Raw genomic sequence first — 55712 nt, 5'->3', positions numbered from 1 at the left:
AGCAAGAGACCTTACTGTCATAGCACGAGACAATGGTTTAGACCCTGTTATTGGCCGAAGCAAAGAAATTGAGCGAGTGATTGAAGTGCTTAGCCGACGGACGAAAAACAATCCGGTTCTTATTGGTGAGCCCGGTGTAGGTAAGACAGCAATTGCTGAGGGCCTTGCGCAGCAAATTATTAATAATGAAGTACCTGAGACTCTCCGTGATAAGCGTGTCATGACGCTTGATATGGGTACTGTAGTAGCCGGAACGAAATACCGTGGTGAATTCGAAGATCGTTTAAAGAAAGTAATGGATGAAATTCGTCAGGCAGGCAATATCATTTTATTCATTGATGAACTTCATACGCTAATTGGAGCTGGTGGGGCAGAAGGTGCAATTGATGCATCGAACATTCTCAAGCCGGCACTAGCAAGAGGGGAGCTTCAATGTATTGGTGCGACAACACTTGACGAGTATCGTAAATATATTGAGAAGGATGCGGCACTTGAAAGACGTTTCCAACCAATACAGGTAAATGAACCGACAAGTGATGAATCGGCCCTTATCTTAAAAGGTCTACGTGATCGTTATGAAGCCCATCACCGCGTTACAATTACAGATGATGCTATTGAGGCTGCTGTAAAGCTTTCAGATCGTTATATTTCAGATCGTTTTCTACCAGATAAAGCGATTGACTTAATTGACGAAGCTGCTTCGAAAGTTCGTCTACGTTCTTATACAGCACCACCGAATTTGAAAGAGCTTGATAAGAAGCTGGAAGAAGTTCGAAAAGAAAAAGATGCTGCTGTTCAAAGTCAAGAATTTGAGAAAGCCGCTTCTCTTCGGGACTCCGAGCAACGCTTACGTGAGCAGCTTGAGCAAACGAAGAAAGAGTGGAAAGAAAAGCAAGGCAAAGAGAATCAAGAAGTTACGCCAGAAGATATTGCGATTGTCGTGGCCAATTGGACCGGAATCCCGGTTTCCAAACTAGAAGAGCAGGAAACAGAGCGACTATTGAAGATGGAAGAAATTCTTCATAATCGTCTGATCGGTCAAGAAGAAGCAGTTAAATCTATTTCAAAAGCAGTTCGACGTGCTCGTGCTGGTCTTAAGGATCCTAAACGTCCAATTGGTTCATTCATCTTCCTTGGACCAACTGGTGTAGGTAAGACGGAACTCGCTCGTGCAGTTGCTGAAACGCTATTCGGTGAAGAAGATTCTGTAATCCGCATTGATATGTCTGAGTACATGGAGAAACACTCAACGTCACGCCTTGTTGGTTCACCTCCAGGATATGTTGGATATGAAGAAGGCGGTCAGTTAACTGAGAAGGTAAGACGCAAACCTTATTCTGTTATCTTGCTAGATGAGATTGAAAAAGCACATCCAGACGTGTTTAATATTCTATTACAAGTGCTAGAAGATGGACGATTGACTGATTCTAAAGGGCGCGTAGTTGATTTCCGCAATACAGTAGTCATTATGACGTCAAACGTTGGGGCTAGCACGCTTAAGCGCAATAAATATGTTGGGTTCTCAACAGGATCTGAAGGTCAAGAATATAGTGATATGAAAGGTAAAGTGATGGATGATCTTAAGAAGACTTTCCGTCCGGAGTTCTTGAATCGTATTGATGAGACGATCGTATTCCATTCCCTTGAAAAGAAACACTTGAAAGAAATCATAGTCCTAATGGCCAACCAACTTAAGGCTCGGCTATCTGACCATGGAATTGATTTTGAACTAACTGACCCTGCCCTTGAGAAAATTTCTGAAGAAGGCTATGATCCAGAATATGGAGCTCGACCGCTTAGAAGAGCTCTACAGCGCCATATTGAAGATCGTCTTTCTGAAGAATTGTTAAAAGGAAATATTGAAAAAGGTCAGCGAGTGAAGATTGATTACAAAGAGAATGATTTTGTTGTCGAAACGCTTTCTGAAGCAACATCATCATAAGAAATTCAACCGGAAGTTTTATCTTCCGGTTTTTTTCTATTTGAGGAGTGGTTTGCTTCACTTAAGGGAAAGGTAATGTGATTAGAATTTTATTGATCTTTTTTGAGAAGTTCATACTCTTCAATTTAAAGGTGATTCACAGAATCTATGGAACTTTTGTAAACGGCTGATCGTTATGAGTTCATAGGAACTTATAAGGTGTGATAAAATAAATGTAGGGAATTTGTTCGGTTAATTGAAAGTGAGGATATTAGATGGCGAAGAAAAAAACGAAATTTATGTGTCAGGATTGCGGCTATGAATCTCCAAAATGGATGGGGAAATGTCCAGGATGTCATCAATGGAACACGATGGTAGAAGAAATGGTTCCAGGGGATAACGATCGTAGACGTTTTGTTACTTCAAGCAATGAAACGGCGAGCAAACCTACATCTATTAGAAGTATCCAAAAAGAAATGGAGCCTAGAATACTAACCCAAATCACGGAACTTGATCGTGTATTAGGCGGTGGTGTCGTTCCAGGTTCACTCGTTCTTGTTGGGGGTGATCCGGGGATTGGTAAATCAACGCTCTTGTTACAAACATCTTCGAAGTTGGCTGATCAGGATCACCCCGTTCTGTACATCTCTGGTGAGGAGTCGGTAAAGCAAACGAAGCTTCGTGCAGATCGCTTAGGTGTTGATGCGGAAAAATTATTTGTATTAGCGGAGACGGATCTTGAGTATATTAGTAAAGCGATTGAAGAAATAAACCCGCAACTTGTCATTATCGACTCAATCCAAACGATTTTCAGATCAGAAGTTACATCTGCTCCGGGTAGTGTTTCTCAAGTTCGTGAATGTACTTCACAACTTATGCGTATAGCTAAAACAAAGGGAATTGCAGTTTTTATTGTGGGGCATGTAACAAAAGAAGGGTCGATTGCGGGTCCGAGACTTTTAGAACATATGGTAGATGCGGTGCTTTACTTTGAGGGAGAGCGTCACCACACCTTTCGGATTCTTCGCGGCGTAAAAAACCGCTTTGGATCGACAAATGAAATAGGTGTTTTTGAGATGAAGGAAGAGGGTCTTGAAGAAGTACTTAATCCTTCTGAAATTTTTCTAGAAGAACGATCTTCTGGTTCTGCAGGATCAACGGTTGTTGCATCTATGGAGGGAACGCGAACTGTTCTTGTTGAAATACAAGCACTAATATCACCTACTAGCTTTGGAAATCCACGTAGAACGGCAACAGGTATTGATCATAACCGAGTATCGTTACTAATGGCAGTTCTTGAGAAAAGAGTAGGTCTTCTTTTGCAAAACCAGGATGCTTATTTGAATGTGGCTGGTGGTGTAAGACTTGATGAGCCTGCAATTGACCTTGCTATAGCTGTTTCCATTGCTTCAAGTTTTAGAGACAAACCAACACGTCCTTCTGACATAGTAGTAGGTGAAATTGGATTGACTGGAGAAATTAGACGAGTCTCTCGTATTGAACAACGAGTCATCGAAGCCGCCAAACTAGGTTTTGAACGGGCTATTATTCCAAAGAAGAACATAGGTGGATGGACTTTTCCCGAAGGTATTCAGGTAATCGGTGTTCAAACAGTAGACGAAGCATTAAATGAAGCGCTAGGAGGGTAGAAGATGGAGATCGATAAGCAGCAGGAAATTATAAATGGCATATTAAAAATCGTTGCGCCAGGTACGCAATTAAGGCATGGGATCGATAATATTCTACGCGCGAATACCGGTGGCCTTATTGTTGTAGGATATGATGGTAAGTTGCAAGAAATTGTTGATGGAGGCTTCTCAATTGAGTGTCGCTTCACCCCTGCTTATTTGTATGAATTAGCAAAAATGGACGGGGCGATTATATTAAACAAAGAAGCCTCCAAAATATTATATGCAAATACACAATTAATTCCAGAAACCTCTATTCCATCAACAGAGACCGGAATTCGTCATCGAACTGCAGAGCGGGTTGCCAAGCAAACAGGTAATCTAGTGATTTCGATCTCACAGCGTCGTAACGTCATTACGCTTTATCAGGGAAATATTCGCTATTCATTAAAAGAAATTGGCGTTATTCTGACAAAAGCCAATCAAGCGATGCAAACGTTAGAGAAATACAAATCAGTTCTAGATCAGGGGATTACAGACCTCGGTGCTCTTGAGTTTGAAGAACTTGTCACGCTTCAAGAAGTAGCACAGGTGATTCACCGCATTGAAATGGTGTTACGCATTAAGAAAGAGATTCTTAATTACATTAACGAGTTAGGGACAGAAGGACGATTAATTAGCATGCAGATGGAAGAGCTTGTATCTAATCTTGAGTCAGAGGCAAAGTGGCTGATTGGCGATTATGTGAAGGACGTTGATGAATCTCCTGCTGATGTAATGAAACGTTTGAAGAGGCTCTCAAGTGATGATTTGCTAGAAGAAAACGCGATAATGAAGATTCTTGGTTACCAGGATCAGAATGAGAATGTTACTCCAAGAGGTTACCGGATTCTGCATAAAATTCCAAGGTTACCATCTAACATTATTGAAAATTTGGTCGATAGTTTTGATAACCTAAATGCGATTTCGAAAGCTTCGATCGAGGAATTGGATCATGTGGATGGAATCGGAGCTATTCGAGCCAAGAAAATAAAAGATGGACTAAAGCGAATTCAAGAACAACTCTTTGTAGATCGCCATATATAGGGCTGTGAAATAGACATTCCATAGGGGGTGTGCTACTCTATAATTAATTTATAGTCATGCAAGCCAACCTATAATCATACTATAAAATTCGTAAACTTCAAGGAATGACGTTTCAATTTTGAGAAATTGTTTATAATGTTAAAAGGAGGTGAAAACGTCAATGATAAAGTGGATTGTACAGTTGTTTTTTATCATTTTAGGCGGAGCACTGGGATTAGTATACTTACCAGATTTAATACAATTACTCAATATAGGGGATCTTCCATCAGTTTTTAGCAACTCTTATGCAGGTGCTGTCATTGGAGCGGTACTGTTCTTTCTAGCAACATTTTGGATAACAGATTATATTGTGGATTTTATTCGAATTATTGAAGAAAAGGTAGTTAAAGCACCTGTTGGAGACGTACTATTTGGGGCAATTGGACTGATTATTGGACTTATAATTGCATTTTTACTAACTGTACCTCTGGCTGAGATTAACTTTCCGGTTGTTAGTAACATTCTGCCGATTTTCATTACGATCCTTTTAGGGTATTTTGGATTCCAGGTTGGGTTTAAAAAGCGCGATGAGCTTATTAACCTTTTCTCCAACACCAAAGGCAAGGATAAGAAAAAAGATTCGGATGAGGATGAGATTGATTCTGGATCATCTAAATTAAAGATCCTTGATACAAGTGTCATTATTGATGGAAGAATTGCGGACATATGTCAGACTGGGTTTCTTGAAGGCACATTAGTCATTCCCCAATTTGTCCTTGAGGAACTTCAACATATTGCTGACTCGTCAGACGTTTTAAAACGTAATCGAGGTCGTCGTGGCCTTGATATTTTGAACAAAATACAAAAAGAACTAGAAATAAACGTTGAAATCTATGAAGGTGATTTTGAAGAAATTCAAGAAGTAGATAGTAAACTTGTGAAGCTCGCCAAGCTTGTCAATGGCATGGTTGTTACAAACGATTTTAACTTAAACAAAGTATGCGAACTGCAAAAAGTTCAAGTTTTGAATATCAATGATTTAGCCAATGCGGTTAAGCCGGTAGTGCTTCCTGGGGAAGAGCTTAATGTGCAAGTTATAAAAGATGGAAAAGAATACAATCAGGGCGTTGCGTATCTAGATGATGGTACAATGATTGTTGTAGAAGAAGGTAGAAACTATATAGGCAAAACGATTGATGTTCTTGTAACGAGCGTGTTGCAAACATCAGCAGGGCGAATGATATTTGCGAAGCCCAAGCTACTTGAGAAAGCACTTTAAGCGATAGACAACGGGGGTTCTAGCTTTGAAGTATTCAGTAGTCATTCCTGCGGCTGGTCAAGGTAAACGGATGAACGCGGGAAAAAACAAACAATTTATTATGCTTGAAGGAAAACCGATTATCGTTCATACGATGTCGGTTTTTCAAAGTGATCCACAGTGTGAAGAAATTGTGCTTGCTATTAATGAGCGGGAGCACGACGACTTTCGGTCACTTATCGAAGAATATGGTTTAACGAAAGTAAGTCACGTAGTAACAGGTGGGCGTGAGCGGCAACAAAGTGTTTATGAAGGGCTAAAAGCCTTGCAGGGAGAAAAGATCGTGTTAATTCACGACGGAGCGCGACCGTTTTTTTCACATGAAGTTGCAAACAAAGTGGCGCTGGCAGCAGCGAATTATGACGGAGCTATTGTCGCTGTTCCGGTTAAAGATACAGTGAAGCAGGTAGATCAATTACAAGTAAAGAGAACAATTGATCGCTCAAGCTTGTGGGCTGTTCAAACGCCACAGGCTTTTCGTCTATCTGTGATTAAGGATGTCCATCAATGGGCGGAAGAGAATGACGTGATTGGAACCGATGATGCAAGTCTAGTAGAAATGAATGGACAAGCGGTGCATGTTATTGAGGGTGACTATTGGAACGTGAAATTAACAACACCTGAAGACTTAATCTTTGCTAGAGCGATATTGCGAGAGAAGAAGGAGAGTGGCATTTGATGCGAGTAGGGCATGGTTTTGATGTACATAAATTAGTAGAAGGACGTCCGTGTATTATTGGAGGAGTGACAATTCCGTTTGAGAAGGGTTTACTTGGACATTCCGATGCCGACGTTCTTCTTCATTCCGTTGCAGATGCTTGTCTGGGTGCAATTGGAGAAGGCGATATAGGGAAGCATTTTCCGGATACAGATGAGGCATTTAAAGATGCTGATTCCAAGGAACTCCTTCGTCATGTGTATGGCATTGTAAAAGAAAAGGGATTTGTACTAGGAAACGTGGATGGTACGATTATTGCTCAGCTTCCGAAAATGGCGCCTCACATTTCAGCGATGCGTGAAGTGATTGCTGAATTACTTGAGGCAGACATAAGTCAGGTGAATGTGAAGGCAACAACTTCTGAGAAGCTAGGCTTTACGGGTAGAGGAGAAGGAATTGCGGCTGAAGTAATTGTGTTGCTTCAAAAAGCTTGACCGATAATTTGACTCTAATGGTAAAATAATAAGACAGTTGAAGATAATAACTAATGGTGGTGGATAGAATGGGAAATGAAGTACGTGTACGTTATGCCCCGAGCCCAACGGGTTATTTACATATTGGGAATGCCAGAACGGCGTTATTTAATTATTTATTTGCTAGAAATCAAGGCGGTAAGTTTATTATTCGCATTGAAGATACGGATCAATCTCGTAATGTAGAAGGCGGCGTTGAGAATCAGCTTGATTACTTAAAGTGGCTTGGCATGGATTGGGATGAAAGTATTGATAAAGAGGGCGAGTACGGTCCATATACTCAAATGGAGCGTCTTGACATTTATACTGAGCACACGAAAGAGCTATTGGAAAAAGATCTCGCATATAAATGTTATTGTACAGAAGATGAGCTAGAAGCGGAGCGTGAAGCACAGCGCGCACGTGGAGAAATGCCTCGATACTCTGGGAAATGCCGACACCTAACTCAAGATCAGCGTGAGAAACTAGAAGCAGAAGGTAGAGAGCCGAGCATCCGTTTTGCTGTTCCGCGCGACAAAGAATATGCATTTGATGATATTGTAAAAGACCGCGTATCTTTTGAATCTAATGGAATTGGCGACTTTGTTATTGTTAAGAAAAATGGTATTCCTACTTACAACTATGCGGTGGCGCTAGATGACTATCATATGAAAATTTCTCACGTTTTACGTGGAGATGATCACATTTCAAACACACCGAAACAGCTGATGATTTACGAAGCATTTGGCTTTGAACCACCTAAATTCGGCCATATGACCCTGATCGTTAATGATCAAAAGAAAAAACTTAGTAAGCGAGATAAGTCAATCGTGCAATACATTGAACAGTATCATGACTTAGGTTTCCTTCCAGAAGCGTTATTTAACTTTGTTACTCTTCTTGGTTGGTCTCCTAAAGGAGAAGAGGAACTATTTACAAAAGAACAGCTGGTTGAGATCTTTGATCCAGAACGCTTATCTACTTCTCCAGCGGTTTTTGATTCACAAAAACTTTACTGGATGAATAATCAATATATTAAACAGTCGAGTCTTGAGCGAGTAGTGGAACTTGCGCTTCCACACCTTGTTGAAGCAGGAAGATTCCCGCTTGAAATGACAGATGAGCAAAAAGAATGGGCTAAAGAATTGATTGCTCTCTATCAAGAGCAGCTTCATTACGGCAGAGAAATTGTTGAGCTTACTGAGTTGTTCTTTAAGCAAGAAATTCAGTATAATGAAGAAGCAATGACAGTGTTAAATGAAGAACAAATTCCTGAAGTGATGCAAGGCTTTTTAGATCAACTGAAGGAAGTTGAAGAATTCGAGCCAGCGGCTATTAAATCAGCGATCAAGGCTACTCAAAAGGCAACTGGTCACAAAGGAAAAAAACTATTTATGCCGATTCGTGTTGCTACGACAGGTGAAACGCACGGCCCTGAACTTCCGCAGGCGATTGCCTTGCTTGGAAGAGATGCAGTTAATGCCCGTTTGAATCAAGTTCTTGCGATGAGTAAAGCATAAACGATATAGATGTCTACTAACGTTGAAGAGGAAAAGTAAATCAGTGTAATTCTTTATAGAGAGAGCTGTCTGCGGCTGAAAGCAGCTTAAGAATTCACTCATTGAAATGCCCCTCTGAGTCTTCTTTCGAAAGCCAGCATGGTGATTAGTTAGGAGCGGTGCCCCCGTTATCGGTGATAGGAGCATTTCTTGGAAATGTTCGAAGCAGAGTGGAACCACGCGAAAGGCGTCTCTGTGTGATGAAAACATCACACAGAGACGCCTTTTTTTAGTCCACGGACTTACCTAGACAGTGGAAATTTCAATTTAACCTTATGGGAGTATGAGGAGAGGGGTGAACACATGTGGAAGACGTTGAAGCAGGATATTGATGTCGTATTTGATCAAGATCCTGCAGCGAGAAGTTATTTTGAAGTTATTTTAACTTATGCGGGGCTTCATGCGATCTGGTCTCATCGCGTTGCACACTGGTTTTGGAAAAAGAAATTCTTCTTCCTTGCAAGAGCTGTTTCGCAAATAAGCCGCTTTTTCACAGGTATTGAAATTCATCCAGGCGCAACAATTGGGGAACGTTGTTTTATCGACCATGGTATGGGCGTTGTAATAGGAGAAACGTGTGAAATTGGAAATAATGTAACACTGTTTCAAGGAGTTACCCTCGGTGGTACTGGAAAAGAAAAAGGTAAACGTCATCCAACCCTTGAAGACAATACGCTCGTTGCCACTGGAGCAAAAGTACTTGGATCCATAACGATTGGAGAAAATTCAAAAGTAGGAGCCGGATCAGTTGTACTGCAGGATGTTCCAATCAATTCTACGGTTGTCGGTATTCCTGGAAGAGTCGTTATCCAAAATGGTGTTAAGGTACCTCATCATTTAGATCATCATAAAATGCCTGACCCTGTAGCTGATAAATTTAAACAAATGGAACAAGAAATGCGTGACTTACAAGAAGAAGTTCGAACGTTACGAAAGAGGAGTGAAAACGATGGCGATTAAGCTATATAACACATTGACGCAGAAGAAAGAAACATTTCAACCCATTGAAGAAGGAAAAGTAAGGATGTACGTGTGCGGTCCTACTGTTTATAACTATATACACATTGGTAACGCTCGACCGGCTATCGTCTTTGATGTTGTTCGTCGTTATCTTGAGTATCGAGATTATGATGTCCAGTATGTTTCCAACTTTACGGATGTCGATGATAAGTTAATCCGTGCAGCGAAAGAATTAGGTGACGAGGTGCCAAATGTCGCTGAGCGTTTTATCGCAGCTTATCATGAGGATACGGGAGCACTAGGTGTTAAAAAAGCGGATGAACATCCAAGGGTAACGGAAAACATGCAAGAAATTATCGATTTTATCACCGCTCTTATTGAAAAGAATTACGCCTACGAATCTGAAGGTGATGTGTATTTTAGAACACGTCAATTCGAAGGGTATGGAAAGTTATCTCATCAATCCATTGATGAACTTAAGTTGGGATCTCGTATTGTAGTTGGTGAAAAGAAAGAAGATCCGCTTGATTTTACTTTGTGGAAAGCGGCTAAAGAAGGTGAGATCTCCTGGGCAAGTCCGTGGGGAAATGGTCGACCAGGCTGGCATATTGAATGCTCTGCAATGGCGAAGAAATATTTAGGAGATACGATTGATATTCATGCCGGCGGAAAAGACCTTGCATTCCCACACCATGAGAACGAAGTGGCGCAAACTGAAGCCTTAACGGGTCATCCTTTTGCGAATTACTGGCTGCATAATGGGTATATCAATATTAATAACGAGAAAATGTCCAAATCACTCGGTAATTTTGTGCTCGTTCATGATTTGATAAAACAACATGATCCTGAAGCCATTCGATTCTTTATGTTGTCTGTTCATTATCGCAATCCCATTAACTTCGATCATGAACTTTTAGCAAGTGCAAAAACAGGGTTGGATCGCATTAAGGATACAGTGGAGAACTTAGAGCACCGCCTGTTAAATAGCGCAGATCTTGCTGAAGATATTCAGGACTGGAAAGAGAAAATTGAGGACTATCGAAAGCGCTTTGTAACAGAGATGGACGATGATTTTAATACAGCTAATGCGATTTCCATTTTATTTGAACTCTCAAAAGAAGCAAATCTATACCTCCAAGGAACGAATTCTTCCAAGGAAGTACTTGAACAATTTATGGAACGTTTTGCTGATTTTGGGTCAGTTCTTGGTATTACCTTTAAACAGGAAAAGGCACTTTTAGATGAAGATATTGACCAGCTGATTGAAGAACGAAATGAAGCTAGAATACAGCGTAATTTCAGTAGAGCAGACGAAATTCGCGATGAATTGAAAGAGCAGGGAATACTTCTTGAGGATACTCCTCAGGGCGTTCGCTGGAAAAGGATGTAGCCTATGAAGGAAATTGATGTAAAGCAATTAAATTCTCTTGCGCTTGCGTATATGGGTGACTCTGTCATTGAGATTAATGTGCGGAAGCGGTTGTTATCTCTTGGGCACATTCGCCCGAATCAGCTGCACCGCACAGCAACAACGTACGTTTCTGCTAAAGCGCAGGCTGCTTTTCTTCACCACGTACTGAAGCAAGAGTGGTTATCGGAAGAGGAAGCTGGTGTTGTCCGCAGAGGACGTAATGCAAAATCAGGAACGGTACCTAAGAATACGAGTGTAAGTACGTACAAATATTCGACTGCTCTTGAAGCGTTGTTTGGTTACCACTACCTACAGGGAAATGAACGAAGAGTCGATGAACTTTTGGAGAAGCTTTTTGAATTTGTAGAACAACCGAAGAAAGAAGTGAAGTGAGATGGATAAAGAATTTATTGTAGGACGGAACTCTGTTCTTGAAGCGCTGCGATCAGGACATGAAATCAACAAGATTTGGATTAATGAAGGGTCTCAAAAAGGCCCCCTTCAAAATTTGATACAAAAAGCCAAAGAGCAAAATGTGCTGGTTCAGTTTGTACCTAAGCGAAAGCTTGAACAATTATCTGGCGAAAGTAACCACCAGGGCGTAGTCGCTTCTATCGCTGCTTATGAATACGCTGACCTGGACGATTTATTCAAAAAAGCCGAAGAGTCAGGAGAAGCACCTTTTTTCCTACTATTAGATGAGATTGAAGATCCTCATAACCTCGGTTCTATCTTAAGAACAGCTGATTCAGCAGGAGCGCATGGCGTTATTATTCCGAAAAGGAGAGCGGTTGGCTTAACATCTACAGTAGCTAAATCCTCAACAGGAGCTATAGAGTATATTCCTGTTGCACGCGTAACGAACCTTGCTAGAACGATGGATGATTTAAAGGAGCGGGGGATCTGGTTTGTGGGTACAGATGCGCAAGGTGGACAAGATTATCGCCAGGCGGATTATGACATGGGAATTGGACTTGTTATTGGAAGTGAAGGAAAGGGAATGGGTCGTCTGATTAAAGATAAATGCGACTTCCTAGTAAGCCTTCCAATGGCTGGAAAAGTAACCTCGCTCAATGCTTCGGTTGCCGCAGGATTAATGATGTATGAGGTTTATCGACAACGTCATCCTCTGGGGGAGTAAAACATGGACGTGCTGTTAGTTGATGGATACAACATAATCGGGGCGTGGCCGGAATTAAGATCGTTGAAAGAAAGTGACTTTAGTAAGGCTCGTGAGCTATTGATCGAGAAAATGGCCGAGTATCAAGCTTATACCGGATATCGGGTGATCGTCGTTTTTGACGCTCACCTCTCCCCCGGTATTGAAAAACGTCATAGTCAGTATCGAGTCGAAGTGATCTATACGAGGGAAAATGAGACAGCGGATGAGCGGATTGAGAAGATGGCAAGAGAACTCAAAGGAATACGCACCCAAATTCATGTTGCAACGTCAGATTATACCGAGCAATGGGCCATTTTTGGACAGGGAGCCTTAAGGAAATCAGCCCGTGAGCTTTACAATGAAATGCAGGGAATTGAAAAAGGGATCGAAAAAAGTGTCCACACTGAAAATCGGAGAAACCGTTCGCCAGGCCTGCATTTATCAGAAGAAATTAGCGAAATATTTGAAAAATGGCGAAGAGGTGGTAAATAAGCGGTTGACGATTTTTCGACACGTACTGTATAATATTTCTATATAGCGTACTGGTCGGGGGGAACGCATATTGAGTACAGTAGACCTCAAAGAAAGCACGGTAAATCAAGAACAACAGTCAGTAGACCCAAGACACCTGGAACACGTAGCATTCGATCAACTTGATGATGAACTGCTCGTCATCATGGTTCATGAAGGTCACAGTAGAGCGTTGGAACATTTGATTACGAAGTACAAAAATTTCGTACGCGCTAAAGCGAGGTCATATTTTCTCATTGGAGCAGATCGCGAAGACATCATCCAAGAAGGAATGATCGGTCTGTACAAAGCAATTCGTGATTTTAGAGGGGACAAGTTCTCATCTTTTAAAGCGTTTGCCGAACTGTGCATCACCCGGCAGATGATTACAGCTATTAAAACCGCCACAAGACAAAAGCATATTCCGCTGAATTCTTACGTATCACTTGATAAGCCAATCTATGATGAAGAGTCAGATCGGACATTGCTAGACGTCATATGCGGAACCAAAGTGACAGATCCTGAAGAATTGATTATTAATCAGGAAGAATTTGATGACATCGAACTTAAAATGTCTGAAATTTTAAGCGATTTAGAGAGAAAAGTGCTTATGCTTTATCTCGATGGACGTTCTTATCAAGAAATATCGGTTGATTTAAATCGACACGTTAAGTCAATTGATAACGCTCTACAGCGGGTGAAACGTAAGTTAGAGCGTTATCTAGAACTGCGGGAAGTCAGCCTTTAATATGGACAAACCTATTAGAAATATTGGGAGAGAGTAGGGCGAGGTCCCTACTCTCTTTCTGTGTTAGCCTCTCTTGGCCTTTATTGACATGCCGAAACGGGCTATGATAAAGTGATAAAAGTAAGAATGTCAATTTTTTGTTAGGTTTGTAAGAACGTCACAGGGTAGCTGAACGTTTTTTTATTTTGCTCTTTTTTGATATAAGAAAGCTAATATAAATACAAACTTCACTACTGCGCGGCTTAGGAAGGTGTCATTATGCGTAAAAAGGCAGTACTAGCATGTGTTCAATGCAATAGCCGAAACTATACAACTATGAAAAACTCACAGACAAGCCCGGCCCGCATCGAAGTTAAGAAGTATTGCAAATACTGCGATGCTCATACTGTGCATCGTGAAACAAAGTAATGCCTCGCAGGGTGTTTGCTATTTGAGGCAAACGACAAAATAGATTCTCGGGGGAGTTTTCCGCCAGATTAATTGGGGGTAACAAGTAATGGCAAGTATTGTTCAACGTTCTGGTAAGTTCTTTCGTAATGTCGCAAGTGAAATGAAGCGGGTAAGCTGGCCAACGCGTAAGGAATTGACTCGCTATACAATCGTAACTGTTACAACAGTTATTTTTATAGCTGTATTCTTTGCGTTAATTGACCAGGGTATTTCCTCAATAATCCGCCTCATTTTAGGATAGAACGTTATAAAAATTCATTCTCAAGGTTAGAATGAGAGAGTAAATGAGTTGGGGAGGGAAGGACACAGTCCTGCATATATGGAAAAAAGATGGTATGTTGTTCATACGTATTCTGGGTATGAAAACAAAGTAAAGACCAACCTCGAAAAAAGGGTTGAGACAATGGGCATGACGGATAAGATCTTTCGTGTTCTCGTCCCTGTAGAAGAAGAGACAGAAGAGAAAAATGGTAAGAAAAAGACTGTTATGAAAAAGGTCTTTCCTGGCTATGTTATTACAGAAATGGTCATGACGGATGATTCATGGTATGTTGTCCGAAACACGCCTGGTGTTACTGGGTTCGTAGGATCAAGTGGCGCTGGATCGAAGCCGACTGCTTTGCTACCGGAAGAAGTAGAATCCCTTCTTAAGCAAATGGGAATGGAGCAGCCTAAAGCTGATGTAGACTTTGAACTTAAAGAGAAAGTCAAAGTTAAAGAAGGTCCGTTTGCTGATTTCGTAGGTTCTGTTGAAGGGATCGACATGGATAAAGGCAAAGTGAAAGTTCACGTAAATATGTTCGGCAGAGAAACCCCTGTAGAACTTAATTTCGGGCAAGTTGAAAAGTTCTAATCGAAAAGTCCTTGCTTAACTTTTCGATTAATGATAGAATTTTAATGTTTCATGAGTCTCATACTAATCGAGACATTCAATTGATATATAAGGTGGGAGGGTGCAAACACCCAAATACCACATCACGGACTTAAGGAGGTGTGTCGCGTGGCTAAAAAGGTAATCAAGGTTGTTAAATTGCAAATCCCGGCTGGGAAGGCGAATCCTGCACCACCAGTAGGACCTGCACTAGGTCAAGCTGGAGTTAACATTATGGGATTCTGTAAAGAGTTTAATGCTCGTACTTCTGACCAGGCTGGTATGATCATTCCAGTAGAAATCACGGTTTTTGAAGACCGTTCATTTACATTTATCACTAAAACTCCACCAGCTGCAGTTCTTCTTAAGAAAGCAGCAGGGATTGAGTCAGGTTCTGGTGAACCAAACCGCAACAAAGTTGCGACTGTGAAGCGTGATAAAGTGCGTGAAATCGCTGAAACAAAAATGCCAGACCTTAACGCAGCGAATGTAGATTCTGCAATGCGTATGGTTGAAGGTACTGCACGTAGCATGGGAATTACGATCGAAGATTAATGTTACACAAGCCGTTGCGATTAAAAGGGATTCCTGCCTGTGTTATACAGGTTCGCAACTTTTATTATGATGTCACATTTTGACATCATAAATAGTGGGAGGTTAATCCGCTAAACCACATTCAAGGAGGAACACAAAATGGCAAAAAGAGGTAAGAAATACCAGGAGGCTGCCAAGCTAGTTGAACGTACAACTTTCTATGAGCCTCAAGAAGCAGTTGAACTTGTTAAAAAGACTTCTGTAGGAAACTTTGATGGAACAGTTGAAGCAGCAATTCGTCTTGGAGTAGACCCTAAGAAAAACGACCAGCAGGTTCGTGGCGCGGTTGTACTTCCAAACGGAACTGGTAAAACTCAACGCGTTCTTGTTTTCGCAAAAGGCGAAAAAGCGAAAGCGGCTGAAGCAGCTGGTGCTGACTATGTTGGAGAAGCTGATTACATCGCTAAAATCAACGAAGGTTGGTTTGAGTTTGACGTAATCGTTGCAACTCCAGATATGATGGGCGAAGTTGGTAAGCTTGGTCGTGTTCTTGGACCAAAAGGCTTAATGCCAAACCCGAAAACTGGAACGGTAACGTTCGATGTTGAAAAGGCAGTTAACGAAATCAAAGCTGGTAAAGTAGAGTACCGTGTTGACCGTGCTGGTAACGTCCATGCACCGATCGGTAAAGTATCATTCGAAGCTGACAAGCTTGTAGAAAACTTAAACACACTTGTAGAAACACTTGTGAAAGTTAAGCCTGCAGCAGCAAAAGGTACGTACCTTAAAAACATTTCGGTTACATCTACTATGGGACCTGGTGTTAAAGTTAACGCATCAACTTACCGCTAATAAATTTAGCTGTTGACATTTGCGTAGCTATTAAATATACTTGTAAATGTTGTTTGATAAATTAATACTTTCTGTACCGTAGACAGCAGGAGTGCGATTGCACTTAATATCCTGCCGAGGTGTGAAGTGATTCGATACGTATGTAATCGTAAAGCCTTCATGTCTTCGGATGTGAAGGTTTTTTATATGACCTCATATTCCAGGGCGGTATAGATACATTTCTTTAGGAGGTGGAACTATGAGCAGTATAGTTGAACAGAAGAAGCAACTAGTTACGGAAATCGCAGACAAACTACGTGATAGCCAATCAACAATTTTTGTTGATTATCGCGGACTTGATGTTTCTGAAGTAACTGAGCTTCGTAAGCAATTGCGTGATGCAAACGTTGAGTTCCGTGTTTACAAGAACACAATGACTCGTCGCGCTGCAGAAGAGCTTGAACTTACTGATTTGAATGAACACCTTGTCGGTCCTACGGCAATCGCGTTCAGCAATGAAGATGTTGTTGCTCCTGCTAAAATTTTGAACAACTTCGCTAAGAATCACGAAGCTCTTGAAATCAAGACTGGTGTAATCGAAGGTGGCGTTGTATCAGTAGAAAAGATCAAAGAACTTGCGGACCTACCAAACCGCGACGGACTACTTTCTATGTTGCTATCTGTGCTACAAGCACCGATGCGCAATATGGCACTTGCTACAAAAGCTGTGGCTGATCAAAAGGAAGAACAAGGCGCGTAACATTACCGTCTATCAATTGGTATAAATAAAACAAAAATTAAGGAGGATTTACTCATGGGTAACGAGCAAATCATTGAAGCAATCAAAGAAATGACAGTTCTTGAGCTTAACGACCTAGTTAAAGCAATCGAAGAAGAATTTGGTGTAACTGCAGCAGCTCCAGTAGCAGCAGCAGGTGGCGCAGCAGAAGGTGCTGCTGAAGAGCAAACTGAATTTGATGTAGTTCTTGAAAGTGCTGGAAGCAGCAAGATCAAGGTTATCAAAGTAGTTCGCGAAATCACTGGTCTTGGCTTGAAAGAAGCTAAAGAACTAGTTGACGGCGCTCCAAGCTCTATTAAAGAAGGCGTTGCTAAAGAAGAAGCTGAAGAGCTTAAAGGCAAGCTTGAAGAAGTTGGCGCAGTAGTAGAAGTTAAGTAGTCATTTGTCTGAAACAAAAGCTCGCTTTTAAAAGCGAGCTTTTTGTTATTTGGCGCTAATGATTAAGCTGCTAGTAAGGTTGGATAAGCTGGTAGAAATGGCGATAGAAAGAGGGAGAATGATGAGTGAACATTATTATACGAAAAACCCTGGCGTGAAAAGCAACCCAAACAAAATTGCAGCGGAATTGCGAGGGAAACAGTTCCAGTTCACGACCGATTCCGGTGTTTTTTCAAAAAAAGAGATCGATTTTGGGAGTAAGCTTCTAATCGAATCATTTGAAGAACCTGAAGTTGAAGGGGATATTGTAGATGCTGGATGTGGCTATGGGCCAATTGGTATATCGCTTGCTTCTGAATTTCCGAATCGCCGTTTTTATATGCTTGACGTAAATGAGCGGGCCACTAAGCTTGCGACGAACAACGCAATTAAAAATCGGGTTCATAATGTAATAGTTATGGAGAGTGATCAGTTAAGTGCGGTGAAGGGTAGCATGTTCGCTTCCGTCCTTACAAATCCACCTATACGAGCAGGGAAAGATATAGTTCATGGCATACTTGAAGATGCTTATGAAGTATTGAAAGAACATGGTACGCTTTGGGTTGTTATTCAAAAGAAACAGGGTGCTCCCTCAGCAATCGCTAAGCTAGAAGAAATGTTCGAACAAGTAGAGACTGTCGTGAAAAAGAAAGGATACTATATTCTTAAAGCAGTCAAGTAAATTATGAAATTATCCTTTGACTTCATGGACGGCCTATGCTAATATAATATAATGCCAATGATGGATTTTCCAGGCCTTTTTCGCATTCGTGTGCAAAGAGGTATAAAATGCCGTCGTCTGGAAAAACTAATATAATCGTTTATAGTTAAGGGGAATTTTTTATCAATGCCCTTTTTCTTTTTTTGTCCAACGATAGATTCGAATTAACAGAATCTAATTGGGCTAAGAAAATAAATACGCTGGATTTGAGGGGTGAATCATTTGACAGGCCAACTAGTTCAGTATGGACGCCACCGCCAAAGAAGAAGCTACGCGCGAATCAAAGAAGTGTTGGATTTGCCAAATCTAATTGAGATTCAAACGGCTTCTTATCAATGGTTTCTTGATGAGGGTTTACGAGAAATGTTCCAGGATATTTCTCCAATCGAAGATTTCACAGGTAATCTTGTGCTGGAATTTATTGATTACAGCCTCGGTGAACCTAAGTATCCCGTGGAAGAAACCAAAGAGCGAGATGTAACCTATTCTGCACCTTTACGAGTTAAAGTACGCTTGATCAACAAAGAAACAGGCGAAGTAAAGGAACAGGAAGTGTTCATGGGTGACTTCCCATTAATGACTGAAACAGGTACGTTTATAATTAATGGGGCAGAACGCGTAATCGTATCTCAGCTCGTGCGTTCTCCAAGTGTCTACTATAGTGAAAAGATCGATAAGAACGGCAAAAAAGGATATACAGCTACTGTCATTCCAAACCGAGGAGCATGGCTGGAATTTGAAACTGATGCCAAAGATATTGTCTATGTGCGAATTGATCGTACTAGAAAGCTACCAATTACGGTGCTGCTCAGAGCGTTAGGGTTTGGGTCTGATCAAGAAATCATAGATCTCCTAGGTGAAGATGAGTATCTTCGCAATACCCTGGAAAAAGACAACACGGACGGCACAGAAAAAGCGCTTCTAGAAATCTACGAACGCTTACGTCCTGGCGAGCCTCCGACTGTCGACAACGCCAAAAGCTTACTTGATTCCCGCTTTTTTGATCCAAAGCGCTATGATCTTGCAAACGTAGGACGTTACAAGATTAACAAGAAGCTTCACATTAAAAATCGTCTATTCAATCAACGTCTTGCAGAGACACTTGTTGATCCTGAAACAGGCGAAGTGATTGCCGAAGAAGGTGCGATTCTTGATCGTCGCTTACTTGACAGAATTCTTCCTGCCCTTGAGACAAACGTCGGCTTTAAAGATGTTGAGCCTCATGGTGGCGTGATTGAAGATGAGTCAATCGGTCTGCAATCAATCAAAGTTTATGCTCCTGATGATCCTGAAGGAGAAAGAGTTATTAATGTAATCGGGAATGGTGGAGTTGAAACAGGCGTGAAAAACATCACACCTGGCGATATCATTTCTTCTATTAACTACTTCTTTAACCTTCTACATCAAGTAGGAAACACAGATGACATTGACCATCTTGGTAACCGTCGTCTGCGTTCTGTTGGTGAACTTCTTCAGAACCAATTCCGAATCGGTTTATCCCGTATGGAACGTGTTGTTCGTGAACGTATGTCAATTCAGGATACGAACGTTATCACGCCACAGGCGCTAATTAACATTCGTCCTGTTATTGCATCGATTAAAGAATTCTTTGGTAGCTCACAGCTATCCCAGTTCATGGACCAGACTAACCCGCTAGCTGAGCTAACTCACAAGCGTCGTTTATCTGCTCTTGGACCAGGTGGTTTAACACGTGAGCGTGCAGGGTTTGAAGTTCGTGACGTGCACTATTCTCACTATGGTAGAATGTGTCCGATCGAAACGCCGGAGGGACCAAACATTGGACTTATTAACTCGTTGTCTTCTTATGCAAGAGTTAATAAATTCGGCTTTATTGAGACGCCTTATCGCAGAGTGGACCCTGAAACAGGTAAAGTGACGGAGTATATTGACTACCTAACTGCCGATGAACAGGATAACTACGTTGTGGCACAGGCTAACGCAAAGCTGCACGAGGATGGTTCATTCCAGGACGAAGATATTGTTGCTCGTTTCCGTGACGAGAACATTATCATCGCCCGTGAAAAGATTGATTATATGGACGTATCACCGAAACAGGTAGTTTCGGCCGCAACGGCTTGTATTCCGTTCCTTGAGAACGATGACTCCAACCGTGCGCTTATGGGTGCGAACATGCAGCGTCAAGCTGTACCATTGATGGTTCCTGAAGCACCAATTGTCGGAACAGGTATGGAGCATGTTAACGGAAAAGATTCCGGTGCTGCTGTTATTTGTAAACATGACGGTTTAGTCGAGTTTGCATCTGCTGCAGAAATTCATGTCCGTCGTATTTCAGTCATTGATGGCCAGGAAGTTAAAGGTGATCTTGACCGCTACAAATTGCTTAAATTCATTCGTTCCAACCAAGGAACGTGCTATAACCAAAAGCCAATAGTTTCAGAAGGCGATCGCGTAGTTAAAGGTGAAATCCTTGGCGACGGCCCTTCAATGGAAAAAGGTGAAATGGCCCTTGGACGTAACGTTCTAGTCGGTTTCATGACTTGGGAAGGTTACAACTACGAGGATGCTATTATTATGAGCGAACGTCTCGTAAAAGATGACGTTTATACGTCAATCCATATCGAAGAGTATGAATCAGAAGCTCGCGATACAAAGCTTGGACCTGAAGAGATCACTCGTGACATTCCGAACGTTGGGGAAGACGCGCTGCGTAACCTTGATGAACGCGGAATTATTCGCATGGGTGCTGAAGTTAAAGACGGAGATATCCTTGTCGGTAAAGTGACGCCAAAAGGTGTAACTGAGCTAACAGCGGAAGAGCGTCTCCTTCATGCTATCTTCGGAGAAAAAGCTCGTGAAGTTCGTGATACATCTCTCCGTGTACCGCATGGTGGAGATGGAATTGTACTTGACGTGAAGATCTTTAACCGTGAAGACGGCGATGAGCTTCCACCGGGAGTAAATCAACTTGTTCGTGTTTATATTGTACAGAAGCGTAAGATTCATGAAGGAGATAAAATGGCGGGTCGCCATGGTAACAAAGGTGTTATTTCAAGGATTCTTCCTGAAGAAGACATGCCTTACCTACCAGACGGCACACCAATCGATATCATGTTGAACCCACTAGGTGTTCCTTCACGTATGAACATTGGACAGGTGCTAGAGTTGCACATCGGTATGGCAGCACGTGCACTCGGTATTCACGTAGCAACACCAGTATTTGATGGAGCACGTGAGGAAGATGTATGGGAAACGTTAGAAGAAGCAGGTATGCCACGTGATGGTAAGACTGTTCTCTACGATGGTCGTACAGGTGAACCATTTGACAACCGTATTTCTGTCGGTGTCATGTATATGATCAAACTTGCTCACATGGTCGATGACAAGCTTCACGCACGTTCTACTGGACCATATTCACTTGTTACACAGCAACCGCTTGGTGGTAAAGCACAATTCGGTGGACAGCGTTTCGGTGAGATGGAAGTATGGGCACTCGAAGCATATGGTGCTGCATACACCCTTCAAGAGATTTTGACTGTAAAGTCGGATGATGTTGTTGGACGTGTTAAAACTTACGAAGCAATCGTAAAAGGCGAAAATGTTCCTGAGCCTGGTATTCCAGAATCGTTTAAAGTTCTAATCAAAGAACTGCAATCACTTGGTATGGATGTCAAAATGCTAGCAAGTGATGAGCAAGAGATTGAGATGAAAGAGTTAGACGATGAAGAAGATCAATCCAGTGAGAAATTAAACTTGAATGTTGGGTCAAATCAGGCGAGTGAGTAAGGGTTAAACCTGAATTCTAAAGGGAGGTAGGCCCCTTGATAGATGTCAATAAATTTGAGTATATGAAAATCGGTCTGGCGTCACCGGATAAAATCCGCTCTTGGTCAAGAGGAGAAGTTAAGAAGCCAGAAACCATTAACTACCGTACCTTGAAGCCAGAGAAAGATGGACTTTTCTGTGAGCGTATCTTCGGACCCACAAAAGACTGGGAATGTCATTGTGGGAAGTACAAGCGTATCCGTTATAAAGGCGTCGTTTGTGACCGTTGCGGAGTTGAAGTAACACGTGCGAAAGTCCGTCGTGAGAGAATGGGGCACATTGAGCTAGCTGCTCCTGTCTCTCACATCTGGTACTTTAAAGGCATTCCAAGTCGTATGGGACTTGTTCTCGACATGTCGCCACGTGCACTTGAAGAAGTCATTTACTTTGCTTCTTACGTTGTAACTGAAGCTGGTGACACGCCGCTTGAGAAGAAACAACTTCTTTCTGAGAAAGAATACCGCGCATACCGTGAAAAGTATGGCAAAACATTCTCTGCAGAAATGGGTGCGGAGGCAATCCGCAGACTTCTATTTGATATCGATCTTGACAAAGAGGTAGATATTCTTAAAGAAGAGCTTAAAACAGCACAAGGTCAACGTAGAACGCGTGCAATCAAGCGCCTAGAAGTACTTGAGGCTTTCCGTGGCTCAGGAAATAACCCTTCATGGATGATCTTAGATGTTCTTCCGGTTATTCCGCCAGAGCTTCGTCCGATGGTACAACTAGACGGTGGACGCTTTGCAACTTCAGACCTAAACGATCTGTATCGTCGCGTCATTAACCGTAATAATCGTTTGAAGCGTTTGTTGGATCTTGGAGCACCTAGTATTATCGTTCAGAATGAGAAGCGTATGCTTCAAGAAGCTGTCGACGCCCTCATTGATAACGGCCGTCGCGGTCGTCCTGTAACAGGTCCTGGTAACCGTCCGTTGAAATCTCTTTCACACATGTTGAAAGGGAAGCAAGGTCGTTTCCGTCAAAACCTACTAGGTAAGCGTGTTGACTATTCAGGTCGTTCCGTTATCGTCGTTGGACCTCACTTGAAAATGTATCAGTGTGGACTTCCGAAAGAAATGGCACTTGAATTATTCAAACCTTTCGTAATGAAAGAGCTTGTATCAAAAGGTCTTGCACACAATATTAAGAGCGCGAAACGCAAAGTAGAAAAAGTCCACCCTGAAGTTTGGGACGTATTGGAAAACGTAATTAAAGAACATCCAGTTCTTTTAAACCGTGCACCGACGCTTCACAGACTTGGTATTCAGGCGTTTGAACCAATTCTTGTAGAAGGACGCGCGATTCGTCTTCACCCACTCGTATGTACAGCTTATAACGCTGACTTTGATGGTGACCAAATGGCCGTTCACGTGCCGCTCTCTGCTGAAGCACAAGCTGAAGCGCGCATCTTAATGCTTGCTGCGCAAAACATCCTTAACCCGAAAGATGGTAAACCAGTTGTTACACCATCACAGGATATGGTTCTAGGTAACTACTACCTAACGATGGAACGTGAAGGAGCAATTGGTGAAGGCTCTGTTTATAAAGATACTAACGAAGCGTTGATTGCTTACCAGAATGGATTTGCACATCTTCATTCTCGCGTAGCGATCCCTGCTGCATCATTAAATAAATCTGCCTTTACTGAAGAGCAGAACAAGCAATTGCTTGTGACAACGGTAGGTAAGTTGATTTTCAACGAAATTCTTCCGGAGTCATTCCCATATATTAATGAACCGACGACGAATAACCTTGAAATTGCGACACCAGAGCATTACTTCCTTCCTCACGGAGTGAACGTAAAAGAAGAAATTGCTCAGCGCGAACTGATCGCACCATTTAAGAAGGGTATTCTTGGTAAGATCATCGCTGAGGTGTTCAAGCGTTTTAAAGTGACAGAAACGTCTCGCATGCTTGACCGCATGAAAGATCTTGGCTTCAAGTTTTCAACTAAAGCCGGTATTACCGTTGGTGTAGCTGACGTAGTGGTACTTGCTGAGAAGCAAGAAATTGTTCAAGAAGCAGAAGAAAAAGTTGAAAAAGTTCTTAAGCAATTCCGTCGTGGTCTTATTACCGACGATGAGCGTTATGATCGTGTTATTGCAATCTGGAGTAGCGCAAAAGATCGTATCCAGGAAAAACTAATGAATCGTCTCGAAAAAGATAACCCAATCTTTATGATGAGTGATTCTGGTGCTCGTGGTAACGCATCTAACTTTACTCAGCTCGCAGGTATGCGTGGATTGATGGCTAACCCATCTGGACAGATCATTGAACTTCCAATCAAATCCAGCTTCCGTGAAGGTCTAACGGTACTCGAGTACTTTATTTCAACACACGGTGCGCGTAAAGGTCTTGCCGATACTGCACTTAAAACAGCTGACTCAGGTTACCTTACTCGTCGTCTTGTTGACGTGGCACAAGATGTCATCGTACGTGAAGACGATTGTGGTACGGATCGTGGCCTTGAAGTTAGTGCCATTAAAAATGGCAATGAATTAATCGAGGGATTATATGACCGACTTGTTGGCCGTGTTGCCTTTAAGAAAGTTAGACATCCTGAGACAAATGAAGTACTTGTTGAGAAAAACAACCTAATTACAGAAGACATTGCTACTGAAATCGTTGAAGCAGGTATTGAAAATGTTTATATCCGCTCTGCCTTCACATGTAGCACAAGTCATGGCGTATGTAAGAAGTGTTATGGACGTAACCTTGCAACAGGTACTCGTGTTGAAGTTGGTGAGGCGGTCGGAATCATCGCTGCTCAATCAATTGGTGAACCGGGTACACAGTTGACAATGCGTACATTCCACACAGGTGGGGTTGCCGGAGACGATATCACTCAAGGTCTTCCACGTATCCAAGAGCTATTTGAAGCACGTAACCCGAAAGGTCAGGCCGTAGTGTCTGAGCTAGACGGAAAAGTGATTGATTTAGCTGAGGTTAAAGAGAAGAAAGAGATTGTCGTTCAAGGTGAAACTGAAACAAGAAACTACCCTGTACCATATGGCGCACGTCTGAAAATTGTTGTCGGAGATGAAGTAAAGGCTGGTCAACCTCTTACAGAAGGTTCGATTGACCCTAAACAACTCTTAACAATTAGCGGTATTGATGGAGTGCAAGAGTATCTTCTAGCCGAGGTACAAAAGGTATACCGTATGCAGGGTGTTGAAATTGGTGATAAGCACGTTGAAGTAATGGTTCGTCAGATGATGCGTAAGATTCGCGTTATTGATGCGGGCGATACTGAAGTGTTGCCAGGATCCCTTATCGACATTCACCAGTTTAAAGGTGTTAACCGTAAAGTACTTAGACAAGGCGGTTTGCCTGCAACGGGTCGACCAGTTCTTCTTGGTATTACTAAAGCATCTCTTGAAACCGAATCATTCTTATCCGCTGCATCCTTCCAGGAAACGACTCGTGTCCTAACTGATGCTGCTATAAAAGGTAAGCGCGATGAGCTACTTGGTCTTAAGGAAAATGTTATTATCGGTAAACTTGTTCCGGCAGGTACTGGTATGCAACGTTACCGTAGAATCAACGTAGCAGGCGAAGCTCAAGAGGCTGAACAGCTTTTAGAACAAGAAGAAACTGCATTAGTTAGTCAAGAATAAACAGGGGAAGTGTTGACATCGGGAGTGCAGGGTGATATTATATCCAAGGTGCTCCCGATAATCCTGTTACTTTGGAGGATATGTTCGTGTCTTATGAAAAAGTATCACAGGCAGATGAATTAATTATTGGGACGAAACAAACTCTAAAGGCCCTCCAGATTGGAGAAGCGAAGGAAGTTTTCATTGCTGACGACGCTGATCGCAGGGTAACTTCTAAAGTTGTTGCACTAGCCGAAGAGAAAAGCATACCTGTTCATCGAGTTGATTCTATGAAGAAACTTGGTAAGGCATGCGGGATCGAAGTCGGCGCTGCAACAGTTACGATAAAAGCATAACCGTTTTTGCCGGGCGAGGCATGCCCTGCCAGGCAAAAACTTTCCTTTTATCTATACATGAACCACCTGGATGTGTGGGCTTGCTATTAACAAAAGAAGGGAGGAAAACAAAATGCCAACTATTAACCAACTTGTTCGTAAAGGTCGCGTTTCTAAAACAAAGAAATCCGATTCTCCAGCATTGAACAAAGGGTATAACAGCTTCAAAAAGTCTCATACAGACCTTTCATCTCCACAAAAACGTGGTGTATGTACTCGTGTAGGTACGATGACTCCTAAGAAGCCGAACTCCGCATTGCGTAAATACGCTCGTGTTCGTCTTACTAATGGAATTGAAGTAACAGCTTATATCCCTGGTATCGGGCACAACCTTCAGGAGCACAGTGTCGTGCTTATCCGTGGAGGACGTGTTAAGGATTTACCGGGTGTACGTTACCACATCGTTCGTGGTGCGCTTGACACTGCAGGTGTTAACGATCGTAGACAAGGTCGTTCTAAATACGGTACTAAGAGACCGAAAGAAGCTAAGAAATAATAGCTATAATATTATTAAATAATGAAAGGGGGTTAACCCATGCCACGTAAAGGTCCAGTAGAACGTCGTGACGTATTACCAGATCCAATTTACAAATCCAAGCTAGTTACTCGCCTGATCAACCGCCTTATGGTAGACGGTCAGAAAGGTAAAGCTCAGCAGGTGCTATACAAAGCATTCGATCTTATCCAAGAACGCACAAACACAGAGGCTATGGAAGTATTTGACCAGGCGTTGAAAAACGTTATGCCAGTACTTGAAGTACGCGCTCGTCGTGTTGGTGGTGCAAACTACCAGGTGCCGGTTGAAGTTCGTCCAGAACGCCGTACAACTCTAGGTCTTCGTTACCTTGTGAACTATTCCCGTCTTCGCGGTGAAAAGACTATGGTAGAAAGACTTGCTAACGAAATTATGGATGCAGCTAACAACACAGGTGCTTCTGTTAAGAAGCGTGAAGAACAGCACAAAATGGCTGAAGCAAACAAAGCGTTTGCTCACTATCGCTGGTAATCAGCACACAACCCAAATCCCTTTATAAAAGGAAGGAGAAATACTAATGGCAAGAGAATTCTCCTTAAGAGATACACGTAATATCGGTATCATGGCTCACATCGATGCTGGTAAAACAACAACTACTGAGCGTATTCTTTTCTACTCAGGGCGTATCCACAAAATTGGTGAAACTCACGAAGGTGGATCACAGATGGACTGGATGGAGCAGGAGCAAGAGCGTGGAATCACGATCACTTCTGCTGCTACCACTGCCCAGTGGAAAGATCACCGTGTTAACATCATTGACACGCCTGGTCACGTAGACTTCACAGTAGAAGTTGAACGTTCATTGCGTGTATTGGATGGAGCAGTTGCAGTACTTGATGCACAATCTGGTGTTGAACCACAAACAGAAACTGTTTGGCGTCAAGCTACTAACTACGGCGTACCTCGTATTGTATTCATTAACAAAATGGATAAACTAGGAGCAGACTTCCTTTACTCTACAGGTACACTAAATGAGCGTCTACAAGCTAACGCGCACCCTGTTCAGCTCCCAATCGGTGCTGAAGATGAATTCGAAGGAATCATTGATCTTATCACAATGGAAGCTTTCTATTATCTTGATGATCTTGGTTCACGTACTGAATCACGCGAAATTCCTGCTGAATACAAGGAACAAGCTGAAGAGTACCGTACGAAGCTTATCGAGGCTGTCGCTGAGCTTGAAGAAGACCTCATGATGAAATATCTTGAAGGTGAAGAACTAACAGTTGAAGAAATCAAAGCTGCAATCCGTAAAGGAACTTGTAACGTTGAATTCTATCCTGTACTTTGTGGTTCTGCATTTAAGAACAAAGGCGTTCAGCTTGTTCTTGATGCTGTACTTGACTTCCTACCTTCACCACTTGATGTACCAGCAATTAAAGGTCATCTAAAAGACTCTGAAGAAGAAGTAATCCGTACTGCTGACGATAATGGTCCTTTCTCTGCACTTGCATTTAAAGTAATGACTGACCCTTACGTTGGTAAGCTTACATTCTTCCGTGTTTACTCAGGAACGCTTTCTTCTGGTTCTTATGTTAAGAACTCGACAAAAGACAAGCGTGAACGTGTTGGTCGTATCCTTCAGATGCACGCTAACTCTCGTGAAGAAATCTCTACTGTATATGCAGGGGATATTGCAGCGGCAGTTGGTTTGAAAGATACTTCTACTGGTGATACTCTATGTGATGAAAAGGATACAGTTATCCTTGAATCTATGGACTTCCCAGATCCGGTTATTTCAGTAGCAATCGAGCCGAAGACTAAGAGTGACCAGGATAAAATGTCCGTAGCTCTAGCTAAGCTTGCTGAAGAGGATCCAACTTTCAAAACTGAAACAAACGAAGAAACTGGACAAACGATTATTTCTGGAATGGGTGAACTTCACCTTGATATCATCGTTGACCGTTTACGTCGTGAGTTTAAAGTTGAAGCAACGGTTGGTGCACCTCAGGTTGCATACCGCGAATCAATCCGTAAAGCCGGTAAGGTTGAAGGTAAATTCGTACGTCAATCCGGTGGTCGTGGACAATTCGGACACGTATGGGTTGAATTTGAACCTAACGAAGAAGGCGCAGGATTTGAGTTCGAAAACAAAATTGTCGGTGGTGTTGTTCCACGTGAATACATCCCTGCAGTTGAAGCGGGTCTTCGCGATTCAATGGCTAATGGTCTCCTTGCAGGCTATCCACTAATCGACGTAAAAGCTCGTCTTGTTGATGGATCTTACCATGACGTTGACTCCAACGAAATGGCATTTAAGATCGCGGCATCTATGGCTTTGAAAAAAGCTAAAACTGTCTGTGACCCAGCTCTTCTTGAGCCTATGATGAAAGTTGAAGTTGTAGTGCCAGAAGAATATATGGGAGACATCATGGGCGACGTAACTAGCCGTCGTGGACGTGTTGAAGGTATGACTGCACGCGGAAACGCTCAAGTTATCAACGCATTCGTTCCACTATCAGAAATGTTTGGTTATGCAACAACACTTCGTTCTCGTACGCAAGGTCGTGGTACTTACACTATGACTTTCGATCATTACGAGCAAGTGCCTAAATCAATTTCTGAAGAAATCATTAAAAAAGCTACAGGCGAATAATTGTAGCAAACCAACTTTTGTTGTAATCTAAGATAGGCGAGATTGATTTATTCATACGCCTATCTTGGCATAGATAATTTCTTGGTAATCAAAGGAGGAAACACTAATGTCTAAAGAAAAATTCGACCGCTCCAAGCCCCACGTTAACATTGGTACAGTTGGACACGTTGACCATGGTAAAACTACTCTAACAGCTGCGATCACTTCAGTGCTTCACAAGCGTTCTGGTAGCGGTACTGCTATGGCTTACGACCAAATCGATGGTGCTCCTGAAGAGCGCGAACGTGGAATCACAATCTCAACTGCACACGTTGAGTACGAAACTGAAAACCGTCACTATGCACACGTTGACTGCCCAGGTCACGCTGACTATGTTAAAAACATGATCACTGGTGCTGCACAAATGGACGGAGGAATCCTAGTAGTTTCTGCTGCTGACGGCCCAATGCCACAAACTCGTGAGCACATCCTTCTTTCTCGTCAAGTTGGTGTACCTACTCTTGTTGTATTCTTGAACAAGTGTGACATGGTTGACGACGAAGAACTACTTGAACTAGTTGAAATGGAAGTTCGTGATCTTCTTTCTGAATACGACTTCGATGGCGACGATGTTCCTGTAATTAAAGGTTCTGCACTTAAAGCTCTAGAAGGCGACGCTGACTACGAAGCGAAAATCTTCGAACTTATGGATGCAGTTGATGAGTATATCCCAACTCCAACACGTGACACTGACAAGCCATTCATGATGCCAGTTGAGGACGTATTCTCAATCACTGGTCGTGGTACTGTAGCAACAGGCCGTGTTGAGCGTGGACAAATCAAAGTTGGTGACGAAGTTGAAATTCTTGGTCTTGCTGAAGAGAACAAGAAGACAACAGTTACTGGTGTAGAGATGTTCCGTAAGCTTCTTGATTATGCTGAAGCTGGTGACAACATTGGTGCACTTCTTCGTGGTGTATCCCGCGACGACATTCAGCGTGGACAAGTTCTTGTTAAGCCAGGAACTGTAAAAGCTCACACTAAGTTCCAAGCTGAAGTTTACGTTCTTTCTAAAGAAGAGGGTGGACGTCACACTCCATTCTTCGCTAACTACCGTCCTCAGTTCTACTTCCGTACAACTGATGTAACTGGTACAATCGCTCTTCCAGAAGGCGTTGAAATGGTTATGCCTGGAGACAACATCGAAATGACAGTTGAACTTATCGCTCCAATCGCTATCGAAGATGGAACTAAGTTCTCTATCCGTGAAGGTGGACGTACTGTAGGCGCAGGCGTTGTAGCAACAATCACTGAGTAATCTCTATGATTAACTAAAACACCCGGATTTTTCCGGGTGTTTTTTATTTGGATTTTATGTTAGATTAGACAAATGGGTTCGATTCAGTTCGATCGAAACTTCTTAAGGATTTTTAAATAGTCTGAAATTGCTTTTAGGCCTTGCATTTTATGGCTCAGGCCGTTATACTATTAAAAGTGTGCGATCGACATACTTTTTAGATGGACTAAGCCTTGCAATTAGGCTTTAGGTTTAGTATAATAAGAATGTTGGTCATAAACAGCGATGATGTGGAAGGTTGCTGACACACCCGGCCCCTTTGCCATGGCGAGTGTGTTGGGTTTATTTTCACGGAGAACTGTCTATAACAATATGGGCGATAAAGGAGGGGAAATAATGGCAAAGCAAAAGATTCGTATTCGTTTAAAAGCATATGATCACCGTATTCTAGATCAGTCTGCTGAGAAAATCGTAGAAACAGCAAAACGTTCAGGTGCACAAGTATCCGGACCGATCCCGTTGCCGACGGAAAAATCTGTTTACACAATTCTACGTGCTGTACACAAGTACAAAGATTCTCGTGAGCAGTTTGAAATGCGTACGCATAAGCGTCTAATTGACATCATCGAGCCTACACCACAAACGGTTGACTCGTTAATGCGTTTGGACCTACCGTCTGGCGTTGACATTGAAATTAAACTTTAATATAACGCTAAATAAATTATTTAAAAACAATTAGGAGGTGTGACGAATGACCAAAGGAATCTTAGGAAGAAAAGTAGGCATGACACAAGTCTTTGCTGACAACGGAGATATTATCCCGGTAACTGTAATTGAAGCAGAACCAAACGTTGTCCTTCAAAAGAAAGTTGTTGATACAGACGGCTATGAAGCAATCCAAGTTGGTTTTGCTGATAAGAAGAAGTCTCGCTTCAACAAGCCTGAGGAAGGCCATGCTACAAAAGCTAGTACAACACCTAAGCGCTTCGTGAAAGAAATTCGTAACGCAGAAGGTAGTTACGAAATTGGTCAGGAAGTCAAGGTTGATATCTTTAACGAAGGTGACGTAGTTGATGTAACTGGTACGTCTAAAGGGAAAGGTTTCCAGGGTGCAATCAAGCGTCACAACCAATCTCGCGGACCAATGACTCACGGTTCTCGTTATCACCGTCGTCCAGGTTCAATGGGACCTATCGATCCAATGCGTGTTATGAAAGGTAAACTTCTACCTGGTCGTATGGGTGGCGAACGTGTAACTGTACAAAACCTTGAGATCGTTAAAGTTGATGTAGAACGTAACGTGATTCTAGTAAAAGGTAACGTACCTGGAGCTAAGAAGAGCTACGTAACTATCCAAAGCGCGGTTAAAGCAAAAGAAGCTAAGTAAGAAGGGAGGATATCCAAGTGCCTAAAGTAACAATGTTCAACCAAACCGGAGCACAAGTCGGCGACATCGAACTCGCTGAAGCAATCTTCGGGATCGAACCAAACGAAAGTGTTATGTATGATGCGGTTATCATGCAGCAAGCATCTTTACGTCAAGGTAACCATGACGTAAAAAATCGTTCAGAAGTACGCGGTGGTGGAGCTAAACCATGGCGCCAAAAAGGAACAGGTCGTGCTCGTCAGGGCTCAATCCGTTCACCACAATGGGTTGGCGGTGGAGTAGTATTTGGTCCGACACCAAGAAGCTATTCTTACAAGCTACCTAAAAAAGTTCGCCGTTTGGCAATCCGTTCTGCTTTGTCTTCTAAAGTACAAACAGAGGATATGGTCATCGTGGACAGCATTTCTTTTGATGCTCCAAAAACAAAGGAAATGAAATCAGTTTTATCAAGCCTATCTGCAGAGAAAAAGGCGCTTATCGTTACAGGAGACTATAACGAAGCAGTTGCATTATCTGCACGCAATATTCCTGGTGTTACTGTTGTAACTACAGCTGGACTTAACATCCTTGATGTCCTTAAAGCTGACAAACTAGTTATGACAAAAGACGCTGTGGAAAAAGTAGAGGAGGTGCTAGCGTAATGAACGCTCGTGATATCATCAAGCGCCCCGTTATTACTGAAGCTACTACAGACGTAATGGCAGACAAAAAGTATACTTTCGAAGTAGATACTCGTGCTAACAAAACTCAAATCAAGAGTGCTCTTGAAGAGATTTTCGGAGTTAAAGTTGCTGGAGTAAATACTCAGAACTATATGGGTAAAAAGAAACGTGTTGGCCGCCACAGCGGATTTACACCACGTCGCAAAAAAGCTATCGTGACGCTTACACCAGAAAGCAAAGAATTGGACTTCTTTGAAGGCGTCTAAAAAATAATAGTGAAGGAGGGAAATAAGAATGGCGATTAAAAAGTATAAACCGACCACAAACGGTCGTCGTGGTATGTCAGTATCTGACTTTGCTGAAATCACTACTGACCAACCGGAAAAATCGTTGCTTGCACCGCTTCACAAAAAAGGCGGACGTAACAACCAAGGTCGCTTGACTGTTCGTCACCAAGGTGGCGGTCATAAGCGTAAATACCGTGTTATCGACTTTAAACGAGATAAAGATGGAATACCAGGACGCGTTGCTACGATCGAATACGATCCAAACCGTTCTGCAAACATCGCTCTTATCAACTATGCTGATGGAGAGAAGCGTTACATTCTTGCTCCAAAAGGACTTAAAGTAGGAACTGAAATTATGTCTGGCGTAGAAGCTGACATTAAAGTAGGAAACACTCTTCCACTAATCAACATTCCAGTTGGTACAACAATTCATAACATTGAACTTAAGCCAGGCCGTGGCGGACAGCTTGTTCGTTCTGCTGGTGCAGAAGCTCAGCTTCTTGGTAAAGAAGGTAGATACGTACTAGTACGTCTTCGTTCTGGAGAAACTCGTATGATTCTTTCTACTTGCCGTGCTACTATCGGTCAGGTTGGAAACCTTGAACACGAGCTTATCAACATTGGTAAAGCTGGTCGTTCTCGCTGGTTGGGCATTCGTCCTACAGTTCGTGGTTCTGTAATGAACCCTGTTGATCACCCACACGGTGGTGGTGAAGGTCGTGCACCAATCGGACGTAAATCACCAATGTCACCTTGGGGCAAACCAACCCTTGGATTTAAGACTCGTAAGAAAAACAAAGACTCCGACAAGTACATTGTACGCCGTCGCAAAAAATAACGGGATTTACCTACGGTTCCGCGGAGCCGTAGCATAATCTCAAAAGGGAGGTTCACAAATGGGTCGTAGTTTGAAAAAAGGACCTTTTGTCGACGATCATTTAATGAAAAAGGTCGAAGACTTAAATGAAAAGAGCGACAAAAAAGTTATCAAAACTTGGTCTCGTCGTTCAACAGTATTCCCAGAATTTATTGGACACACTTTTGCAGTATATGATGGACGCAAGCACGTACCGGTTTATGTTACAGAAGACATGGTCGGCCACAAGCTTGGTGAATTTGCTCCAACTCGCACATATCGCGGGCATGCTGCAGATGACAAAAAAACTAGACGTTAATTTGAGGGGAGGTACAACGAATGCAAGCTAAAGCTGTTGCAAAACACGTGCGTATTGCTCCTCGTAAAGCACGCTTAGTCGTAGATCTCATTCGAGGAAAGCAAGTCGGTGAAGCTATTGCGATTTTGCGCAACACAAACAAAGCTGCTTCTCCAGTAGTTGAGAAAGTGCTTAACTCTGCGATCGCTAATGCAGAGCACAATCTTGAGTTAGAACCGAACAATCTTACGGTTTCTCAAGTGTTTGTGGACGAAGGAGTAACAATGAAACGTTTCCGCCCACGTGCTATGGGTAGAGCTAGCCGCATCAACAAGCGCACTAGCCACATCACAGTCGTGGTATCAGAAAAGAAGGAGGGATAACGAGTGGGTCAGAAAATTAATCCGGTAGGACTTCGAATTGGTGTCATTCGTGATTGGGAGTCTAAATGGTACGCAGACAAAGATTACGCTAACCTTTTACACGAAGATATTAAAATTCGTGAATATATTGAAAAACGTTTGAAAGATGCATCTGTTTCAGCTGTTGAAATCGAACGTGCAGCAAACCGAGTGAATGTAACAGTGAAAACTGCTAAGCCTGGTATGGTAATCGGTAAAGGTGGTTCTGAAGTTGAGTCTCTTCGTAAGTCTCTCGCGGAACTAACAGGTAAGAAAGTTCACGTTAACATTTTCGAAATCAAACAAGCTGACATCGACGCAACTCTAGTTGCTGATAACATCGCTCGTCAACTTGAAAACCGAGTTTCATTCCGTCGCGCTATGAAGCAAACAATTCAACGCGCTATGAGATCTGGAGCTAAAGGTATTAAAACGCAAGTATCTGGCCGTCTAAACGGTGCTGATATTGCTCGTTCTGAATCATACAGTGAAGGTACTGTACCTCTTCACACACTTCGTGCTGACATCGATTATGGTACTGCAGAAGCAGATACTACTTACGGTAAGCTTGGTGTGAAGATTTGGATCTATCGTGGTGAAGTCCTTCCAACGAAAGGAACGCAAAAAGAGGAAGGGGGAAAATAAATCATGTTGTTACCTAAACGTGTTAAATACCGCAGAGAACATCGCGGAAAAATGCGCGGACGTGCTAAAGGTGGCACTGAAGTAGCATTCGGCGAATACGGTCTACAAGCTCTTGAAGCTAGCTGGATCACTAACCGTCAAATCGAGGCAGCTCGTATTGCTATGACTCGTTACATGAAACGTGGCGGTAAAGTTTGGATTAAAATTTTCCCATCAAAGCCTTACACTGCTAAACCACTTGAAGTACGAATGGGTTCCGGTAAAGGTGCTCCTGAAGGCTGGGTAGCTGTAGTAAAGCCAGGGAAAATCTGTTTTGAAATTGCAGGCGTATCTGAAGAAGTAGCGCGCGAAGCACTTCGTCTTGCTTCTCACAAATTGCCTATTAAAACTAAGTTCGTAAAACGCGAAGAAGTGGGTGGTGACACAAATGAAAGCTGAGGAAATTCGTAACTTGACCACTGCCGAAATCGAGCAGAAAGCGAAATCTTTTAAAGAAGAACTTTTTAATCTTCGCTTTCAACTTGCTACAGGTCAACTGGAAAACCCAGCCCGCATTCGTGAAGTCCGTAAATCAATCGCTCGCGCAAACACTGTTTTGCGTGAAAGAGAGTTAGGAATCACAAACGGTTAATATGAGGGGAGGTTTGCGAAATGAGCGAACGCAATAATCGCAAAGAATACACTGGGCGTGTTGTCTCTGATAAAATGGATAAGACAATTACTGTTTTAGTTGAGACTTACAAAATGCACCCTTTATACGGTAAACGTGTTAAGTATTCTAAAAAGCTAAAAGCACATGACGAAAACAACACTGCAAAAATCAACGACGTGGTAACTATTATGGAAACTCGTCCACTTTCTAAAGATAAGCGTTTCCGTCTTATGGAAGTTGTTGTAGAAGCAGTTATTATCTAAATGAACTCGGATCATTGAATAATGTCCGAAGGGAGGTCTTTCTAGATGATTCAACAGGAATCTCGTTTGAAATCAGCTGACAACTCTGGTGCTCGTGAATTGCTTTGTATTAAAGTACTTGGTGGCTCTGGTCGCAAAACAGCTAACATCGGTGACGTAATTGTTTGTTCGGTGAAACAAGCAACACCTGGTGGCGTTGTTAAGAAGGGTGAAGTCGTAAGAGCTGTTATTGTACGCAGTAAATCTGGCGTTCGTCGTCAAGATGGTTCATACATCAAATTTGACGAAAACGCAGCGGTTGTTATCCGTGATGACAAAGGACCGCGCGGAACACGTATTTTCGGACCAGTTGCACGCGAACTACGCGACAACCAGTTTATGAAAATCGTTTCTCTAGCTCCAGAAGTTCTTTAATCATTTGAAAATAGATGCCTTGTAAGGAGGTGCGCGACCTTATGCACGTAAAAAAGGGAGATAAAGTAAAAGTTATTTCTGGTAAGGATAAAGGTAAACAAGGTGTGATCCTTGAAGCTTACCCGAAAAAAGATAGAGTTATCGTTGAAGGTGTAAACCTTGTTAAGAAACACTCAAAACCATCCCAGGCTAATCCTCAAGGTGGAATTATTGAGCAGGAAGCAGCGATTCACGTTTCTAACGTAATGGCGCTTGATCCGAAGTCTGGTGAACCTACTCGCGTTGGATACAAAGTAGACAACGGGAAAAAAGTTCGTATCTCAAAAAAATCCGGTGAAGTACTCGATAAGTAGTTCGTAGCGAAAGGAGGTCAATCCGATGAATCGTTTCCAAGAAAAGTATCAAAATGAAACTAAACCTGCATTGATGGAGAAATTTAATTATTCCTCTGTTATGGAAGTTCCAAAACTTGAAAAAATCGTAATCAACATGGGTGTTGGTGACGCTGTACAGAACCCGAAAGCTCTTGATACAGCTGTTGAGGAACTTGAGTTGATCTCAGGTCAAAAACCACTAATCACACGTGCTAAGAAGTCTATCGCAGGCTTTAAGCTTCGTGAAGATATGCCAATCGGTGCAAAAGTTACTTTGCGCGGCACTCGTATGTTTGAATTCCTAGACAAACTAATTTCTGTATCACTTCCACGTGTACGTGACTTCAGAGGTGTGTCTAAGAAATCATTCGACGGCCGTGGTAACTACACACTTGGTATTAAAGAACAGTTGATTTTCCCTGAAATTGATTACGATAAAGTAAATAAAGTACGCGGAATGGACATCGTTATCGTAACAACAGCTAATACGGACGAAGAGAGCCGTGAAATGTTGACTAACCTAGGTATGCCATTTCAAAAGTAAGTAAGGAGGGAAAATTGTGGCGAAAAAATCAATGATCGCGAAACAACAGCGTCAAGCTAAGTTTAAAGTTCAAGAATATACTCGTTGTGAACGTTGCGGACGTCCTCATTCAGTTATTCGTAAATTTAAACTATGCCGTATTTGTTTCCGGGAACTTGCACACAAAGGTCAAATCCCAGGCGTTAAAAAGGCTAGCTGGTAAACCCGAAATAGGGAAGGAGGTAATTACTAATGGTCATGACTGATCCAATTGCAGATATGCTTACAAGAATTCGTAATGCGAACACAGTTCGCCACGAAAAACTAGAGTTGCCTGCATCGAATTCGAAAAGAAACATCGCTGAAATCCTCAAACGTGAAGGTTTTGTACGTGATGTTGAAATGATCGAAGACAACAAACAAGGAATCATCCGTATTTTCTTAAAGTACGGTTCAAATAACGAACGCGTTATCACTGGATTAAAGCGAATCAGTAAACCTGGTCTTCGCGTATACGCTAAAGCAGACGAAGTACCTCGCGTACTTGGCGGCTTAGGAATCGCTCTTGTTTCTACTTCTAAAGGAATTATGACGGACAAAGAAGCTCGTCAACAGCAAGTAGGCGGAGAAGTTCTAGCGTACGTTTGGTAATTCTTAAAGCAGAATGGAGGTGTCAATATGTCACGTGTCGGACTTAAACCGATTGAAATCCCAAGTGATGTAACAATCGATATCAAAGGAGACGTTGTAACGATCAAAGGACCTAAAGGGGAACTTTCTCGTACATTCAGCCCAGATATCAAGGTAAACATTGAAGAGAACGTGCTAACTGTAGCTCGTCCTTCTGATCATAAAGAGCACCGTGCACTTCACGGAACAACTCGCAGCCTGATCGCTAACATGGTTGAAGGTGTGACTAAAGGCTTTGAAAAAGGTCTTGAAATCATCGGTGTTGGTTACCGTGCAAGTAAATCTGGTCAAAAATTAATCCTTAACGTAGGGTACTCTCACCCAGTTGAGATGGTACCTGAAGAAGGCATTGAAATTGAAGTACCTTCTAACACAAAAGTAGTTGTTAAAGGTATTGATAAAGAACGCGTTGGAGCTGTTGCAGCAAACATCCGTTCAGTACGTACTCCAGAACCTTACAAAGGCAAAGGAATTCGTTACGAAGGCGAATATGTACGTCGTAAAGAAGGTAAAACAGGTAAATAGGTAAAAACCTAGCGGAAAGGAGTGACGTTTAATGATCACTAAGGCCGATAAAAACAAAGCGCGTCAAAAAAGACACGCTCGCGTACGCCGCACAGTTACCGGCACTACTGAACGTCCGCGTCTAAACGTATTCCGTTCTAACAAGAACATCTATGCTCAGCTTATCGATGACACTAAAGGTGTTACACTCGTTGGAGCTTCAAGTATGGAACAAGGAATTGACGTTGAACACGGCGGTAACACAGAAGCAGCTGTGAAAGTCGGAGAAGCTATCGCAAAGCGTGCTGTTGAAGCAGGTTATTCAGAAGTGGTTTTCGACCGCGGAGGATACCTCTATCACGGACGTGTAAAAGCTCTTGCAGACGCAGCGCGTGAAGCAGGACTGAAATTTTAATAAAAAGGAGGTTAACTCATGCCTAGCATTGATGCTAACAAACTAGAACTTGAAGAACGCGTAGTTACCGTTAACCGCGTAGCGAAAGTTGTTAAAGGTGGACGTCGTTTCCGCTTCGCAGCGATCGTAGTTGTCGGAGATAAAAACGGTCACGTTGGATTCGGAACTGGTAAAGCACAGGAAGTTCCTGAAGCTATTCGCAAAGCTATTGAAGATGCGAAAAAGAACTTAATTACTGTTCCTGTTGTAGGAACTACAATCCCTCACCAAATCACAGGTCATTTTGGAGCTGGTAACGTACTATTGAAGCCTGCTTCTGAAGGTACTGGAGTTATCGCTGGCGGACCCGTTCGTGCGGTACTTGAACTTGCTGGTGTAGGTGACATTCTATCGAAGTCTCTTGGATCTAACAATCCGATTAACATGGTGCGTGCAACTCTTAATGGCCTTGAAAACCTTAAGCGCGCTGAAGACGTTGCGAAGCTTCGTGGAAAATCTGTAGAAGAGCTACTAGGTTAAGGGAGGGAAATTAGATGGCTAAGCAATTAGAAATCACCCTCACACGTAGTGTGATTGGTCGCCCTCAAGACCAACGCGTGACGGTAAAAACACTTGGACTTAAGAAAATGCATCACACGGTTGTTCATAACGACAATCCTGCGATTCGCGGTATGATCAACAAGGTATCTCACCTTGTAACTGTTAACGAAATTGATGCATAAAAAATCTATACATTGAGGAGGTGCCCACAATGAAACTACACGAACTAAAACCATCTGAAGGTTCTCGTAAAGAACGCAACAGACTTGGTCGCGGTATTGCTACTGGTAACGGTAAGACATCTGGCCGTGGTCAAAAAGGTCAAAAAGCTCGTTCTGGCGGCGGTGTACGCGTCGGTTTCGAAGGAGGACAACTTCCAATCTTCAAACGTCTACCGAAACGTGGATTTACAAACATGAACCGTAAAGAGTTCGCGATTGTTAATCTTGATTCGTTGAACCGTTTTGAAGATGGAACTGAAGTTTCTCCAGAACTTCTTTTAGAATCTGGCGTAGTTAGCAAAGAAAAAGCTGGAATTAAGATTCTAGGTAATGGTAAGCTTGAGAAAAAGCTTACCGTGAAAGCCCACAAGTTCTCTGCTTCTGCAAAAGAGGCGATTGAAGCGGCAGGCGGAAATACTGAGGTGATCTAATGTTCCAAGCAATCTCCAACATTATGCGCGTAGGTGATATTAGAAACAAGATTATTTTCACCCTACTCATGCTTGTCGTGTTCCGAATCGGAACATTCATACCGGTTCCTGGTGTGAACAGAGATGTATTACAATTCCAAGATCAAATGAGTCTCTTCGGAGTTCTCAACACCTTTGGCGGTGGAGCGTTGCAAAACTTCTCCATCTTTGCCATGGGAATTATGCCTTATATCACTGCTTCTATCATTGTGCAGCTTTTGCAAATGGACGTTGTTCCCAAGTTTACCGAATGGTCTAAACAAGGAGAAGCCGGACGTAAAAAGCTAACACAAGTTACTCGTTATGGAACGATTGTACTTGGACTTGTTCAGGGGATTGGTCTTTCCATCGGGTTTAACAATATTGTTGGTGGTCAGTTGATTAGTAATCCCGGTGTACTAACGTATCTAAATATTTCTCTAGTTTTAACAGCCGGAACGGCTTTTTTGATGTGGTTAGGCGAACAGATCACAGCAAAAGGTGTTGGAAATGGAATCTCAATAATAATCTTTGCTGGGATTGTAGCTGCAATTCCTCCAGGGCTTAATCAGCTTTATGCTCAGATGTTTGAGGGTTCTCAGGATGAGTTGTTCATTAACATCGTCACTCTTGCAATTATTGCACTAGCAGCACTTGCAATTGTTGTCGCTGTTATCTTTGTTCAACAAGGTCTTCGCAAAATTCCAATTCAATATGCAAAACGAACTGTTAACCGCAGACAAGTAGGTGGTCAATCCACTCACTTACCGATTAAAGTTAATGCAGCAGGTGTTATTCCAGTTATCTTTGCGATATCACTGATCATTACTCCACCAACGATCGCCAGGTTGTTCGGAGATAATACGGTAACGGAATGGATCATCAGGGTGTTTGACTATACACAACCTATTGGTATGGTCGTGTATGCGTTACTCATCATTGGATTTACGTATTTCTATACGTTCGTCCAGGTTAATCCGGAGAAGATGGCTGAGAATCTGAAGAAACAGGGTGGATACATTCCTGGTATTCGTCCGGGTAATGCAACGGAAACGTACATTACTCGTATTCTCTACCGTTTAACGTTTGTAGGAGCACTTTTCCTTGCTGTTATATCGATTATTCCGGTATTTTTCACAACCGTAGCAGGACTGCCGCAGACGCTGCAAATCGGCGGAACAAGCTTGCTGATCGTTGTTGGGGTAGCGCTTGATACGATGAAGCAAATTGAAAGTCAATTAATTAAACGTCATTATAAAGGCTTTATTAAATCTTGAGGATAAATTGGGAAGAACTTTCTTCCCCTCCTTCATCCTCGATTGGGTGACGTGCGGAGGGATTAGATGAATCTAGTATTAATGGGGCTTCCGGGTGTCGGAAAAGGAACCCAGGCAGAAAAGATTGTCGAAAAGTATGGCATCCCTCATATCTCTACTGGAGATATGTTCCGAGCAGCGATCAAAGAAGGAACGCCTCTTGGTCTAAAAGCGAAAGAGTACATGGATTCTGGAAACCTCGTACCTGACGAAGTAACAATCGGTATAGTACGGGAGCGTTTAGGAAAAGATGATTGCGAAAAAGGTTTTCTACTCGATGGATTTCCAAGAACTGTCGCACAGGCTGATGCACTTGAAACGATCTTATCCGATCTCGGAAAAAAACTTAACTATGTGATTAACATTTCAGTTGAGGAAGATCAGCTCATGCAGCGTTTGACTGGACGACGCGTTTGCCGAAATTGTGGAGCAACCTATCACGCAGTATTCAATCCTCCTAAGGAAGAAGGAGTTTGTGATAAGTGCGGTGGAGAACTTTATCAACGTGATGATGATAAAGAAGAAACTGTACGCACTCGCCTCGAAGTCAACAAGCAGCAACAGCAGCCATTGTTGACCTTTTATGAAGGCAAAGGCTATCTTAAAACGATTGATGGCAATAGAGACATCAACGAAGTTTTTGAAGATGTCGATCAACTCCTCAAAGGGTTGTCGTAATGATTATTTGCAAGACTCCTCGTGAACTTGATATTATGCGAGAGGCAGGCAGAATTGTCGCGTTAACACATCAAGAACTACAGAAGCACATCAAGCCTGGAGTTACGACAAAAGAGCTGGATACGATTGCCGATCGGTTTATTCGTCAGCTTGGTGCAATTCCTTCCTTTAAGGGTTACAATGGATTTACTGGAAGTATATGCGCTTCAGTTAATGAAGAGCTTGTACATGGTATTCCAGGGGATCGCGTGTTGGCGGAAGGAGATATAATTAGCATTGATATTGGTGCTAAGTATAACGGTTATCATGGAGATTCAGCATGGACCTATCCTGTTGGCACTATCTCAGAAAAAGACGAACGGTTGTTAAAAGTTACCGAGGAATCGTTATATAAAGGGTTGGATGAGGCGAAGGCTGGTAGGAGGCTTTCAGATATCTCTCATGCGATCCAAGCATATGCCGAAGCTGAGGGTTTTTCGATTGTACGAGAATATGTTGGTCATGGTGTAGGTCAGGACCTTCATGAAGATCCTCAAATTCCCCATTACGGTCCTCCAGGAAAAGGACCGCGGCTTAAGCAGGGGATGGTCCTTGCGGTAGAGCCAATGGTGAATATGGGCTCTCGCTACGTTCGAACACTTTCGGATAATTGGACTGTAGTAACAACTGACGGTAAGAACTGCGCTCATTTCGAGCACACGATTGCCGTTACGGAAGAAGGATATGAAATACTAACAAAGGCCTAAGTGAAGGTGATGGTTCGTGAAAGAGTCGGATACCGTTCCCGAGATCGGTCAGATCGCTCGGAATAAACGGGGAAGAGACGCTGATCAATATAGCGTGATTGTAGGGATTGTAGATGAACGTTATGTTTTCTTAGCGGACGGAGATAAACGAAAGTTTGATCGTCCTAAGCGGAAGAACCTCGCACACCTTGAGCTGGTAGAGTATATATCTCCTGAGGTAAAGCGAAGTCTTGAAGAAACGGGCCGTGTCACAAATGGCAAGCTACGTTTCGCGATCTCAAAGTATTTGAGTGAACACGTCATTGATTTAAAGGAGGGAGAGCAAGTAGATGGCTAAAGAAGAAGTAATTGAAATGGAAGGCACGGTTATCGAACCTCTACCGAATGCAATGTTTCGAGTAGAACTCGAAAACGGTCATAAGATTCTTGCTCACGTATCCGGAAAGATACGCATGCATTACATTCGTATTTTACCAGGTGACAAAGTAACTGTTGAGCTTTCTCCATACGACCTATCACGTGGACGTATCACGTATCGTTATAAATAAGAAGTTAATCTCCGAATACAAGGAGGGTTAAAATAATGAAAGTAAGACCGTCAGTAAAACCAATGTGTGAAAAATGTAAAGTTATTCGCCGTAAAGGTAAAGTTATGGTTATCTGTGAAAATCCAAAGCATAAGCAAAAACAAGGCTAATATATAAGGAGGTGCAACGTAATGGCACGTATTGCTGGTATTGATGTTCCACGCGAAAAGCGCATCGTAATCGCGTTAACTTACGTTTATGGAATCGGTAAAACAACTGCGAAACAAGTTCTAGTTGACGCTGGTGTTTCTGAAGACACTCGTGTACGCGACTTAACTGAAGAAGAGCTCGGAAAAATCCGTGAAGTAGTAGACAAAATTAAAGTTGAGGGTGATCTTCGTCGTGAAATCTCACTTAACATTAAACGTCTAATCGAAATCGGTTCTTATCGTGGTATCCGCCACCGTCGTGGTCTTCCTGTCCGAGGTCAACATACGAAGAACAACTCTCGTACTCGTAAAGGCCCTCGCCGTACAGTAGCTAACAAGAAGAAGTAAGGGAGGTAATTAACAAATGGCTAAACAACGTAAAGCAAATACGCGCAAAAAGCGCGTGAAAAAGAATGTTGAGAGTGGAGTAGCTCATATCCGTTCTACTTTTAACAACACTATTATTACGATTACTGACACTCACGGAAATGCGATTTCTTGGGCAACTTCCGGTAACATGGGCTTCAAAGGTTCTCGTAAGTCAACTCCATTCGCTGCTCAAATGGCTGCTGAAACTGCAGGTAAAACTGCACAGGAGCATGGCATGAAAACTGTAGAAGTTTCTGTTAAAGGCCCTGGAGCTGGTCGTGAAGCTGCTATCCGTGCACTTCAAGCTGTAGGTCTAGAAGTTACTGCGATCCGTGACGTAACTCCAGTACCTCATAACGGCTGCCGTCCACCAAAACGTCGTAGAGTCTAAGGTAGTAGAGAGTTCAAAAACGTAGATATTCCCCTTCGGGAGAATGCCTGGTTTTGAACAATCTCTTATGGAAAGATTCAATCTATCGGTATACAATTGATGAACATGTCAATAATGATAATGTATAAATTGTTGACGGTTGACGAATCATAATTAGGTTGTTGGTATTTTGACCGCCTAAGGGGATTATTCGGTTAGACAGCATGTCTAACCGAAGTTCGACGTTTTGAAGGAGGGTTTGTTGGATGATCGAAATCGAAAAGCCAAAAATTGAAGCGGTAGCTATCAACGAGGATGCTAAATACGGAAAGTTTGTTGTAGAACCATTAGAGCGTGGTTATGGAACTACCCTGGGTAATTCCCTTCGTCGTATCCTGTTATCTTCACTACCTGGTGCTGCTGTTACATCTGTACAAATTGAAGGAGTACTCCACGAGTTCTCTACGATTGAAGGCGTACATGAAGATGTAACAACTGTCATTCTTAATCTGAAGAAATTGGCTATGAAAGTTTACTCTGAAGAAGAGAAAACATTAGTAGTTGATGTGCAAGGCCCAGGTACGGTAACAGCTGGAGATATTACTCATGACAGCGACGTGGAGATCTTAAACCCTGACCTTCATATTGCTACCCTTTCTGCAAATGCACGTTTCCAAATGCGAGTTACTGCAATTCGCGGAAGAGGCTATGTACAAGCGGAAGGAAACAAAAATGATGAACAGCCAATCGGTGTGATTCCGGTTGACTCGATCTTCACTCCTGTTTCTCGTGTTAACTACCAGGTTGAAAACACTCGCGTTGGCCAGGTAACTAATTATGACAAACTAACCCTTGATGTTTGGACAGATGGAAGCATTCGTCCTGAAGAAGCTGTTTCGCTAGGTGCAAAGATTTTAAATGAGCATTTAAACATCTTTGTAGGCTTAACAGATCAGGCACAAAATGCTGAAATCATGGTCGAAAAAGAAGAGGATCAAAAAGAGAAAGTGCTTGAGATGACTATCGAAGAGCTCGATCTCTCAGTTCGTTCATATAACTGCCTGAAGCGTGCTGGCATTAATACTGTTCAAGAACTAACTCAGAAGTCTGAAGAAGACATGATGAAAGTTCGTAACCTTGGACGTAAATCACTTGAAGAGGTACAAGAGAAGCTTGAAGAGCTTGGACTTGGACTTCGTAACGAAGAATAGATATTTAAGTTGTTGATTTTATAAACAACAAAGGAGGGAATACTTCATGGCATACCAAAAGTTAGGTCGTACGAGTGATACGCGTAAAGCGTTATTCCGTGACCTTGTTACAGATTTGATCATCAATGAACGTATTGAAACGACAGAATCGAAGGCGAAAGAGCTTCGTTCTTTCATCGACAAAATGATTACGCTTGGTAAACGCGGGGATCTTCATGCACGTCGTCAAGCAGCTTCTTTCATCCGTAACGAAGTAGCGGATCAAGAAAGCGGTCAAGATGCAGTTCAAAAACTATTCAGCGATATCGCTCCTCGTTATGCAGAGCGTCAAGGCGGTTACTCTCGTATCCGTAAACTTGGACCACGCCGCGGTGACGGTGCTGAAATGGTTATCATCGAGCTAGTATAAGACGCACTTGATTAAAAGGGCGGGACAGGATCTCGACATTGGATACTGATTCTATGCCCTTTTTTCGTGCGTTTTTTTGTTTAAACGCACATCTTCAAGTGGTTGCATGCTGCTAGCCATTAAAGAAAGCCTGGCAGATGCCGGGCTTTTTTTATAGGATTAAGCATTTCTAGAGGCGTTGCCACAATCGATATGCTGATAGGAAAAAGTGGCGGTTTGGTTGCCCGCCTTTTTTTCGCACCAGTATTATGTATCTGAGGCGATGACCGCTTGAATTTAGCAGAGGTAGGAGGAACGAGTATGGAAGAACTTATCACCGTTCAAGGTGTATCCTTTCGATATCACGAAGATCAACCCCACGTGTTGCGTAACGTGTCTCTCTCCGTTTATAAGGGAGAATGGTTAGCCATTGTAGGACACAATGGGTCAGGGAAGTCTACACTTGCCAAACTTTTAAATGGTTTGCAACTTCCTGAGCAAGGTGATGTTCTCGTTGAAGGGTACAATAGCCGAGATGAGGAAAGCATTTGGGAGATTAGAAGAAGAGTAGGGATCGTTTTTCAGAATCCGGATAATCAGTTTGTCGGCACTTCCGTTCGGGATGATGTTGCATTTGGACTTGAGAATAGTGGGATGGCTAGAGAACTAATGTTAGAGCGCATCAGTGAGAGCGTTCAGAAGGTCCGAATGGAAGATTACCTTGACCAGGAGCCACATCGTCTTTCTGGTGGACAAAAACAGCGTGTAGCCATTGCTGGCATTATTGCACTAAGGCCTTCGATTGTTATTTTAGATGAGGCAACATCAATGCTTGATCCAGCTGGACGTAAAGAGGTTTTGCAGACAATGCGTAAGCTGAAAGAAGAAGAAGGCATGACTGTTATCTCAATTACCCATGATCTTGAAGAAGCGGCACAGGCCGATCGCCTTGTAGTAATGAATGCAGGTGAAGTTATTGACGAGGGGCTTCCTGTGGAAGTTTTTAAAAAAGGGGACATGCTCGAGCAAATCGGTTTAGATCTACCGTTTCCACTACAAGTGCAGCGAGCACTTAGTGAGAAAGGATACGATTTCTCAAGGCTTACTTTATCTCAGGAGGAACTGGTGAACGAGCTATGGACATTACAATCAAAGAATTAGAGCATTCGTACAGTAAAGGAACACCATTTGAACGAAAAGCTCTTTCAAATATTAATTTATCGATTCCATCAGGCACGTTTCAAACGATTATTGGTCACACTGGTTCTGGAAAGTCGACGTTAATTCAGCATTTAAATGGACTTCTAAAACCAACGCGAGGAAGTATTCAAATTGGTGAGTTTTTCATACAAGCTGGTGTAAAAGAGAAACGGTTAAAAGCCCTGAGAAAACATGTAGGGATCGTTTTTCAATATCCAGAGCATCAACTATTTGAAGAAACCATTGAAAAAGACATTATTTTTGGGCCGCTTAATTTTGGTGTTTCAGAAGAAGAAGCAAAGAAGCGTGCAACAAGACTAATTCATCAAGTGGGACTTGATGAATCTTATCTTAGTCGCTCTCCCTTTGATTTAAGTGGGGGGCAAATGAGACGAGTTGCTATCGCTGGGGTACTAGCCATGAAGCCATCCATTCTTATATTAGATGAGCCAACCGCTGGCCTTGATCCTCGCGGTAGACGTGAAATTATGGATCTCTTTTATCGTCTACATGAAGAAGAGGGGTTAACGACGATTCTTGTCACTCACAGCATGGAAGATGCAGCGCGTTTTTCGGATGACATTCTAATTATGGAAAAGGGTGGCATCGCCCTGCAAGGTGGGCCAGAGACTATTTTTTCAAATCCTGAAGCTTTAAAAAAACTAAGCCTTGATGTCCCAGAAACGGTACAGTTTATTCATCGCCTGGAAGAGCGTTTTACTAAAAATCTTCCTCACAGTGTTTTTACACTTGATGCAGCGGTAGATGCAGCGTTATCGATTTTGCAGAAGGGAGAGGAGAATTCCTAATGCAAAATATCATTATTGGACAATACGTTCCGGGACAATCCTTTATTCATAAACTTGATCCGAGAGCTAAGCTTATAACTGCGTTTCTTTTTGTCATTATCGTCTTTTTAGCGAACAATTGGATTACCTATGCTTTGCTCGGTGCTTTTACCTTACTGGCGATTTTTGTCTCCCGACTACCTCTTCGCTATATTTATAATGGACTAAAGCCCATTTTGCTCGTTATCATCCTAACGTTTCTCCTTCATGTATTTTTAACGAAGGAAGGGCCCTTGCTGTTTGATTGGGGATTTCTTGAAGTATATGAAGGTGGAGTGAAGCAGGGGGTTTTTATCTCGCTTCGTTTATTGTTTTTAATTATGATTACTTCTCTCTTAACGCTAACTACGACACCAATTGATATTACGGTAGGGATTGAAACGTTGCTTGGCCCAATGAAAAAAGTGGGCTTACCAGTTCATGAATTTGCCCTAATGATGTCGATCGCGCTTAGGTTCATTCCTACCCTTCTGGAAGAGACAGAGAAGATCATGAAAGCTCAATCTGCCCGTGGTGCCCAATTCTCAAGCGGACCGATTAAAGAACGTTTGAAAAGCATCGTTCCACTTCTTGTACCACTCTTTGTTAGTGCGTTCAAACGAGCAGAAGATCTTGCTATGGCGATGGAAGCGAGAGGTTACCGCGGCGGAGAAGGTAGAACGAGCATACGTTTACTAAAATGGTCTGGAAAAGATACGACCCTATTTGCGATTCTTCTCCTGCTCTGTATTAGTTTACTACTGCTAAGAAGTTAGGGGAGAATGTGTGATGCAACGTATAAAAATGACGCTCACTTACGATGGGACGGCTTTTAATGGTTATCAGGTGCAGCCAAATGGACGCACAGTTCAGGAAGAACTGCAGCGTGCCTTAAAGCAAATGCACAAAGGTGAAGCTGTCCAGGTTACGGGGTCTGGAAGAACAGACGCACGGGTGCATGCATTTGGTCAGGTGATCCATTTTGATACAACGCTGTCGATTCCTCCTGAAAATTGGACGAAAGCGTTAAATGCACAGCTTCCTGATGACGTGAGGGTTTTACATTCAGAAGCTGTATCAAGTGATTTTCATGCGAGATATGACGTTGTTCGAAAAACCTACCAGTATCGGGTGCACAATCGTGCAGCCGTTGACGTTTTTAGAAGAAACTATGCGGTGCATGAGCCACAGACGCTTGATATCATGGAGATGAAGCGTGCAGCTACTTATCTTAGTGGTGAGCATGATTTCACATCTTTTTGTGCCAGTAAGACAGATGTGAAGAATAAAGTAAGGACGATCTATCGAATTGAGATTGAGCAAGTGCGAGATGAACTTGTTTTTACGTTCGAAGGGAGCGGCTTTCTATATAATATGGTCCGCATTCTAATGGGCACGTTGTTTGAGATTGGAAAAGGCCGCCGTTCAGCTGATGACATTCCGATGATCCTTGAAGCAAAGGATCGAAACAAGGCAGGAAAAACGGCTCCTCCCCATGGACTCTATTTATGGAAAGTCTCGTATTCTTAAAAAACGAAAGAAAGTTCTCAAACACTTGACATTTGTCTCCCAATATTATAAGATATTCTTTGGTATTTCTACATCCACTTGCCCCGGATTTAGAAATCTGACTGACAACTGACAATGAATATTCTGTGGTAGTTTTAAAATAAATTGGATTGATTTTAGGAGGGAAACTCATGCGTACAACATTTATGGCTAAAGGCCACGAAGTCGAGCGCAAATGGTACATCGTTGATGCTGAAGGTCAAACACTTGGCCGTCTTGCTAGTGAAGTAGCAGCGATCCTACGCGGTAAAAATAAAGTAACTTTCACACCTCACGTTGACACTGGTGATCATGTGATCATCCTTAACGCTGAGAAAATTGAACTAACTGGTAACAAACTTAATGACAAGATGTACTACCGTCATAGTGGACACCCAGGTGGTTTGAAATCAAGAAATGCTCTTGAAATGCGTACTAACCGTTCTGAGCAAATGCTTGAACTTGCAATCAAAGGTATGCTTCCAAAGAACAGCCTTGGTCGCCAAATGATTAAAAAGCTTCATGTATTCGCTGGTAGCGAGCACAATCACCAGGCTCAACAGCCTGAAAAATACGAACTAAGAGGATAATTAAAAGGAGGGAATCAACTTGGCACAAGTACAATACAACGGCACTGGCCGACGTAAACACTCTGTAGCACGCGTACGTTTACTTCCTGGTAACGGACGTATGGTTATTAACAACCGTGAGATCGATGACTATTTCGATCTTGAAACACTAAAGCTTATCTCTAAGCAACCACTAGTTGAAACTGGCACTGAAGGCACTTACGATATTTTCGTAAATGTTAGCGGTGGTGGATTTACTGGACAAGCGGGCGCGATCCGTCACGGTATCGCTCGTGCACTATTGCAAGCTGATCCGGAATCACGCGCAACACTTAAGAGCGCTGGCTTCCTAACTCGTGATGCTCGTATGAAAGAACGTAAAAAATACGGTCTTAAAGCAGCACGTCGTGCACCTCAGTTCTCAAAACGTTAATTGGTTTTATTCAAAACCTCTGGCTTCTAGCCAGAGGTTTTTTTATGTTTTGCTTTATAAATTAAGATTGGCGACATCCCTAAGACTGAAGGAATTACCAGTTCACATATCGCATACTCCTTGACGCTTGAGTGAAACTAAAAACAAAACGACTCGAGAGGATGGGTGAGATGGATAATGTGATTACCGTATTCAAAGAACGCCAGCGTCATAAGCGCCTTGAATTCGAACGAAGGGTTTTAATCGAAATATCGCTGAAAGAGTTATCTGATAACATTAGAGATATGTTTTCTCCATTTTTCTCTGAGGCTATTCTCTACAAAGGGGATGTCGAAAATGTTTGTATGGATATCGCGATCGAAGCCTATTTACTTGGTGCAGAGTATAGTAAATTTTCGTATTATGGAGAACCGCTGTCAGTGGTGCATAAGCGTTGTTTTAAATTGGAGAAAGCGCTTATAGAGGCACTCTTTGATTATTGGCTATTTTGGAAAACGTCAGCTGTGTATGAAGAGTCCTTACAAATTACGTGTGATGTATTTGTTTCGAATTGGTGGAAAGCGGGGTGTGAAAAAGGGATGATGAGGCGTCGTCTCCGCTTGCAGTAATCCGTAAAGTTTGATGACTAATTCCTTCACCTGTCCCATATAGATAATGTAGGACAAAATAAGGGGCGGTGTTGGAAAAGAATGAAGAAGTGGTATAAGCGATTTGGCGTTGCCACTGGTATCATCGTGCTGCTATTTATTATTAATTACAAATTTGCGATTGATTCTTCATGGGATGCCTGGCATCTACCTTTATCAGGTCAGGTTATTGTGATTGATCCAGGTCACGGAGGCGCTGATGGAGGAGCGGTAGGTGATAATGTTGTTGAAAAAGACATTGCACTTAAAATATCTCTAAAGCTAAGGGACTATCTTCAGGAAGCAGGAGCCCTAGTTATTATGACAAGAGAGACGGATACCGATTTAGCATCTGAAGGAACGAAAGGGCTAAGCAATCGAAAAGCTGAAGATTTAAGAAAACGTGTTGAACTTATTAACGAAGGAAGTCATCATCTTTTTGTTAGTATTCACTTAAATGCGATTCCATCGTCTCAATGGAGTGGTGCGCAGACTTTTTATAATCCTGTAAATGAAGAAAGCGAGGCATTATCTCGTTTTATTCAAGATGAAATTAAGCGGAATTTAGAAAATACCAATCGACTCGCTAAGAATATGGACAGTGTCTATTTGCTACGAGAGGCTGAAATTCCAGGATCTCTTGTTGAGGTAGGATTCCTTTCAAATCCCTCGGAGAGAGAACTATTGAATACGGATACCTATCAGAACAAAGTAGCCGCTTCAATTTATCAAGGGATTATTCGCTATGCGACAAACGAGTCAGTGCCAGAAGAATAAGCACTGACTCGTTTTGGTATTTAAAGTCCATGAATTTCACGTGAAGCACCGTAGTCAAAACTCTCTGAATGATATGTTATACTAGCAATGTAATCGAATTCAGAGAAGGTGGTGCCTCCATGTTAACGAAAGATCAGGTCGTTGAATTAGTACAAAAGGTGCAAGATCCTATTTTACATAAAAGTATCACGATCCGTGATGTGAAAACGAAGGAAGGCTATGTCAGTGTAAAGGTAGCCCTAGCTCAAACAGAATCGGCTGAGCAAATGAAGGTACAGCAAGAGATTGTGAACACGTTAAAGGATGCTGGAGCAGAATCTGTAGGGTTACGATTTGAACAATTAGCAGACGAAGAACTTCCTGAGGGAACTTCAGCTAATCCTGACCTTCCTCCATTGCTTTCTCCAGAAAGTAAAACACAGTTTATTGCTGTAGCAAGTGGTAAAGGTGGAGTAGGGAAATCAACGGTTACAGTAAACCTTGCAACGTCACTTGCCCGTCTCGGAAAAAAAGTTGGTATTATTGATGCGGATATTTACGGATTTAGCGTTCCAGATATGATGGGGATTGAAACGAGACCAAAAGTAGAAAATGAAAAAATCTACCCCGTTGAGCGTTTTGGCGTTAAAGTTATGTCGATGGCCTTCTTTGTAGAAGATAATGCTCCTGTTATCTGGCGCGGGCCGATGCTTGGGAAAATGCTAAATAACTTCTTTAGTGAAGTTGATTGGGGAGAACTAGATTACCTTCTACTTGATTTACCACCAGGAACAGGTGATGTGGCGCTGGATGTTCATACGATGCTTCCTGCTTCAAAAGAAATCATTGTAACAACACCGCATGCAACGGCTGCTTTCGTTGCAGCTCGAGCGGGTGCAATGGCGCTTAAGACGAAACATGAAGTCCTTGGCGTCGTGGAAAACATGTCTTATTTTGAAAGCAAAGTCACTGGTGAGAAAGAGTATGTATTTGGTCAGGGTGGCGGAGATAAGTTAGCTTCAGAATTATCTACTGATATTCTTGGCAGACTTCCTCTCGGGCAACCAGACTTCGATGAAGCTGAATTTGCTCCTTCTGTTTACCAAGAAGAACATCCGATTGGCATGCAGTACCTCCAAATTGCTAATGAGATTATCAAAAGAACTGCAGAATAAAAGGAAAGGACGTGCCTTGAGGCATGTCCTTTCCTTTCGTTTGGCTATTCCTGTCCAGTATTTGAGCTTTCTCCATTCTTTGAATCAGAATTACCATTGCCTTCTTCCTTACCACCACCGGAAGATTTCAGTTGCTCTGACGTAATTCCTGTAAGCATCTCCTGAATCTTAGCTTGGAATAATGGGCTTTCAAAAGTTTCGGAAATCAAGTCTTTGATTTGTTGGCGCGACTGGTTGCTTTCAAGGAGTTGTAAATAGTGCTTTTCCATGACTGGATCTTGCAACAGATCCATCATCTTTTCCTGAAAGTCAGGATCATCCATCAGGGATTTGAACAATTCCTTATTCTCTTCCTGAATGTTTTTAGCAAAGTTTTCAACGAAAGTAGGGTCTTTCAACATTTCTTGCCAGTATGCTTTACCTTCTTCAGTTGTAAGCACCTTTTGTATGGTTTCTTTCACAAATGGTTGTTCCATAACAAGTTGTTTCTTTATTTCTGCGTCTGACAGTACTTCTTGAATGGCTTTCTTGCCTTCGTCCGACTTCAGAAGATCGACAAGCATTTTCTTCGTTTCTTCATAATTGGCTTGAGATCCTTCAGCAGAACCTGTGGCACATCCTGCAATCAGAAGAATAACGAAGCATAGTGTGAGTAGTTTGAAACGCTGATACATATAGATGCGCTCCTTTCTCAAAATCTTATTCTTAATATTAGGCGAAACTGTGAATTTATACCCGGTGAATAAAGGAAGGGTGGCAATTTAAAAGTGGCATTGGTACAATTCAACATAGAAGCACCATTAACGTTCACGGGGGTTTGATTTTGAAAACAAGAAATCTTGTTTATTTATTTTTTACAACCCTTCTGATTGGATCAACGGCTGGTATGCTTACAGGTCTTGTTTTAGACTGGTCACAGTACTGGGCAGATCTGAAAAATGGAGAAATATTATCGTTCCTAATCGTCATACTTTGGTTATTAGGAGTATCGAGCATCTTTAGTTTGATTAGTCAGATGGGTTTTTTTGCGTATTTAACGATTCATCGATTTGGTCTTGGTATTTTCAAATCAGTCAAACTCTGGAATACAATCCAGGTAGTGTTGATTGCAGTAGCTTTATTTGATTTAGTTTATTTCCGCTATGAGGTCTTTGCAGAAGAGGGAGAAAGTGTGATTAGCTACATACTCATTGCGTTATTTCTTTTAGCCGTCGGACTTGTTACGGCATATGTGAAGCAAAAAGAAACAAATAAGCAGGCGTTTATCCCAGCTCTTTTCTTTATTGTCGTTGTCACCATCCTCGAATGGATTCCAGGACTACAAAGCAATGATCCAAAGTGGCTCTGGCTTATTTTGATCCCTCTCTTAGTAAGTAATGTATGGCAATTGCTAACACTTCATCGTTTAATTCAAAAAGACGCATAAACGAAAGCCGCTTTCCAATTGGGAAGCGGCTTATTTTACTTCTTTACTATTGATGTTGGCGTTAGAAACAAGTTCACTCACCGTTGCGAAAGAATAGCCTTTCTTCTTTAAAGCAGCAATCAATTCTGGAAGAGCTTCTGCCGTCTGTTTTGCTGAATCGGATGCATGCATAAGAATAATGTCACCCGGGTCGATCTCTTTCGTTACATTTTCCACAATGTTCTCTACCCCTGGGTTTTTCCAATCTTCAGAATCAAGACTCCAGTGAATAAGGGTATAGTTAAATTTGTCTGATATGGTGAGAACACGCTTATCAAAGTTTCCGTTAGGTGGTCTTAGCAATTGTGGTTCTTCATCGGTTACTTTTTTTATAGCTTCGCTCGAACGAATGATATCCTTCTTGATCTCCTCATCTTTCATGGTTGTGTAGTTTTCGTACCGATAACCAAGGTTACCAATTTCGTGGCCGTCTTTTACTATTTGTTCGACTACTTCAGGATGACGCTCCGCCCAAGCACCAGAAATAAAAAAAGAAGCTTTAACATTGTGTTGTTTTAATTCTTCAAGTATCGGGATTGCTTTTGTTTCACCCCAACTAATGTCAAAGGTTAAGGCAAGGCGTTTATCATCGCTCTTTACCTGATCCACGGCGAGCGGAACATCATTATTTGTAAACACAGCGAGGTCTCCACCTTCGACAAAAAGAATAATGGCAGCAAAGAAAGCAGCCGCTACAATAATAAGGCCTTGTTTAATTCTAATTCCATTCCAAATCCAAAAAAACTTCATTATGCACCCCCTTTGTCCCATTCATATGCGAAAAGTTTCTTAACTATGTACAAACTGTTAAGGATACACATAAACTACAAATTACCTGGTCATACTGGTGTGAGGAAGGAGTGGTTTTAGATGATGGGCTTTTTAGTTAACTTTAAAGAAATGAAAGAAATAGAGTATTTGCTAAAGCGAGAAATGGAAGAGCTACTGTTAGATTTGGATAACAGTCGGATTGATGGTTTAATTAAAAGAGCGATGGAAGAACGTTATCAGCTTCTATTAGGTATCTATAAAAGAACCGCTACACAAGCTGAAATAGCGAAGTACGTGCGCATTTTGAAAAAAAGTTCAAATTAATTTAAATTACCTCTTGTCAAATAGAGAAACTACCTGTATATTTATATAGGTCGCCGCAACAACACGGTTGACACAAAAAACAATTTCAAAAAAGTTGTTGACGCCAACTGAGTTAATGTGTTACATTAATAAAGTCGCTGAAAACGACATTGAAAGAAATGAATTGCTCTTTGAAAACTGAACGAAACGCCATGTAAGTAGTTGTTTCTACGGAAGCAAATTGTTTTAAAAGCTAGATTAAGCTTTCTATCGGAGAGTTTGATCCTGGCTCAGGACGAACGCTGGCGGCGTGCCTAATACATGCAAGTCGAGCGAAGAGATGGGAGCTTGCTCCCTGATCTTAGCG

72 protein-coding genes, 1 rRNA gene and 2 other annotated features (1 of these 75 running past the window's edge) are annotated in these 55712 nt (G+C 42.2%); of the genes, 71 read left to right on the top strand and 2 right to left on the bottom strand.

What is annotated here, in order from left to right; all coding sequences use genetic code 11:
- The 68 genes from clpC to PQ578_RS20785 all read left to right on the top strand — a co-directional run.
- Positions 1–1942: the 3' portion of an ATP-dependent protease ATP-binding subunit ClpC gene (gene clpC / locus PQ578_RS21120; RefSeq protein ID WP_224885206.1), read on the top strand. 500 nt of this gene lie to the left of the window's left edge; the window shows 1942 of its 2442 coding nt (coding positions 501–2442); its start codon lies beyond the left edge, outside the window; it ends in the stop codon at positions 1940–1942.
- A 254-nt stretch (positions 1943–2196) separates the two neighbouring features.
- Positions 2197–3570, top strand: coding sequence for a DNA repair protein RadA (gene radA, locus PQ578_RS21115; RefSeq protein WP_273837055.1), 1374 nt, complete (start codon positions 2197–2199; stop codon positions 3568–3570).
- 3 nt (positions 3571–3573) lie between these two features.
- Entirely contained in the window at positions 3574–4635 is a 1062-nt protein-coding gene (gene disA / locus PQ578_RS21110) for a DNA integrity scanning diadenylate cyclase DisA (protein WP_098445950.1), read from the top strand.
- A 160-nt stretch (positions 4636–4795) separates the two neighbouring features.
- Entirely contained in the window at positions 4796–5893 is a 1098-nt protein-coding gene (locus PQ578_RS21105; protein WP_273837053.1) for a PIN/TRAM domain-containing protein, read from the top strand.
- A gap of 25 nt (positions 5894–5918) precedes the next feature.
- Positions 5919–6611 (top strand): 2-C-methyl-D-erythritol 4-phosphate cytidylyltransferase, encoded by a 693-nt coding sequence (gene ispD, locus PQ578_RS21100; protein ID WP_273837052.1) that lies wholly within the window; start codon positions 5919–5921, stop codon positions 6609–6611.
- Positions 6608–7084, top strand: coding sequence for a 2-C-methyl-D-erythritol 2,4-cyclodiphosphate synthase (gene ispF, locus PQ578_RS21095; RefSeq protein ID WP_273837050.1), 477 nt, complete (start codon positions 6608–6610; stop codon positions 7082–7084). Before ispD ends, ispF begins: the two co-directional genes overlap by 4 nt.
- Before the next feature lie 68 nt (positions 7085–7152).
- Positions 7153–8622, top strand: a complete 1470-nt coding sequence (gltX, locus tag PQ578_RS21090; protein WP_160921573.1) for a glutamate--tRNA ligase — start codon at positions 7153–7155, stop codon at positions 8620–8622.
- 13 nt (positions 8623–8635) lie between these two features.
- Positions 8636–8859: a binding site (T-box leader), on the top strand.
- A gap of 105 nt (positions 8860–8964) precedes the next feature.
- A complete protein-coding gene (gene cysE / locus PQ578_RS21085) occupies positions 8965–9621 on the top strand; it encodes a serine O-acetyltransferase (RefSeq protein WP_273837049.1) in 657 nt (218 codons plus the stop codon).
- Positions 9611–11011 carry a cysteine--tRNA ligase gene (gene cysS, locus PQ578_RS21080; protein WP_273837048.1) on the top strand — a complete coding sequence of 467 codons (1401 nt, stop codon included), beginning with the start codon at positions 9611–9613 and terminating at the stop codon, positions 11009–11011. Before cysE ends, cysS begins: the two co-directional genes overlap by 11 nt.
- A 3-nt stretch (positions 11012–11014) precedes the next feature.
- Positions 11015–11425, top strand: a complete 411-nt coding sequence (locus PQ578_RS21075; RefSeq protein ID WP_160921567.1) for a Mini-ribonuclease 3 — start codon at positions 11015–11017, stop codon at positions 11423–11425.
- Position 11426: 1 nt separating this feature from the next.
- Positions 11427–12173, top strand: a complete 747-nt coding sequence (rlmB, locus tag PQ578_RS21070) for a 23S rRNA (guanosine(2251)-2'-O)-methyltransferase RlmB (RefSeq protein WP_273837047.1) — start codon at positions 11427–11429, stop codon at positions 12171–12173.
- A 3-nt stretch (positions 12174–12176) separates the two neighbouring features.
- A complete protein-coding gene (locus PQ578_RS21065) occupies positions 12177–12686 on the top strand; it encodes an NYN domain-containing protein (protein ID WP_273837046.1) in 510 nt (169 codons plus the stop codon).
- A 136-nt stretch (positions 12687–12822) separates the two neighbouring features.
- Positions 12823–13452 (top strand): RNA polymerase sporulation sigma factor SigH, encoded by a 630-nt coding sequence (gene sigH, locus PQ578_RS21060; RefSeq protein ID WP_098446597.1) that lies wholly within the window; start codon positions 12823–12825, stop codon positions 13450–13452.
- Positions 13453–13710: 258 nt separating this feature from the next.
- The gene (gene rpmG, locus PQ578_RS21055) at positions 13711–13860 is read left to right on the top strand and encodes a 50S ribosomal protein L33 (RefSeq protein WP_098445960.1); all 150 of its coding nucleotides are present in this window, start codon (positions 13711–13713) and stop codon (positions 13858–13860) included.
- Between the two features lie 88 nt (positions 13861–13948).
- Complete coding sequence (secE, locus tag PQ578_RS21050) at positions 13949–14143, top strand: preprotein translocase subunit SecE (RefSeq protein WP_098445961.1); 195 nt, start codon at positions 13949–13951, stop codon at positions 14141–14143.
- A 78-nt stretch (positions 14144–14221) separates the two neighbouring features.
- The gene (gene nusG / locus PQ578_RS21045) at positions 14222–14755 is read left to right on the top strand and encodes a transcription termination/antitermination protein NusG (RefSeq protein ID WP_098445962.1); all 534 of its coding nucleotides are present in this window, start codon (positions 14222–14224) and stop codon (positions 14753–14755) included.
- Positions 14756–14902: 147 nt separating this feature from the next.
- On the top strand, positions 14903–15328 hold the full coding sequence (gene rplK / locus PQ578_RS21040) for a 50S ribosomal protein L11 (protein ID WP_048313309.1): 426 nt from the start codon (positions 14903–14905) through the stop codon (positions 15326–15328).
- Between the two features lie 138 nt (positions 15329–15466).
- Positions 15467–16159, top strand: coding sequence for a 50S ribosomal protein L1 (gene rplA / locus PQ578_RS21035; RefSeq protein WP_159780815.1), 693 nt, complete (start codon positions 15467–15469; stop codon positions 16157–16159).
- 58 nt (positions 16160–16217) lie between these two features.
- Positions 16218–16352: a sequence feature (ribosomal protein L10 leader region), on the top strand.
- A gap of 45 nt (positions 16353–16397) precedes the next feature.
- Positions 16398–16898 (top strand): 50S ribosomal protein L10, encoded by a 501-nt coding sequence (gene rplJ / locus PQ578_RS21030; protein ID WP_160921565.1) that lies wholly within the window; start codon positions 16398–16400, stop codon positions 16896–16898.
- 54 nt (positions 16899–16952) lie between these two features.
- Entirely contained in the window at positions 16953–17315 is a 363-nt protein-coding gene (gene rplL, locus PQ578_RS21025; RefSeq protein ID WP_098445965.1) for a 50S ribosomal protein L7/L12, read from the top strand.
- A 121-nt stretch (positions 17316–17436) separates the two neighbouring features.
- Positions 17437–18036 carry a class I SAM-dependent methyltransferase gene (locus tag PQ578_RS21020; protein WP_273837041.1) on the top strand — a complete coding sequence of 200 codons (600 nt, stop codon included), beginning with the start codon at positions 17437–17439 and terminating at the stop codon, positions 18034–18036.
- A 261-nt stretch (positions 18037–18297) separates the two neighbouring features.
- A complete protein-coding gene (rpoB, locus tag PQ578_RS21015; RefSeq protein WP_098445967.1) occupies positions 18298–21840 on the top strand; it encodes a DNA-directed RNA polymerase subunit beta in 3543 nt (1180 codons plus the stop codon).
- A gap of 35 nt (positions 21841–21875) precedes the next feature.
- Positions 21876–25496 (top strand): DNA-directed RNA polymerase subunit beta', encoded by a 3621-nt coding sequence (gene rpoC, locus PQ578_RS21010; RefSeq protein ID WP_098445968.1) that lies wholly within the window; start codon positions 21876–21878, stop codon positions 25494–25496.
- Positions 25497–25582: 86 nt separating this feature from the next.
- Entirely contained in the window at positions 25583–25831 is a 249-nt protein-coding gene (locus tag PQ578_RS21005) for a 50S ribosomal protein L7ae-like protein (RefSeq protein ID WP_098445969.1), read from the top strand.
- A 112-nt stretch (positions 25832–25943) separates the two neighbouring features.
- Complete coding sequence (gene rpsL / locus PQ578_RS21000) at positions 25944–26366, top strand: 30S ribosomal protein S12 (protein ID WP_048313317.1); 423 nt, start codon at positions 25944–25946, stop codon at positions 26364–26366.
- Positions 26367–26405: 39 nt separating this feature from the next.
- On the top strand, positions 26406–26876 hold the full coding sequence (gene rpsG / locus PQ578_RS20995; protein WP_098445970.1) for a 30S ribosomal protein S7: 471 nt from the start codon (positions 26406–26408) through the stop codon (positions 26874–26876).
- 46 nt (positions 26877–26922) lie between these two features.
- The gene (fusA, locus tag PQ578_RS20990) at positions 26923–29001 is read left to right on the top strand and encodes an elongation factor G (RefSeq protein ID WP_159780817.1); all 2079 of its coding nucleotides are present in this window, start codon (positions 26923–26925) and stop codon (positions 28999–29001) included.
- A gap of 106 nt (positions 29002–29107) precedes the next feature.
- The gene (gene tuf / locus PQ578_RS20985) at positions 29108–30298 is read left to right on the top strand and encodes an elongation factor Tu (RefSeq protein ID WP_098445972.1); all 1191 of its coding nucleotides are present in this window, start codon (positions 29108–29110) and stop codon (positions 30296–30298) included.
- Between the two features lie 375 nt (positions 30299–30673).
- The gene (rpsJ, locus tag PQ578_RS20980) at positions 30674–30982 is read left to right on the top strand and encodes a 30S ribosomal protein S10 (protein WP_098445973.1); all 309 of its coding nucleotides are present in this window, start codon (positions 30674–30676) and stop codon (positions 30980–30982) included.
- A 46-nt stretch (positions 30983–31028) separates the two neighbouring features.
- A complete protein-coding gene (gene rplC / locus PQ578_RS20975) occupies positions 31029–31664 on the top strand; it encodes a 50S ribosomal protein L3 (RefSeq protein WP_159780818.1) in 636 nt (211 codons plus the stop codon).
- A gap of 17 nt (positions 31665–31681) precedes the next feature.
- Positions 31682–32305 carry a 50S ribosomal protein L4 gene (rplD, locus tag PQ578_RS20970; RefSeq protein ID WP_098445975.1) on the top strand — a complete coding sequence of 208 codons (624 nt, stop codon included), beginning with the start codon at positions 31682–31684 and terminating at the stop codon, positions 32303–32305.
- A complete protein-coding gene (rplW, locus tag PQ578_RS20965; protein ID WP_098445976.1) occupies positions 32305–32592 on the top strand; it encodes a 50S ribosomal protein L23 in 288 nt (95 codons plus the stop codon). Before rplD ends, rplW begins: the two co-directional genes overlap by 1 nt.
- 28 nt (positions 32593–32620) lie before the next feature.
- Positions 32621–33451: a 50S ribosomal protein L2 gene (rplB, locus tag PQ578_RS20960; protein ID WP_165999152.1), complete on the top strand. Its 831-nt coding sequence runs from the start codon at positions 32621–32623 to the stop codon at positions 33449–33451.
- Positions 33452–33509: 58 nt separating this feature from the next.
- A complete protein-coding gene (rpsS, locus tag PQ578_RS20955; protein WP_048313326.1) occupies positions 33510–33788 on the top strand; it encodes a 30S ribosomal protein S19 in 279 nt (92 codons plus the stop codon).
- A 20-nt stretch (positions 33789–33808) separates the two neighbouring features.
- A complete protein-coding gene (gene rplV / locus PQ578_RS20950) occupies positions 33809–34150 on the top strand; it encodes a 50S ribosomal protein L22 (protein ID WP_048313327.1) in 342 nt (113 codons plus the stop codon).
- Positions 34151–34153: 3 nt separating this feature from the next.
- Complete coding sequence (gene rpsC / locus PQ578_RS20945) at positions 34154–34813, top strand: 30S ribosomal protein S3 (RefSeq protein ID WP_098445978.1); 660 nt, start codon at positions 34154–34156, stop codon at positions 34811–34813.
- 3 nt (positions 34814–34816) lie between these two features.
- Complete coding sequence (gene rplP, locus PQ578_RS20940; RefSeq protein ID WP_048313329.1) at positions 34817–35251, top strand: 50S ribosomal protein L16; 435 nt, start codon at positions 34817–34819, stop codon at positions 35249–35251.
- Positions 35241–35444, top strand: a complete 204-nt coding sequence (rpmC, locus tag PQ578_RS20935) for a 50S ribosomal protein L29 (protein ID WP_048313330.1) — start codon at positions 35241–35243, stop codon at positions 35442–35444. The genes rplP and rpmC overlap by 11 nt, the downstream gene beginning before the upstream one ends.
- Before the next feature lie 20 nt (positions 35445–35464).
- Positions 35465–35728, top strand: coding sequence for a 30S ribosomal protein S17 (gene rpsQ / locus PQ578_RS20930; protein WP_098445979.1), 264 nt, complete (start codon positions 35465–35467; stop codon positions 35726–35728).
- Between the two features lie 45 nt (positions 35729–35773).
- On the top strand, positions 35774–36142 hold the full coding sequence (rplN, locus tag PQ578_RS20925) for a 50S ribosomal protein L14 (protein ID WP_098445980.1): 369 nt from the start codon (positions 35774–35776) through the stop codon (positions 36140–36142).
- A 41-nt stretch (positions 36143–36183) separates the two neighbouring features.
- Entirely contained in the window at positions 36184–36495 is a 312-nt protein-coding gene (gene rplX / locus PQ578_RS20920) for a 50S ribosomal protein L24 (RefSeq protein WP_048313333.1), read from the top strand.
- Positions 36496–36520: 25 nt separating this feature from the next.
- Positions 36521–37060 (top strand): 50S ribosomal protein L5, encoded by a 540-nt coding sequence (rplE, locus tag PQ578_RS20915; RefSeq protein ID WP_273837027.1) that lies wholly within the window; start codon positions 36521–36523, stop codon positions 37058–37060.
- A 16-nt stretch (positions 37061–37076) separates the two neighbouring features.
- Complete coding sequence (gene rpsN / locus PQ578_RS20910; protein WP_098445982.1) at positions 37077–37262, top strand: 30S ribosomal protein S14; 186 nt, start codon at positions 37077–37079, stop codon at positions 37260–37262.
- Positions 37263–37291: 29 nt separating this feature from the next.
- Complete coding sequence (gene rpsH, locus PQ578_RS20905) at positions 37292–37690, top strand: 30S ribosomal protein S8 (protein WP_098445983.1); 399 nt, start codon at positions 37292–37294, stop codon at positions 37688–37690.
- A 27-nt stretch (positions 37691–37717) separates the two neighbouring features.
- Positions 37718–38254, top strand: coding sequence for a 50S ribosomal protein L6 (gene rplF / locus PQ578_RS20900; RefSeq protein WP_098445984.1), 537 nt, complete (start codon positions 37718–37720; stop codon positions 38252–38254).
- Positions 38255–38285: 31 nt separating this feature from the next.
- On the top strand, positions 38286–38648 hold the full coding sequence (gene rplR / locus PQ578_RS20895) for a 50S ribosomal protein L18 (RefSeq protein ID WP_273837026.1): 363 nt from the start codon (positions 38286–38288) through the stop codon (positions 38646–38648).
- Between the two features lie 18 nt (positions 38649–38666).
- Complete coding sequence (gene rpsE, locus PQ578_RS20890) at positions 38667–39167, top strand: 30S ribosomal protein S5 (protein ID WP_098445986.1); 501 nt, start codon at positions 38667–38669, stop codon at positions 39165–39167.
- Positions 39168–39181: 14 nt separating this feature from the next.
- Positions 39182–39370 carry a 50S ribosomal protein L30 gene (gene rpmD, locus PQ578_RS20885; RefSeq protein WP_098445987.1) on the top strand — a complete coding sequence of 63 codons (189 nt, stop codon included), beginning with the start codon at positions 39182–39184 and terminating at the stop codon, positions 39368–39370.
- A 29-nt stretch (positions 39371–39399) separates the two neighbouring features.
- Positions 39400–39840 carry a 50S ribosomal protein L15 gene (gene rplO, locus PQ578_RS20880; protein WP_098445988.1) on the top strand — a complete coding sequence of 147 codons (441 nt, stop codon included), beginning with the start codon at positions 39400–39402 and terminating at the stop codon, positions 39838–39840.
- Positions 39840–41135 (top strand): preprotein translocase subunit SecY, encoded by a 1296-nt coding sequence (gene secY / locus PQ578_RS20875; RefSeq protein WP_159780821.1) that lies wholly within the window; start codon positions 39840–39842, stop codon positions 41133–41135. The genes rplO and secY overlap by 1 nt, the downstream gene beginning before the upstream one ends.
- Positions 41136–41201: 66 nt before the next feature.
- Positions 41202–41852 carry an adenylate kinase gene (locus tag PQ578_RS20870; RefSeq protein ID WP_098445990.1) on the top strand — a complete coding sequence of 217 codons (651 nt, stop codon included), beginning with the start codon at positions 41202–41204 and terminating at the stop codon, positions 41850–41852.
- The gene (gene map / locus PQ578_RS20865) at positions 41852–42598 is read left to right on the top strand and encodes a type I methionyl aminopeptidase (protein ID WP_159780822.1); all 747 of its coding nucleotides are present in this window, start codon (positions 41852–41854) and stop codon (positions 42596–42598) included. The genes PQ578_RS20870 and map overlap by 1 nt, the downstream gene beginning before the upstream one ends.
- Positions 42599–42614: 16 nt before the next feature.
- Positions 42615–42935, top strand: a complete 321-nt coding sequence (locus tag PQ578_RS20860) for a KOW domain-containing RNA-binding protein (protein ID WP_098445992.1) — start codon at positions 42615–42617, stop codon at positions 42933–42935.
- Entirely contained in the window at positions 42928–43146 is a 219-nt protein-coding gene (infA, locus tag PQ578_RS20855; RefSeq protein WP_098445993.1) for a translation initiation factor IF-1, read from the top strand. Before PQ578_RS20860 ends, infA begins: the two co-directional genes overlap by 8 nt.
- Before the next feature lie 35 nt (positions 43147–43181).
- On the top strand, positions 43182–43295 hold the full coding sequence (gene rpmJ, locus PQ578_RS20850) for a 50S ribosomal protein L36 (RefSeq protein ID WP_003720928.1): 114 nt from the start codon (positions 43182–43184) through the stop codon (positions 43293–43295).
- Between the two features lie 21 nt (positions 43296–43316).
- A complete protein-coding gene (gene rpsM, locus PQ578_RS20845) occupies positions 43317–43682 on the top strand; it encodes a 30S ribosomal protein S13 (RefSeq protein WP_048313347.1) in 366 nt (121 codons plus the stop codon).
- Positions 43683–43698: 16 nt separating this feature from the next.
- The gene (gene rpsK / locus PQ578_RS20840; RefSeq protein ID WP_048313348.1) at positions 43699–44094 is read left to right on the top strand and encodes a 30S ribosomal protein S11; all 396 of its coding nucleotides are present in this window, start codon (positions 43699–43701) and stop codon (positions 44092–44094) included.
- A 245-nt stretch (positions 44095–44339) separates the two neighbouring features.
- A complete protein-coding gene (locus PQ578_RS20835) occupies positions 44340–45284 on the top strand; it encodes a DNA-directed RNA polymerase subunit alpha (RefSeq protein WP_098445994.1) in 945 nt (314 codons plus the stop codon).
- A gap of 46 nt (positions 45285–45330) precedes the next feature.
- The gene (gene rplQ / locus PQ578_RS20830; protein ID WP_098445995.1) at positions 45331–45693 is read left to right on the top strand and encodes a 50S ribosomal protein L17; all 363 of its coding nucleotides are present in this window, start codon (positions 45331–45333) and stop codon (positions 45691–45693) included.
- A gap of 300 nt (positions 45694–45993) precedes the next feature.
- Positions 45994–46833: an energy-coupling factor ABC transporter ATP-binding protein gene (locus tag PQ578_RS20825; protein WP_273836532.1), complete on the top strand. Its 840-nt coding sequence runs from the start codon at positions 45994–45996 to the stop codon at positions 46831–46833.
- Positions 46809–47681, top strand: coding sequence for an energy-coupling factor ABC transporter ATP-binding protein (locus PQ578_RS20820; RefSeq protein ID WP_273836531.1), 873 nt, complete (start codon positions 46809–46811; stop codon positions 47679–47681). Before PQ578_RS20825 ends, PQ578_RS20820 begins: the two co-directional genes overlap by 25 nt.
- A complete protein-coding gene (locus PQ578_RS20815; RefSeq protein WP_273836530.1) occupies positions 47681–48475 on the top strand; it encodes an energy-coupling factor transporter transmembrane component T family protein in 795 nt (264 codons plus the stop codon). The genes PQ578_RS20820 and PQ578_RS20815 overlap by 1 nt, the downstream gene beginning before the upstream one ends.
- Before the next feature lie 13 nt (positions 48476–48488).
- Positions 48489–49229 (top strand): tRNA pseudouridine(38-40) synthase TruA, encoded by a 741-nt coding sequence (truA, locus tag PQ578_RS20810; protein WP_273836529.1) that lies wholly within the window; start codon positions 48489–48491, stop codon positions 49227–49229.
- A 170-nt stretch (positions 49230–49399) separates the two neighbouring features.
- Positions 49400–49837 (top strand): 50S ribosomal protein L13, encoded by a 438-nt coding sequence (rplM, locus tag PQ578_RS20805; protein WP_048313355.1) that lies wholly within the window; start codon positions 49400–49402, stop codon positions 49835–49837.
- Between the two features lie 19 nt (positions 49838–49856).
- The gene (gene rpsI / locus PQ578_RS20800) at positions 49857–50249 is read left to right on the top strand and encodes a 30S ribosomal protein S9 (protein ID WP_098446000.1); all 393 of its coding nucleotides are present in this window, start codon (positions 49857–49859) and stop codon (positions 50247–50249) included.
- Between the two features lie 170 nt (positions 50250–50419).
- On the top strand, positions 50420–50857 hold the full coding sequence (locus PQ578_RS20795) for a DUF2521 family protein (RefSeq protein WP_273836527.1): 438 nt from the start codon (positions 50420–50422) through the stop codon (positions 50855–50857).
- A gap of 81 nt (positions 50858–50938) precedes the next feature.
- Entirely contained in the window at positions 50939–51652 is a 714-nt protein-coding gene (gene cwlD / locus PQ578_RS20790; RefSeq protein ID WP_098446002.1) for an N-acetylmuramoyl-L-alanine amidase CwlD, read from the top strand.
- A gap of 119 nt (positions 51653–51771) precedes the next feature.
- Positions 51772–52806 (top strand): P-loop NTPase, encoded by a 1035-nt coding sequence (locus PQ578_RS20785; RefSeq protein ID WP_273836526.1) that lies wholly within the window; start codon positions 51772–51774, stop codon positions 52804–52806.
- Between the two features lie 44 nt (positions 52807–52850).
- Here the strand turns inward: PQ578_RS20785 and gerD are convergent, their stop codons facing one another.
- A complete protein-coding gene (gerD, locus tag PQ578_RS20780) occupies positions 52851–53480 on the bottom strand; it encodes a spore germination lipoprotein GerD (protein WP_273836525.1) in 630 nt (209 codons plus the stop codon).
- A gap of 149 nt (positions 53481–53629) precedes the next feature.
- On the opposite strand from gerD, the gene PQ578_RS20775 reads away from it, so the two are divergent.
- Positions 53630–54232 carry a KinB-signaling pathway activation protein gene (locus PQ578_RS20775; protein ID WP_159780831.1) on the top strand — a complete coding sequence of 201 codons (603 nt, stop codon included), beginning with the start codon at positions 53630–53632 and terminating at the stop codon, positions 54230–54232.
- Positions 54233–54262: 30 nt separating this feature from the next.
- On the opposite strand, the gene pdaB is transcribed toward PQ578_RS20775, so the two are convergent.
- Positions 54263–55021, bottom strand: coding sequence for a polysaccharide deacetylase family sporulation protein PdaB (gene pdaB, locus PQ578_RS20770; RefSeq protein ID WP_273836522.1), 759 nt, complete (start codon positions 55019–55021; stop codon positions 54263–54265).
- A gap of 120 nt (positions 55022–55141) precedes the next feature.
- On the opposite strand from pdaB, the gene PQ578_RS20765 reads away from it, so the two are divergent.
- Positions 55142–55366, top strand: coding sequence for a hypothetical protein (locus PQ578_RS20765; RefSeq protein ID WP_159780833.1), 225 nt, complete (start codon positions 55142–55144; stop codon positions 55364–55366).
- A gap of 246 nt (positions 55367–55612) precedes the next feature.
- A 16S ribosomal RNA gene (locus PQ578_RS20760) occupies positions 55613–55712 on the top strand; the annotation flags it as partial.

It is taken from the genome of Guptibacillus sedimenti (assembly GCF_028610665.1).
GTDB classification, from domain to species: domain Bacteria; phylum Bacillota; class Bacilli; order Bacillales; family Guptibacillaceae; genus Guptibacillus; species Guptibacillus sedimenti.
Note: the sequence above shows the minus strand (reverse complement) of the source record. Positions and strands in the feature narration are given on the sequence as shown.

Excerpts from the sequence above, each read along its gene's own strand:
- radA (WP_273837055.1), top strand. The coding sequence starts at position 2,197 with ATGGCGAAGAAAAAAACGAAATTTATGTGTCAGGATTGCGGCTATGAA.
- disA (WP_098445950.1), top strand. The coding sequence starts at position 3,574 with ATGGAGATCGATAAGCAGCAGGAAATTATAAATGGCATATTAAAAATC.
- PQ578_RS21105 (WP_273837053.1), top strand. The coding sequence starts at position 4,796 with ATGATAAAGTGGATTGTACAGTTGTTTTTTATCATTTTAGGCGGAGCA.
- gltX (WP_160921573.1), top strand. The coding sequence starts at position 7,153 with ATGGGAAATGAAGTACGTGTACGTTATGCCCCGAGCCCAACGGGTTAT.
- cysE (WP_273837049.1), top strand. The coding sequence starts at position 8,965 with ATGTGGAAGACGTTGAAGCAGGATATTGATGTCGTATTTGATCAAGAT.
- cysS (WP_273837048.1), top strand. The coding sequence starts at position 9,611 with ATGGCGATTAAGCTATATAACACATTGACGCAGAAGAAAGAAACATTT.
- PQ578_RS21075 (WP_160921567.1), top strand. The coding sequence starts at position 11,015 with ATGAAGGAAATTGATGTAAAGCAATTAAATTCTCTTGCGCTTGCGTAT.
- rlmB (WP_273837047.1), top strand. The coding sequence starts at position 11,427 with ATGGATAAAGAATTTATTGTAGGACGGAACTCTGTTCTTGAAGCGCTG.
- PQ578_RS21065 (WP_273837046.1), top strand. The coding sequence starts at position 12,177 with ATGGACGTGCTGTTAGTTGATGGATACAACATAATCGGGGCGTGGCCG.
- rpmG (WP_098445960.1), top strand. The coding sequence starts at position 13,711 with ATGCGTAAAAAGGCAGTACTAGCATGTGTTCAATGCAATAGCCGAAAC.
- secE (WP_098445961.1), top strand. The coding sequence starts at position 13,949 with ATGGCAAGTATTGTTCAACGTTCTGGTAAGTTCTTTCGTAATGTCGCA.
- nusG (WP_098445962.1), top strand. The coding sequence starts at position 14,222 with ATGGAAAAAAGATGGTATGTTGTTCATACGTATTCTGGGTATGAAAAC.
- rplA (WP_159780815.1), top strand. The coding sequence starts at position 15,467 with ATGGCAAAAAGAGGTAAGAAATACCAGGAGGCTGCCAAGCTAGTTGAA.
- rplJ (WP_160921565.1), top strand. The coding sequence starts at position 16,398 with ATGAGCAGTATAGTTGAACAGAAGAAGCAACTAGTTACGGAAATCGCA.
- rplL (WP_098445965.1), top strand. The coding sequence starts at position 16,953 with ATGGGTAACGAGCAAATCATTGAAGCAATCAAAGAAATGACAGTTCTT.
- PQ578_RS21020 (WP_273837041.1), top strand. The coding sequence starts at position 17,437 with ATGAGTGAACATTATTATACGAAAAACCCTGGCGTGAAAAGCAACCCA.
- rpsL (WP_048313317.1), top strand. The coding sequence starts at position 25,944 with ATGCCAACTATTAACCAACTTGTTCGTAAAGGTCGCGTTTCTAAAACA.
- rpsG (WP_098445970.1), top strand. The coding sequence starts at position 26,406 with ATGCCACGTAAAGGTCCAGTAGAACGTCGTGACGTATTACCAGATCCA.
- fusA (WP_159780817.1), top strand. The coding sequence starts at position 26,923 with ATGGCAAGAGAATTCTCCTTAAGAGATACACGTAATATCGGTATCATG.
- tuf (WP_098445972.1), top strand. The coding sequence starts at position 29,108 with ATGTCTAAAGAAAAATTCGACCGCTCCAAGCCCCACGTTAACATTGGT.
- rpsJ (WP_098445973.1), top strand. The coding sequence starts at position 30,674 with ATGGCAAAGCAAAAGATTCGTATTCGTTTAAAAGCATATGATCACCGT.
- rplC (WP_159780818.1), top strand. The coding sequence starts at position 31,029 with ATGACCAAAGGAATCTTAGGAAGAAAAGTAGGCATGACACAAGTCTTT.
- rplW (WP_098445976.1), top strand. The coding sequence starts at position 32,305 with ATGAACGCTCGTGATATCATCAAGCGCCCCGTTATTACTGAAGCTACT.
- rplB (WP_165999152.1), top strand. The coding sequence starts at position 32,621 with ATGGCGATTAAAAAGTATAAACCGACCACAAACGGTCGTCGTGGTATG.
- rpsS (WP_048313326.1), top strand. The coding sequence starts at position 33,510 with ATGGGTCGTAGTTTGAAAAAAGGACCTTTTGTCGACGATCATTTAATG.
- rplV (WP_048313327.1), top strand. The coding sequence starts at position 33,809 with ATGCAAGCTAAAGCTGTTGCAAAACACGTGCGTATTGCTCCTCGTAAA.
- rplP (WP_048313329.1), top strand. The coding sequence starts at position 34,817 with ATGTTGTTACCTAAACGTGTTAAATACCGCAGAGAACATCGCGGAAAA.
- rpmC (WP_048313330.1), top strand. The coding sequence starts at position 35,241 with ATGAAAGCTGAGGAAATTCGTAACTTGACCACTGCCGAAATCGAGCAG.
- rpsQ (WP_098445979.1), top strand. The coding sequence starts at position 35,465 with ATGAGCGAACGCAATAATCGCAAAGAATACACTGGGCGTGTTGTCTCT.
- rplN (WP_098445980.1), top strand. The coding sequence starts at position 35,774 with ATGATTCAACAGGAATCTCGTTTGAAATCAGCTGACAACTCTGGTGCT.
- rplX (WP_048313333.1), top strand. The coding sequence starts at position 36,184 with ATGCACGTAAAAAAGGGAGATAAAGTAAAAGTTATTTCTGGTAAGGAT.
- rplE (WP_273837027.1), top strand. The coding sequence starts at position 36,521 with ATGAATCGTTTCCAAGAAAAGTATCAAAATGAAACTAAACCTGCATTG.
- rpsH (WP_098445983.1), top strand. The coding sequence starts at position 37,292 with ATGGTCATGACTGATCCAATTGCAGATATGCTTACAAGAATTCGTAAT.
- rplF (WP_098445984.1), top strand. The coding sequence starts at position 37,718 with ATGTCACGTGTCGGACTTAAACCGATTGAAATCCCAAGTGATGTAACA.
- rplR (WP_273837026.1), top strand. The coding sequence starts at position 38,286 with ATGATCACTAAGGCCGATAAAAACAAAGCGCGTCAAAAAAGACACGCT.
- rpsE (WP_098445986.1), top strand. The coding sequence starts at position 38,667 with ATGCCTAGCATTGATGCTAACAAACTAGAACTTGAAGAACGCGTAGTT.
- rpmD (WP_098445987.1), top strand. The coding sequence starts at position 39,182 with ATGGCTAAGCAATTAGAAATCACCCTCACACGTAGTGTGATTGGTCGC.
- rplO (WP_098445988.1), top strand. The coding sequence starts at position 39,400 with ATGAAACTACACGAACTAAAACCATCTGAAGGTTCTCGTAAAGAACGC.
- secY (WP_159780821.1), top strand. The coding sequence starts at position 39,840 with ATGTTCCAAGCAATCTCCAACATTATGCGCGTAGGTGATATTAGAAAC.
- PQ578_RS20870 (WP_098445990.1), top strand. The coding sequence starts at position 41,202 with ATGAATCTAGTATTAATGGGGCTTCCGGGTGTCGGAAAAGGAACCCAG.
- map (WP_159780822.1), top strand. The coding sequence starts at position 41,852 with ATGATTATTTGCAAGACTCCTCGTGAACTTGATATTATGCGAGAGGCA.
- infA (WP_098445993.1), top strand. The coding sequence starts at position 42,928 with ATGGCTAAAGAAGAAGTAATTGAAATGGAAGGCACGGTTATCGAACCT.
- rpmJ (WP_003720928.1), top strand. The coding sequence starts at position 43,182 with ATGAAAGTAAGACCGTCAGTAAAACCAATGTGTGAAAAATGTAAAGTT.
- rpsM (WP_048313347.1), top strand. The coding sequence starts at position 43,317 with ATGGCACGTATTGCTGGTATTGATGTTCCACGCGAAAAGCGCATCGTA.
- rpsK (WP_048313348.1), top strand. The coding sequence starts at position 43,699 with ATGGCTAAACAACGTAAAGCAAATACGCGCAAAAAGCGCGTGAAAAAG.
- PQ578_RS20835 (WP_098445994.1), top strand. The coding sequence starts at position 44,340 with ATGATCGAAATCGAAAAGCCAAAAATTGAAGCGGTAGCTATCAACGAG.
- rplQ (WP_098445995.1), top strand. The coding sequence starts at position 45,331 with ATGGCATACCAAAAGTTAGGTCGTACGAGTGATACGCGTAAAGCGTTA.
- PQ578_RS20825 (WP_273836532.1), top strand. The coding sequence starts at position 45,994 with ATGGAAGAACTTATCACCGTTCAAGGTGTATCCTTTCGATATCACGAA.
- PQ578_RS20820 (WP_273836531.1), top strand. The coding sequence starts at position 46,809 with ATGGACATTACAATCAAAGAATTAGAGCATTCGTACAGTAAAGGAACA.
- PQ578_RS20815 (WP_273836530.1), top strand. The coding sequence starts at position 47,681 with ATGCAAAATATCATTATTGGACAATACGTTCCGGGACAATCCTTTATT.
- truA (WP_273836529.1), top strand. The coding sequence starts at position 48,489 with ATGCAACGTATAAAAATGACGCTCACTTACGATGGGACGGCTTTTAAT.
- rplM (WP_048313355.1), top strand. The coding sequence starts at position 49,400 with ATGCGTACAACATTTATGGCTAAAGGCCACGAAGTCGAGCGCAAATGG.
- PQ578_RS20795 (WP_273836527.1), top strand. The coding sequence starts at position 50,420 with ATGGATAATGTGATTACCGTATTCAAAGAACGCCAGCGTCATAAGCGC.
- cwlD (WP_098446002.1), top strand. The coding sequence starts at position 50,939 with ATGAAGAAGTGGTATAAGCGATTTGGCGTTGCCACTGGTATCATCGTG.
- PQ578_RS20785 (WP_273836526.1), top strand. The coding sequence starts at position 51,772 with ATGTTAACGAAAGATCAGGTCGTTGAATTAGTACAAAAGGTGCAAGAT.
- gerD (WP_273836525.1), bottom strand. The coding sequence starts at position 53,480 with ATGTATCAGCGTTTCAAACTACTCACACTATGCTTCGTTATTCTTCTG.
- pdaB (WP_273836522.1), bottom strand. The coding sequence starts at position 55,021 with ATGAAGTTTTTTTGGATTTGGAATGGAATTAGAATTAAACAAGGCCTT.
- PQ578_RS20765 (WP_159780833.1), top strand. The coding sequence starts at position 55,142 with ATGATGGGCTTTTTAGTTAACTTTAAAGAAATGAAAGAAATAGAGTAT.